This window comes from Nocardiopsis synnemataformans (genome assembly GCF_965343085.1).
Classification (GTDB): domain Bacteria; phylum Actinomycetota; class Actinomycetes; order Streptosporangiales; family Streptosporangiaceae; genus Nocardiopsis; species Nocardiopsis alborubida.
In genome coordinates this window covers 1-55803 of record NZ_CBDRFA010000053.1, presented here as the reverse complement: position 1 = coordinate 55803, position 55803 = coordinate 1, and the positions used below count along the sequence as shown (strand labels likewise).

Sequence of the window (55803 nt, the reverse complement as noted above, 5' to 3'; positions counted from 1 at the left end):
GTCCACCTCCAGGACCGCGCCCAGTACGAGACGGCCCGCGAGGACCACCTGTTCCAGGTCGGCGATGGTCACCGGAAAGACGGAGAGGGTGCTCAGAAGACGAGCACTGATGCCCGGACGGTCGTGGCCGGTCACCGTCACCAACAGCGTGGATTTATCGTTCATGGCGTTGTCCACGGTACTCGGCCACCCCGGAGGGGCGTCGCGCAGGGCTGACCCTTTTCCCAGCTAGTTCACTATGTGGACAGCTGGAGGCGCGACGTACGTCACCTGTCCTTCCGGCTCTTCTTCTTTCGCTTGGGTCCCTTGGCCTTGATGTCCACCCCACCCAGCATGCAGGTCCCGGTCAGACGGACGACCGGGGCGTTCGGGTCGGTGACCTGGTCCGTTCCGTGCATGTCGGCGCCGCCCAGGATCGCGGACGTGTTGTTGATCACCCTCACCCCGTGGGGCACGGTGATGTCCACCCCGCCCATGATCACCGCGACCTGGATGGTCACCTCGTGCTGGCTGAGCACCGCCTCGCGCAGGTCCAGTTCCACGCCGCCGCACAGCACGGACACGTTCGTGCGCGGCTCGACCAGCCAGCGGCCCTTGCGCTCGCAGCCGCCGAACACCGCGACCAGGTTCTCCGAGCCCTTGCTCTGTCCGGCCAGGTCGCGCGCCTCGCTGCCCAGGATCTCCATGCCGCTGGGCTCGTCGGAACGCCGTTCCATCGACGCGTAGTCGTACCCGTGGCCGGGCACGGGCAGGTCCTCCACGATGGGGCCGAGCTCGCCCATGGTCTTGGCCTTGTAGAGGGTGTCCAGCCGTTCCTCGTGCTCGACCGGGGTCAGGCGCCCCTCGGCCAGGGCCTCGCGCAGCCGCTCGGCAACCTTGTCCCGGTCCGCGTCGGAGGCTCGGATGTGCTCGGGCTGCATGATGACGGGTCTCCTCGTTCCTTCCGTGGGACCGGGGGTCCGGCCTGCCACACACCCAGTATCGGCATTCTCCGCCGCCACGGGATCAGGTAACGTCCCTGGCCCTACCCCGAGAATCCCGCTTCCCGTCCCAGGGTGTCCCTCCCCTCCTCCAGGGTGGCCCGCGCGGGCGCGCGGAACAACCCCCGCCCCGCCCCTGCTCAGCGCCTCCTGGCCGGAACCGGGCCGGTCCCGGGGCCGCGGGGTGGTGCGCGCCGCAGGGCCGCCGTGGTGGGGACCCCAGGAGAGGTCCGAGGTCCACACCATGGAGGACGCCCCGCCGCCCTCCCTAGCGTGGCCGCATGCCTCCAGACCCACGCCCACGCCCAGACTCAGACCCGCTCCTGGACCCAGGCGCAGTCCCACGCCGAGGCCCGGGAACACGCTCAGGTCCACGCCGTGGCTACCGCGTCCTCTGCGTCCTGGGAGCCTCCGCCCTGCTGCTCCTGCACGCGGCACCCGCCTCCGCCGAACCCTCCCGCTCCCCGTCCCCCGCGGCCGTCGACGCCCTCGTGGAGGAGTACCGCGAGGCCACCGGCCTCCCCGGCGCGGCGGTGGTCCTGACCCACGGCACGGAGGTCGTCCACGCGGAGGGGTACGGCACGACCCCCAGCGGGGAACCCGTCACCGAGCACACGCCCATGGCCGTGGCCTCGGTGAGCAAGTCCTTCACCGCGTTGGCGGTCCTCCAGCTGGCCGAGGCGGGAGAGCTCGGCCTGGACGACCCGGTGCGGGAGCACCTGCCCGGGTTCACGATGGCCGACCCCCGCGCGGCACGGATCACCGTCCGCCAGCTGCTCGACCAGACCTCCGGCATGTCCGACTCCGAGTTCGCCTCCTACAGCCGGGGCCGGAGCACGCTCACCCTGCGCCAGTCCGTCGAGGACCTGCGCGACGCCGGTCTGGCCGCCGAACCCGGCACGCGGTGGGAGTACCACAACCCCAACTTCCAGGTCGCCGCCCGCCTGGTCGAGGTGGTCAGCGGACGGTCCTTCGCCGACTACCTGGACGAGCGGGTCCTCTCCCCGCTGGGGATGGACGACAGCACCACCATCGACACCGACCTCGATCTGCCGCCCAGCGCGCGCGGCCACATCAGCGTGCTCGGCCGCTCGTTCCCGGCGGACGAACCCCCCGGGTTCGGCAACGGCTCGGGCGGTGTCCTCAGCACCGCCGCGGACATGGGCGCGTGGCTCGTCGCCCACAACAACGGCGGACGGGGGCCGGGCGGCGGCCGGATCCTGTCCGAGGAGGGCGTCGAGACCCTGCACACCCCCTCGACGGTCTCCGAGGGCTCCTACGCCCTGGGGTGGTCGCTGGACGAGACCGGTTCGGGAGCACCGGTGGTCGAGCACGGCGGCAACCTGCTCACCGCCACCGCGCACCAGGCGCTGCTGCCCGACAGCGGCCACGGTGTGGCGGTCATGGCCAACAGCGGATCGGAGGGCAGCGGCGCCTCCGCCCTGGCGGGCGCGCTCGTGGAGCTGGTCGACTCCGGACGGGCGCCCACACCGCCGACGGGAACGGCGATGTTGGTCACGGACGCCGTCCTGCTCGCCCTGGGCGCCGCCGCCGTGCCGCTGGCCTGGAGGGGCGTCCGGCGCGCGGGCGACTGGGCCCGTGCGCGCGGGGGCGGGCCGTGGTGGGCCGTGTCGGCGCGCCTGCTGCCCTACGCCGTGCCGCCGCTGTTGCTGGCTGTCCTGCACGAGGTGGTCGGATGGCTCTACCGGGGCAGGGACGTGGCGTGGTTCCAGGTGCCCTACCTGTTCACGTCGTTCTGGGTGGCCCTTCTCATGCTCGCCCTGGCCTGTGCGGCGGTCGCCTCGGTCCGCGTCGTCCGTCTGGTGGCGGTGCGCCGTGGGAGCGGCGGCACCGGCGGTCAAGCGGAGCGCGCCTCGGACTGAGCGCCCGGGCGGCCCGGTTCCCCGCGCCCGGGGGGCGGGGTCGGCCCGGCCGTCCCAGCTCTCCGGTTCGCTCCCGGACAGCGGTCCTGCGGCGGCCCGACGGCTCCCGGGTCCGCTCAGCGCCCCGGCACACCCCGGTCGGACAGGTCGATCGCCCCGTGCGCGGCCACCAGGGCCCGGCGCACCGCCGCGTCCAGCCTCCGCAGCCCCTCGGAGCGGGCCGTCGCCTGGTGGGCGGTCAGCCCCCGTCCCGACGACGGATCGGCCAGCTGCACCACCCTGGCCAGCCGTCCCGCCTGCTCCGCCACCCGGTGCGCCCGCGGCGGGTACCCGCGCGCCAGCGACGACGGACCGCCGCCGTCCAGTTCGCCCAGATGGCGGTGCACGTCCGGCGCGAACGGCGCGACGTCGTCCACGCCCTCCATCGCCCGGGCGGCCTCGATGAGGGCGAGCTTGAGCGCCTGCTCCGCCTCGGCCAGGCCGGGTACCTGCGGCAGCGCGTCGTTCGCCGGATACGGTGTCCACGAAACGCCCACATAGGATGAACCACGCCGGTCGGCGGAGGGCACCAGGCCCACCTGCCGGTCGGCGAGCCGCACCAGTACCCCCTCCCGCGCCTCGACGGCGGCCTGGTTGAGTTCCTTGGGGCCCACCAGTCCGAGGGGATCTCCCCAGGTGGGCAGGGCCAACCGGAAGGCGGACAGCCCCAGGCCGCGAAGCCGTGTCAGTGCGGCCCGCAACGGTACGCCGCTGTCGAAGGGCAGGTCCACGGCCGGTACTGTCCCGATCAGGTTGGGACCACCGCGCCGCTCGACGACGTCGACGGCCTCGTCGAGGCCGACGTGTCCGGACAGCCAGGCGTTGCCCCAGGCGACGAGTGGTGCGGACGAGAGATGCATTGCTTCAGGGTAGGGCGGCCCGTGCACCGGCGTGGGACGTGACGTGAGGGAGGACGATGGACGGGCGTGTTCTGGGCCTGAGCGGGGTCACGGTGCGGAGGGGCGACGCCCATCTGCTGGACGGGGTGGACTGGACGGTCCTGGAGGGCGAGCGCTGGGTCGTCCTCGGCCCCAACGGTGCGGGCAAGACCACGCTGCTCAACGTGGCCTACAGCCAGACGCACCCCACCGCGGGCGAGGTGGAGATCCTCGGCGAGCGGCTGGGCCGGGTGGACGTGTTCGAACTGCGTCCGCTCATCGGCTACGCGGGCGCCTCGGTGGCGTCGCGGATCGAGGAGGGCACCGAGGTCCTCGACATCGTGCTGAGCGCCGCCTACGGCTACGTGGGCCGCTTCCGCGAGGAGTACGGGAACCCGGACTACGGCCGCGCCCGCGCCCTGCTGGGCCACTGGGGCGTCGGCGACCTGGCCGACCGCCGGTTCCACACCCTCTCCGAGGGCGAGCGCAAGCGCGTGCTCATCGCCCGCGCGCTGATGTCGGACCCCGAGCTGCTGCTCCTGGACGAGCCCGCCGCCGGGCTGGACCTGGGCGGCCGGGAGGACCTGGTGCGCCGTCTGGGGAGCCTGGCCCGCAACGAGGCCGCGCCCGCGCTGGTGGTGGTGTCCCACCACGTGGAGGAGATCCCCGCCGGGACCACGCACGCCCTGCTGCTGCGCGGGGGCTCGGTGGTGCAGGCCGGTCCGATCGACGGGGTCCTGACCGCGGACCACCTGTCGGAGACCTTCGGGCTCGCGCTGAAGGTGGAGAGGGACGGGGACCGCTGGGGCGCCCGGGCCGTCTGAGCTCTCGGGCGCTCGGAGCGCTCGGAGCACGGGGCACCGGAGGCCGTCCGGGCGGGCGTTGTGCCCGAAGTCCCGGGCGACCGGACACCCGGCCGTCTGAGCACGTGTTACGTCCGGGAGCACGAGTCCCCCCGAGGACTGATTCCCTCTTATTGGATTGCGTTAACGAAGCAAATGTATTGACCATAAACAGCGTTTCTGTCCGGATGTGGTCGCCCCGGCGCATATGGGGTAGCGTCAGCGAGCGGTGAGCGGATCGCTCCATTTCGGCGCGCTTTATGATCTTCGGGTGGGCGGGGCCGCCGGGCGCGGTCCGTGCCCGCCTGTCACCCCCGTCAGGAGATCCGGAGCTGCCCAGATGCCGATACCGAATGACGTCCTCCGTCCGGAAACCGGGGCGGCCCCATGACCATGATCATCATCGTGGCGCTTTTCGTCGCGGTTCTGCTGCTCGTCTTCTGGCGGAGCGTGCGTATCGTTCCGCACTCGATGGAGGACGTCGTCGAGCGTTTCGGTAAGTTCCACCGGACGTTGAGCTCGGGTTTCAACATCGTCGTCCCCGGTGTGGACCACGTGCGCGAGCGCATCGACCGCCGCGTCCAGGTCGTGAGCTTCCCGCCGCAGTCGGCCATCACCGAGGACAACCTCGCGGTCGAGGTCGACTCGGCGGTCTACATCAGGGTCGTGGACGCCTACCGGGCCACCTACGAGGTGGCCAACTTCATCCAGGCCGTCGAGCAGCTGACCCTGGCCACGCTGCGCAACGTCATCGGCGGTATGAACCTGGAGGGGACGCTCACCTCCCGCGACGCGATCAACCGCGAGCTGAAGGCCGTGCTGGACGAGGCCACCAGCGACTGGGGCATCGAGATCAGCCGCATCGAGCTCAAGGGCATCGAGCCGCCGTCCTCCGTGCAGGAGGCGATGGAGATGCAGATGCGCGCCGACCGGGAGAAGCGCGCCCAGCTGCTCAGCGCCGAGGGCGAGAAGCAGTCCGCCGTCCTGCGCGCCGAGGGTGAGCGCTCGGCGGCGGTGCTGCGGGCCAGGGGCGCGGCCGAGGCGCAGGCGCTCACCTCCAAGGCCGACGCCGAGGCCCAGACCACCCGGGCCCGCGGTGAGGCCGACGCCATCCACATGGTGTTCAAGGCCCTGCACACCAGCCGGGTCGACCCGGACGTGCTGGCCTACCACTACCTCCAGAAGCTGCCGGAGATCGCCCGGGGCGACGCCAACAAGGTGTGGATCGTCCCGGCCGAGATGGGCCAGGCCCTCAAGGGGGTCGGCGCCGCGTTCGACCGGCTGCGCGACGACGTGGTCCGGGCCCCCTGACCCGGCTCCGCCGCTCGGCACCCGGGCGCGCTGACCCCTGAGCGAGGGGGACCCACCCCGTCGGCCGGTCCGGTCCCCGGGTGTCGGACCGGCTGACGGAAGGCCGGGCCGCGAGGGCCTGAGCCCGGTACTGGACCGGGCTCAGGCCCTGCGCGCATCCCGGCATGATCATCCGATGACCCGCTCTCGTAGTCTGTTGTCGCCCTCGACCGTCGGGGGCGGACAGGGAGAGCTGGGCGGATGGAACTCTGGGAGGCGGCGGTCATCCTTCTCGCCGGTGTGGCGGCCGGCGGGATCAACGCCATCGCGGGGTCGGGGACGCTGTTCACCTTCCCCGTGCTCCTGGCGCTCGGCTACCCGCCGATCACCGCGACCGTCTCCAACAGCATCGGCCTGGCCCCCGGGACGCTCAGCGGCACCATCGCCTACCGCCGGGAGCTGGCTGGCCAGCGCGCCCGCATCCTCCGGCTGGGCAGCATGTCCTTCCTCGGCGCGGTGACCGGCGCCCTGCTGCTGATCTACCTGCCCCCGGGCGTGTTCGAGGCCGTGGTGCCGTTCATGATCGGCTTCGCCTGCGTGCTGATCGTCCTCCAGCCGCGGATCACCCGGTGGGTCCGCTCGCGCAGGCCCGCCCACAAGGACGGCGGTCCGCTGCTGCCGCTGGGCGCCTACGCGACCGGCGCCTACGGCGGCTACTTCGCCGCCGCCCAGGGGATCATCCTCATGGGCATCCTGGGCACCGCCCTGGATGAGGAGCTCCAGCGGCTCAACGCCCTGAAGAACATGCTCGCCACCATCGTCAACACCACGGCGTCGGTGTTCTACATCATCCTGGCCGAGCCCGCCTGGCCGGTGGTCGGCCTCATCGCCTGCGGGACGATCATCGGCGGTTACCTGGGCGGGAGGTTCGGGCGCAAGCTCAGCCCGGCCGCCCTGCGGGTGTGCCTGGTGCTCGTGGGCCTGTCCGCCGCGGTCCAGATCCTCATGGGCTGGGTCTGACCCCGCGGCGCCGGGCCCCGCACGGGCCCCGCGGCGCCCTCCGCGGTGTCCCGTGAGGGGGCTTCGCGCCGGGCCCCGCCGCTCAGGTCCGGAAGTACCCGCGGCGGTCGGCGTCGTCCACCAGGGCGGTCGCGTAGGCGCCCAGCGCCTCCGATCCCTCCTGGATCAGCTTGACCTTCTCCATCACCTGCGCCCGGGTGATCCCGAAGCGCACCCACGTGCCGCCCTCGTTGTGCCAGTTGGCGAGCATGGGCGAGAGCCGGTCGACCGCGCGGGCGAACCGCGCCTCGGCGGTGGCGCGCGCCTCGAACTCCTCCCACAGCTCGCGGGCCCGCTCGGCCTGGTCCTCGGGCAGGAGGGGGAAGATGCGGTCGGCCGCGGCGCGCTCGCGCTCCGCCTGGGTCCGGGAGTTGACGGTGTCGAAGAGGAAGGTGTCCCCGGCGTCGATCTCGACGATGTCGTGGAGGACCAGCATCTCGACGACGCGGTCGATGTCGGTGCCCTCCGGCGCGTACTCGGCGAAGGTGCGTGCTGACAGGGCCAGGTGCCAGGAGTGCTCGGCCGAGTTCTCCCGCCGGGAGCCGTCCACCAGGAGGGACTGCCGCAGGATGCGCTTGAGTTTGTCGACTTCCAGAAGGAAGCGGAGTTGCGCGTTCAACCGCTCGTTGTCGACCCCGCTGGCAAAGACCGGTGCCGGTTCCGTCACGTGGTTCGCCCTCCTGAAGGATGAGTCGAAACGGTCAGGTGGGCCGCTCGGTGCGGCCGCCCCTGGATGATCCCATGGAACGCGCACCAGCTGTCGCGGCGGCGTCCGTCAAGGGGACGCGGGAGGAGGCGCCAGGGTGCACCCGGTGAACGGCGGGTTTCACGCCGGGCCGGGGTGCGGACGGAGCACCCGGCAGGACCCGCCGGAGCGCCTATCCGGCCGTCCGGACCTGGGCGGAAGAGCTGAGGTGCTGGTGGAACCACTCGGTCAGCGCCCGGTCGGTGAGGACCCCGGCCGGGGTGAGCGGGCCGGGGCGCAGGCCCGGCTCCGGACCGATGGCGTGGGCCAGGTCGGGGACCACGATGTGACGGAGCGCATGCTCGGGTGCGTGGGCCGCCACGGCGTCGTACAGCGACCGGCCGTGCTCGGGGGGCACGACCTCGTCCCGGCCCCCGCTGACGACGAGCAGGGGGACGCGGTCGCGGGAGACCTCCTCGGCGCGGTCGCCGAAGTCCAGCCAGCCGCGGGTGCTGCGGGCCTGCTCGGTCCACTCGTAGGCCGTGCCCGTGCGCCGCTCCCGCGCGGCGATGACCAGGGCGGGGTCCACGACCGGGTTGACGACGGCGGCGGCGCCCACGGGCAGGCGTCCCTCGGCCAGGGTGAGCAGCACGGCCGCGGCTCCGGCGCCCACGCCGACCAGCCCGACGGGGGCGTCGGTGACGGGGAAGGCGGCGCGCAGTTCGGCGGTGACGCGGTGGAGCTCGGCGGCGGCCTCCTCGACCACCGGGCCGAACAGCTCGACGAGGTAGTCGCGTTCGCCGCGCCGGTTGATCTCGGCGATGCCGCCCTCGGGGAGTCGGGCCCCGAACAGGGGCAGGCCCAGGTAGACCCGCCAGGCCGGGAGCGGGGCCATGGGCACGGTTCCGGCCAGGGCGGTCTCGGCCCGGGGTGGCTCGAAGGCGTGCAGGCCCAGGACGAGCGGGGCCGGGACGTCACCGCTGGCGGGCGGCAGGGCCAGGAAGGGCACTCCGGCGGCCGTTCCGGTGACGGGTCGGGAGAGGGCGCCGGCGTCGGCTACCACGGATGGTCGCCTCCGTTGCGTTGGGAGAAGTGGGACAGGTAGCTGCTGACCAGGTGCTTGGCCTCACGGACGAGGACAGGGTCGCCCTCGGGGTCGTCGCGGAAGGCGAGCTTGAGCACGGCGTCCGCGGCCTCGACGGCGACGTTGATGGCCCGGTCCAGTTCGTCATTGTCGGGGATGCCTGTGACAGAGACGATGATCCTGCGCAGGCGGATGGAGATGACGCGGTTGTTGTCGGCGCCTCCGTTGAGGAGGCGTGTGTCGACGATGTCACCGAAGTGCAGACTGCGAAAGCCGGGCACGTGGCGGTGCATGTCGATGTACTCGTCGACCACCGCGTCCACGGCCAGGGTCCAGTGGCTGAAGGAGGCGTCGGCGAGGCGCTCGGTGACGCGCGCGCCGAACTGGTCGAGGAAACGCAGCCCGAGGGCCTGGGTGATGGCCTTCTTGTCCGGGAAGAACTGGTAGACGGAACCGATGGCGACCCCGGCGCGCTCGGCGATCCTGGTCGTGGAGAGGTTGTCGTAGCCGACCTCGTCGAGGAGTTCGGCGCAGCAGTCGAGCATGCGCTGGACCCTGAGCATGCTGCGCTGTTGGGCGGGCAGCCTCCGCAGCGGCGCCTGCGCGAAGGCGAGTTCGTCGTGGGCGACGCTGGCTCGTCCACGGTCCTCGCGTGACGCGTGGTCGCTCCCCGTGCTGCCTGGGGACCGTCGTGACCGCGGGGGTGTTGAGCTTCGGGAGTTTGTCGTCACAGTCCCTATGATGCCTTTCCGGAATCACCTGGTTCCGGGGAAATTCCAGTTTCGTTCCGCGGCCCCTCCCGAGGGCGCGGTCAGCGGTCCGGAGCGGCGGGAACCCCGGACAGGGTCTCCCGGTCGCTGTGCGCGCGGAGGGCGCACTCTGTCTGGATAGCGCTTTCCTGATCGGCTCTGGCATGGTTGTATCAGGGCCGACGCAGCGTACACACCCTCCTGGAGGCTGAGAGCCATGACCACCGCCCCGGACACCACGCCGGAGGAACTCGACGCCGTCATGGAACGGGCCGCCGCGGCGGCGCCGCTCCTGGCCGCCCTCACACCGGGCGAGCGCGCCGGACTGCTGCGGGCCGTCGCCGACGCCCTGGACGGCGCCGCCGACGAGCTCGTGCCGATCGCGATGGAGGAGGCGCACTACCCCGAGGCGCGCTGCCGGGGGGAGCTGGGCCGCACCACCTTCCAGCTGCGCCTGTTCGCCGAGGTCCTGGAGGAGGGCTCCTACCTGGAGGCCGCCGTGGACCCGGCCGACCCCGACTGGGGCACCCCGCGCCCGGACGTGCGCCGCCTGCTGGTCCCGCTCGGACCGGTGGTGGTCTTCGGGGCGAGCAACTTCCCGTTCGCGTTCGCCACGGCCGGAGGCGACAGCGCCTCCGCCCTGGCCGCCGGGTGCCCCGTGGTCGTCAAGGCCCACCCCGGGCACCTGCGGCTCGCCCGGCGCACAGCCGAGACGGTGGTCGCGGCGCTCGACGGCGCCGGAGCGCCCGAGGGCAGCTTCGCCCTGGTGGAGGGGGTGGAGACGGGCAAACGCGCGGTCACCCACCCGCTCACTCGGGCCGTGGGCTTCACCGGGTCCATCCCCGGCGGGCGGGCCCTGTTCGACCTGGCGGCCTCGCGTCCCGACCCGATCCCCTTCTACGGGGAGCTCGGCAGCGTAAACCCGGTGTTCGTCACCCGCGGGGCCGCCGCCGCGCGCGGCGACGAGATCCTGGGCGGGTACGCGGACTCGGCCACCATGGGATCGGGCCAGTTCTGCACCAAGCCCGGCGTGCTGTTCGTGCCGGAGGAGACCAAGCTCGACGCCCTCGTCGCCGACTTCGGCGCGCGTGCCGCCGCCCCGCTGCTCAACGAGCGGGTCTCCGAGGGCTTCGTACGCGGGCTGGACGCCCTGAGCGCCCACCCGGCCACCGAGGTGCTGGTCCAGGGCGTGCGCACCGGTGACGACTGGACCCCGTCCCTGCTGCGCACCGACCTGGACTCCCTGCTGGAGAACGCCGAGACCCTCCTGGAGGAGTGCTTCGGTCCGGCGACGCTCGTGGTCACCTACCCCGACGAACGGCGGCTGCTGGAGGCGGCCGGGGTGTTCGGCGGCCAGCTCACCGTGACCGTGCACGGCGAGGAGGACGACGAGATCGCGCCCGCGCTGCTGGCGCTGGGCGCCTCCCTGGCCGGACGGGTGCTCTGGAACAGCTGGCCGACCGGGGTGGCGGTCACCTACGCCATGACCCACGGCGGCCCCTACCCGGCCACCACCGCGCCGCTGCACACGTCGGTGGGCACCACCGCGGTCCGGCGCTTCCTGCGCCCGGTCACCTACCAGTCGGTCCCGCAGTCGCTGCTGCCCCGGGAGCTGCGCGACGACAACCCGCTGGGCGTGCCGCGCCGCGTGAACGGCGCCGCGCCCTCCGCCTGACCGCCCGCCTGCCGGGCGCGTCCGCGGACGCGCCCGGCCCGGCACTACGCGGCGGGTCGGGCCTCGCATCGGTCATAGGCCTGGCTCAGCGCCTCGGCCCGGCGCCGTCTCCTGGCTGCGTCTCCTGGCTGCGTCGGCCGGGTGCCGCCAGGCGGCCCACAGGTAGAGGACGAGGAAGAGGGAGTGCATCGTGACTTCGGGAGCGGTCACCGCGGTGAGGCCCTCCACCACCAGGTACGGCGGGGCCTGACGGGGGACGCGGAGGCCGCGGCGGGGGCTGGGGGATCACCCCCTCACCGTATCCGGGCCCGCTTCTGACGGACGGCTGTGAACTTGGCCGGAAAGGGCTTGGGACGACCTCCCGGCACGCGTAACTTGACGCCATGCACACCCACTCCACGCCTACCGACGTCGATGCGCTCGTCCGCGACCTGCCCAAGGTGGAACTGCACGTCCACCTCGAAGGTTCGATGCCCGCCGACACCCTGTTCGACCTCGCCCGCAGACACGGCGTCACCGACGTGCCCGACACCCTGGAGGCACTCCGGGACTGGTACGTCTTCACCGACTTCCCGCACTTCGTGGAGGTCTACCTCGCCTCGGTCGCGACCCTGCGCGAGGAGCAGGACTTCGCCCTCCTGGCCTCCGCGGTCGCCGAACGCCTGGCCGCGCAGAACGTGCGCTACGCCGAGATGCACGTCAGCCTCTACACCCACCTCATGCGCGGGGTGCCCGCCCGCGTGGTCTTCGACGGCATCGAGGAGGCCCGCCGCGCGGCCGAGAGTCGACACGGTATCCAGTTGCGGTGGATCCCCGACTTCCCCGCCGACTTCGGCCTGGAGAGCGCCGAGGCCACCGTGGAGGCGGTCCTGCGCGACGCGCCGCCCAGCGTCGTCGGCTTCGGCGTCGGAGGCGTGGAGACCCCGCTGGAGCAGTACGCCGGGGTGTTCGGCAGGGCCCGCGCCGCCGGGCTGGCCAGCCTGCCGCACGCCGGTGAGCACGGCGGCCCCGAACGGGTGCGCGAGGCCCTGGACGCGCTCGGCGCCGAGCGCATCGGCCACGGCATCGACTCCATGCGCGACGAGGCGCTGGTCGGCCGCCTGGCGGAGGGGCGCATCCCGGTGGACGTCAGCCCCACCTCCAACGTGTGCACCCGCGCCGTGGCGGAGCTGGGCGACCACCCGCTGCCCCGCATGCTGGAGGCCGGTCTGCTGGTCACCCTCAACACCGACGACCCGACCATGTTCGGCACCGACCTGAACAGCGAGTACCGCGCCGCGCACGCGCTGGGCCTGGACGCCGCCGACCTGGTCGGGCTCGCCGCGAACGGCGTGCACGCCTCCTACCTGGGCGCGGCCCGCCGCCACGCGCTGCTGGCAGAGATCGGCGAGGCCGCCGCGCGCCACGGCGTCGACCCGGCGAAGGTCGCGGCGCTGCGCTAGGCGGGGGAGTCGGCCAGCGGCAGCCCGCACTGGGCGCGCATGTCCACCCAGGTCCGTGTGGCCTGGGCGGCGGCCTCGCCCTCGTAGGGGGCGGGGACGCCGCCCTGAATCCGTGCCGGGGCCCAGTCCGACCGGGTCACGCTGCCCTGGTCGAAGGTGAGGGTGAGCACGCCCGTCTCCGCGGTGGGGCCCTCGAAGTTGTAGAAGACGAAGTTGCCCAGCCCGTAGTGCACGTACGAGTCGCCCAGGAACCCGCCCGGGGACAGCACGTGCGCGTGGCCGCCGACGACGGCGGACGCGCCCGCGTCGACCAGCTCCTGGGCCAGGGCGGGGGCGTGCGGGAGCGGGCAGTGCGAGCCCTCCAGGCCCCAGTGCAGGAAGACCACGACGTTGTCGTACTCGGCGGCGGCCTCCGAGACGGCGGTGAGCATCCGCTGCCTCATCTCGCCCTTGGTGGTGGCCAGGCCGGGCTTGCCCTCGCCCGCCGTCCACTCCGTCATCAGGTGGTCGTCCAGGACGTCGGTGGCGCCGAACAGGGCGACGCTCTGACCGTTGACCTCGGCGACGTGGGGCGTGTACGCCTCCTCGGCGTCGCGCCCGGCGCCGACCAGTGCCACGGGTGAGGCCTCGCCGTTGGCCAGGGTGTCGGTCAGCCCGTCCACGCCGTAGTCCATGCCGTGGTTGTTGGCGATGGTGGCCACGTCCACTCCCGCGGCGTCCAGGGCCTCCAGGGCGGTGGCGGGCGCGCGGAACGCGTACGTCTTGTCCGGGGCCGGGGTGCCGCCCTGGGTGACCGCGGTCTCCAGGTTGACCATGGCCAGGTCGGCGGCCGAGAGCTGCCGCGCGATCGGTGCGAGCGCGCTCTGGGGGGCGGCCAGGACCGGTTCGAGCATGCCCTCGAACATCACGTCACCGCCGAAGGCGATGGTGAAGGGCTCCGAGGCCCCGGGCCCCGCGCCGGGCGGGGGAGAGGCCGTGTCCTCGTCGGCGGGAGCGACCGTACCCCCGGACTGCCCCGGTGCCCCGTCGGCCGAGGAGCAGGCCGTGAGAAGGAGGACGAGGGTCAGCGCCGCGGCACCGGCCGTCTTGCGCGTGCGGGGACGCGGGGGTACGGGTTGCATGCATGCTCCAGTGGGGCGGGGGAAACGGGCGGCATGTCCTGATAATGGGACGCACATCACACATTTCCGGTTGGCCTTCATGGCTGGAGGGAACTGGGTGTTCCGATCCGTCACCAGCGATGACCACGGGTGTTCGTGCCCTTACCACGCGGGCGCGGAGCCGAGTCCGGGTGCCGACGGGTGTCGACGGTTCGTCGGGCCCAGGGTAGGCGCGCGTGACCAGCGCTTTTGTTGTGTTTGGCGAGGTCAGAGGCTTATGGGGTTCCTGGAGTCCCTGGGGCTGAAGAGAATCGCGCTCAAGGGTGACAAGCAGCACGTACCTCTTCTGGGGGTCACGGTCCCGGGGGACGTGACCCCAGGGGCCTCACTTCCGGCGGTGACGACCCCGGCGGCCGTGGTCCCGGCGGACGTGGCCCTGGCGGTCACGCCTCCGGGCGGTACGGCGCCACTGACGGGGTTCCGCGAGCGGGCCCCTCATCTCATCTCCGACTTTTATCCCATAAGGGAATTCTCTTTGCTTAAGAGGGAAAACCGCCAGGGTTTTGGGCGCTGAAGGGCGACCTGGATACGAATCTGCGAAGTTGCTTAGTAGGTTCGCTTTTGAGGTTTACCGGGAAAATTTTCTTTTCCCGTGGCAACCTTGGGTGGTTGTACATAAGCATTCTGTAGTCAAGTGGGCGCGCCGTGAGCTGCTGTTATCACGTGAGGTAGTAAATACGTTGCGCGCTGTACTTATACTGGGGAAGCATATTTTCCGAAAACGCTTGCGAGCCTTCGGTGGCTTGCTAACGTTTCGGTCCGTCGGCGGTTCCGCGAACTTTCGAACCGCGACTTCACACACGCGGGTCACCCCGCCGCCACGCAGCGTTCTCCGCTGGCGGACCCGCCCCGCGGTGGACAGCCGGACCCGTGAGACGACGCGGGCACCGGTCCCGCCGCGGACCAGCGTCGCGACTGCGCGATCCCCAAGCCGTATCCGTGAAAGGTCACCTCCGCACATGCGCAACACAATCCGTTACTCCTTCGCCACCGTCATGACCGCCGGACTGGTCGTGGCGCCCGTCGCGGCGACCTTCGCCGACACCACCACCAGCGGCTCCGGCGGGATTGGCAGCGGGAACCAGGTCGTCGTGCCCGTGGACGTCGAGGCCGAACTGTGCGGCAACTCGATCGCGATCCTCGGCATCTCCAGCGCCACGTGCACCCAGGTCTCGGAGGTCCTCTACGAGGCCAGCGGCCAGGGCGGGGCCTCCACGGACGGCTCCGGCGGTGTGGCCAGCGGCAACCAGATCATCGTCCCCGTGGACGCCGCGATCGACGCCTGCGGCAACGCGGCCGCGGTCGGCGGCATCAGCCAGGCCGAGTGCGTCGAGGTGGTCGAGGTCCTGGAGGAGGAGAGCGCCGACGCGCCCACCACCAGGACCGACGGCTCCGGCGGTGTGGCCAGCGGCAACCAGATCATCGTCCCCGTGGACGCCGCCATCAACGTCTGCGGCAACTCGGTGGCCATCCTGGGCGGCTCCAGCGCCAAGTGCACCACCATCATCAACATCATCCAGGCCTCCCCCGAGAACGAGGGCTCCCCCGACGCCGCCACCAGCGGCGCGGGCGGGATCGGCAGCGGCAACCAGGTCGTGGTCCCGGTCGACGCGGCCGTCGACATCTGCGGCAACGCCGTGTCCGTGCTCGGCCTGGCCGAGGGCTCCTGCATGGAGATCATCTCCGAGGAGGAGGAGTCGGAGGAGCCGGGCGAGGAGAACCCCGGCGAGCCCGAGCAGCCCGAGGAGGAGAAGCCGGAGGAGGAGAAGCCCGAGGAGCCGGGTGAGGAGAAGCCCGAGGAGCCCCGCGAGGAGGACAAGGGCGAGGACGACTCCAGCACCGGCGAGGAGCCCTCCGAGCCCCAGGCCGACGAGCAGCTCCCCGTGACCGGCGGCGCCCTGGCCGGTCTGGTCGCCGCGGGCATCGCCGCGGTCGGCGCCGGCGGCGCCGGGCTGTACTTCGCCCGCAGGCGCAAGGCCGCCGCCGTGACCGGCGACGACGAGTAGCACGGGCGGGACCTGAGCTTCCGCTCACACACGCGGGGCCGCCGGTGACCGGCGGCCCCGTCCGCGGCACCGGGTCCGGGCACGTGCGCGGGGCCGCGCGGCGCGGGGGAGAGGGTCGGTGCGAGGTGGCCGGAAGCGTCTCCTAACCTCGAAGACGTGCTCAAAGTCCTGTTCTCGCAACGCATGCTGGCCTTCCACGCGCTGGTGCTGGTGCTGGTGCCCAGCTTCATCTGGCTGGGCTTTTGGCAGCTGGACCGGGCCGGGCAGCGCGGCGCGGCGGTCGATCTCCAGCAGTCCAACCTCGCCGCCGACCCCGTGCCGGTGGCCGAACTCTCCCGGGTCGGCGAGGACGTCGATCCCGACGAGCGCTGGCGCACCGTCGAGGCCACCGGCACCTGGGACACCGAGCACGAGCTGCTGCTGCGCAACCGTGACGGCTCCGGGGGCGTGGGATTCCACGTGCTGACCCCGCTGGTCACCGAGGAGGGGCCCGCGGTCCTGGTCAACCGCGGATGGGTCGAGCGCGGCGCGACCGCCCTCGACCAGCCGGAGGTGCCGCCCGTGCCCGAGGGCGCCGTGGAGGTGGCCGGGCGCCTGCACTACTCCGAGAGCGAGGAGAACACCGGGCTGCGCAACCGCGACGACCTGCCCGAAGGGCAGATGATGATGGTCGACGTGGACCGGATCGCCGCGGACCTGCCCTACCCGGTCTACGGCGGGTACGTCGATCTGACCCGGCAGGACCCGATGCCGGACGCGGCGCCCGAGCCGGTCGCCCTGCACGAGGAGGACGCGGGGATGAGCGCGTCCTACGCCGTGCAGTGGTGGGTGTTCGCGGTCGTCGCCGTCGGGGGTTGGGTCTTCCTCGTCCGCCGCGAGATCCGGGACGCCCGCGAGGCCGAGGCCGCTGGGACTTCTGAGGGGCCCGCGGAGACCGTGGAGGCCGAAGGGAGTTCCGAGGGGACCGCGGAGGCGGACGGGGACTTTGGTGCGACCGCGGACACAAGCCGGTCGGGAACCGCCTAGCGCGATGACGGAAGGGTCTGCGGGCTCGCTCCCACCCGCCTCTCTGGGAGGCTGGGGCCCATGAACGATGACGGCTATCCGGATCCCGGGCGCGTCGGGCGCCGAGCGGTGGACGCGGCGGAGAGCGCCCGCGCCGGACGCCTGTGGTGGGACGGCGCGGCCGACGCCTACCAGGCCGAGCACGGGGCCTTCCTCGGCGACGCCGAGTTCGTGTGGTGCCCGGAGGGCCTGACCGAGGCCGAGGCGCGCCTGCTCGGCGACCCTGAGGACCTCCCGCGGACCCGGGTCCTGGAGGTGGGCTGCGGCGCGGGCCAGTGCGGGCGGTGGCTGCGCGCCCAGGGGGTGCGCGAGGTGGTCGGGTTCGACCTGTCCTTCCGCCAGCTCCAGCATTCGCGCAGGATCGACGAGGGGACCGGGCACGCGCTGGCGGCCGTGCAGGCCGACGCCCAGCGGCTGCCGTTCGCCGACGCCGCCTTCGACGTGGTGTTCTCCTCGTTCGGGGCCTTCCCGTTCGTGCCCTCCGCCGACGACGCCCTGGCCGAGGCCGCGCGGGTGCTCAGGCCCGGAGGGCGGCTGGTGTTCTCGGTGACCCACCCGATCCGGTGGAGCTTCCCGGACGACCCCGGCGAGGAGGGGTTCACCGTGCACCAGTCCTACTTCGACCGCCGCGCGTACGTGGAGGAGGACGACGGCGGCGACGCGGTCTACGTGGAGCACCACCACACGGTGGGTGACTGGGTGCGCGGGATCGCCCGCGCGGGCCTGGTGCTGCGGGACGTGGTCGAACCGGAGTGGCCCGAGGGGCTGGAGCGGGTGTGGGGCGGCTGGGGTCCGGTGCGCGGCCGGATGATCCCCGGCACCGCGATCTTCTCGGCGGACCGGCCCTGAGCCTCGGGAGGAACGGGCGGGTGCACGGGGTGCTCGCCGTCGCCGGGGCGCTGGCGACGGCCACCCTGTTCGGCCTGTGGTGGGCGCTCCGGCGGAGGAGGGGGGACCTGGGCGCGCCGTCGGTTCCGGAACGGGCGTCAGGGCGCCTCTGAGCGGTTCTCCGCCCCTGGAGCGCGCGGGTTCGCGGCGGGGGCGCGGACCCGCCAGAGGAGCTCGCCAGAGCTCGCGGTTCCTGGGCCTTCGGACGGGGTGTCCGCGGACCCGCCGACGGGTATTCCGGGCTCGGAACATCCGCTGACGACGAGTAGGAGCCCCCGCGTGACCGACGTCCGTGTCCGAACCGCCCTCCCCTCCGACCACCCGCGGATCGTGGCGGTCTGCGACGACTGGTGGGAGCGCCCCGTGGCGCACATCCTTCCCAGGCTCTTCCTCGACCACTTCCACACCACCAGCCTCGTCGCCGAGGCGGAGGGGGAGCTGGCGGGCTTCCTGGTCGGCTTCCCCTCGCCGTCCGTGCCCGAGGAGGCGTACGTGCACTTCGCCGGGGTGGCCCCGGGGCGCCGCAGGACGGGGCTCGCGAACGGGCTGTACCGGCGCTTCACGGACGGGGCGCGGGAACGCGGGTGCACGGTCGTGCGCGCGGTCACGTCCCCCGCCAACGAGCGCTCGATCGCCTTCCACCGCGCCCACGGCTTCACCGTCACCGGACCGCACGCCGACTACGAGGGGCCGGGCGTGGACCGGATGGTCTTCACCCTGCGCCTCGGGGCGTGACGGGGGAGGCCACAGGTACCGGAGGAAAAGGCCGTGCCGTGGTCCCGGCGCGCGTCCTCGCGCCGCGTATGATCCGGCTACCGGACGCGGAGGAGGCACGGTGCGGCTCAAACTCGACCTGCACGACATCTTCAACAAGGGCCGGGACATCGATCGGGCCCTCAGCGACATCATGGACGAGGCCGAGCGCACCGGGGCCAAGAGCATCGAGATCATCCCCGGCAAGGGGTCCGGGCAGCTGAAGAAGCGGGTGCTGCGCTTCCTCGACCGCAAGGACGTCAAGGCCCGCTACCACCGGGTCGAGAAGGACTCCAGGAACTTCGGCCGCCTGTTCGTGCACTTCAGGCGCTGATCCAGGGTGCGCCGGAGGTGCCTTCTCGCCGATGGCGTTGTCCAGATCGGGTCGGAGTGCCGGTACGCAAGAGCCTCAGCGAGGTGCGGTCGGTGTTCGGTCTCGGTGCATAGGGGAGGCAGGAGGAGGGTGGTTGTGCCCAGAGCCGCGGTACCGCCGTCATGGGCGTGCCGGTCACCGGTCATCGGGGTCTCCTCGGGGCGGGCGTCGATATCGTGTCGTGCACCGAGCGGCCCGGCCCACGGCCGCCATGGGCCGGGCGTTCGCCCAACCCCTGGTGTAGTCCGCTGGTTCAGGCTGCGCTAGTCAGAATTCGGAACGATTTCCTCGGGCCGAGACCGACGCCCATGCGTACCACCATCCATATCCCGGTGTAAACTCGGACCCGCTCTTGGCGGATCGTCATCAACATCGGTTTCCATTTCCACGTGGGCTTGGCCTGAGAGAGCATATCCTGAATGTGTGGGTCTTCAAGGCTGCGAATTTCCAACCATCCCTCTCCGATCTGCTCGACAGTTCGCGCCAGGTTCCCACACTTCATGCAACTGCTGTCGAACAACAAATAATTAGCCAACGAAGTAACTCCTTTTTGTTGGCATAATCGAATCACTCCGACGTCGAACCGCCGATGTCGCCCCAGTCACCGGGACGGCTCCACACCCGTGTGCGCAAGGCGATGGAGACCCCACGTTCTAGGAGCCACCGGCGCACGGCCCCCGGTCAAGCCACCGGGAAACCACATGGGACGAGTTCTTGGCGGTCAGCCGCCAACCGTGAGGAACGTAACGATCAGGGCCAGGGCGACCACGCCCACGATCGACCAGATAATAGTTGTCGTCTTCTTCATGTTGTGTCACTTTCCTTTCGTTCCCTACGGCGCATCCCGACTCGGGAGAACACCGCATGTTTTCTCTTGGGTGGCTCAGGCGTCGCGACGCATCAGGGACAGCGCGTATACGGCAAGGGACACGAGGGTCCAAACCGTGAGGGTGAGTGCCGCGACTCCGGGCGAAAGCTCGTGGACGTCGTAGGCGGGGGTTCCGACCAGGCTCAGACCGGCCTGGTCGGGCAGGAGCCGGAGTCCTTCGGGCCACTGCAGGACCCCGGTGGCGACGACGATGGGCAGCGTGACCAGAATCCCCAGAGACGTGATCGTGCTGCGGAGAAGGCCGGCGAGGCCGAAGGCGATGAACGACATGAACGCGTACACGGCGATCCACTGCCCGAGGTCGAGAAGAAGCTCTCCGGCTTCCAGCCCTTCTGAGAACCCGATGATCAGTCGCGCGGGGACGAGCACGATGACCGCGGCGGCGAGCACGGCCACGGTCATCGCCGCCAGCTTCCCGAGCAGGAGGGTACGCCGGTCGGGTGTCGCGGTGAGGCTCACGCGGATCTGCCCTTCGCGGTACTCGCTCGCCGCGGCGTACACGGGCAGGACCAGAAACGCGTACACCGGGGCGATCATGAGAGTGCCGAAGGAGGACAACGTCGATGGCTCCTGGCCGCCTCCGGTGTAGAAGGTCACGCCCGATGCGTCGATGGCCGCCAGGAGAGTGTTCACGGCCACGGTGACAGCGACCATGACGACGGCGACCGGATTCGTGATGATCTTGGTGGTCTCTGCGGCGATGACGTCGCGTCGGCGGATCACGGGTGGCTCGACCGGCGCGTTCATCGGGCGTCCCTGCGCTTGATGGCCAGCGCCGCGACGATGCTGGTGACGAGCGCCCAAAGGGTCAGGACGATCGCGCCGTGCTCGGCACTACCGGTCAGAGGTGCGCCCGCATCGCGTCCCTGCAGTAGGAGGTTCCGCGCCGCGCTCAAGGGCAGGAAAGCGTCCACGGCGGGTGAGAGCATCGCGACGACCTGGGCCATGGTCAGCATGATCAGGACCACCGTCGCGATGATCCCGGTCAGCGTACGCCGGGTGAGGAGGGTGATCCCAGCGCCGATCAGAGTGAACGTGGCGGTGAACAGCAGCAGACGGGCCTCGACGGCCAGCATGTCCGCGCTCCACAGCATGCCGGGATTCCAGTCTCTGACAGCGGCGTACATGAAAGCCGTGGCCAAGGCGATGCACACGAGCCCGAGCCCGAGCGCGTAGGCCGTCGTGGCGAGGAGCTTGCCCAGGACCAGACGGATGCGATTGGGCACGGCGACCACGCTCAAGCCGAGCTGCCCGGAGCGGAACTCCGCACCGGCGATCACCGCACCAAGGATCGGGAACAGGAGGCCCGGGTTGAAGACGGTGACACCGACCGTCTGCCGAAGCTCTGTCTCGGCGTGGAAGACCCGTCCGTTGGTCTCGGTCATCCCGTCGGGTCGCACATTCGCGACCGCGTCGATGTTGAAACCGAGAGACTGGTACTGAAAGAAGACGTTGAGCGCGATGATGACGCCCGTCATGACCCATATACTCCGGAGGGTCAGGACTTTGGTCAGTTCGGAGCGGATGATGCTCAGCACGCCGATCACCAGCTCTGTCCGGGCTGGCTACCCGTCAACGAGAGGAACGCTTCCTCGAGCGAGGTATGTCCTTCGGTGATTTCATTCAGGGTGCCGTTCGCGATGACGCGGCCGTCGTTGATGATCACGATGTCGTCGACGGTCTCCGCGGTCTCGCCCATGAGGTGGCTGGACAGGAGCACGGTGTTGCCCTGGTCCGCATAACGCCGCAGGAATGTGCGAATGGTACGGATACCTTCGGGATCAAGGCCGTTGACCGGTTCGTCAAGGACGAGAACGCGCGGTTTTCCGAGGAGGGCCGCGGCCAGGCCCAGCCTCTGTTTCATGCCCAGGGAGTACTTGCCTACCCGTACCTTCGCCGCTTCGGAAAGTCCCACTGTTGCGAGGACCTCGGAGATCCGCCGAGACGGGATGCGGTTGGACTGGGCGATCCAGCGCAGGTGGTCGACTCCACGGCGTTCCGGCACAGCCGACGCGCCGTCGAGCATCGCACCGACGGTCCTCAGCGGTTGCCGTAGTGACGTGTACGGTCGACCATCGATGAGTGCCGTCCCGGATGTGGCGCGGTCGAGTCCCAGAAGGATGCGGAGCGTGCTCGATTTGCCGGCTCCGTTCGGACCGAGGAACCCGGTGACCCGTCCAGGTGCGGCGCTGAAGCTCACCCCGTCCACAGCGAGCTTGGACCCGTACTTCTTCGAAACGTCTGTCACTTCGATCATCGACATCGGCTCTCTGGGGGTCGGTTTCCTTCTGAGGCATCCAGCGTCACACCCATGGACCCGCCGTGCTGACACCCGAAAGTGGACACTTGGCAGAGCGGAGACGGCCCGTACGCTCCCCCTGTGTCCCGTGGAATCCTGCGGCTTCCTCCACCGACGAGGACCGCGGGCCGCCGTGTCATCGGCACACCGACCTCTCCCGGACACCAGGTGGCGGCCTGAGGGAGGAACGACCTCATTGAGTTTTGATTATTGGGTTCGGAGTTGGAGCCCGGTATGAGCGAGGAAAGCAGCCACCAGGTCCGGGCGGCGCTGGATCTGTCGAAGCCCGCCCCGCATCGCAGAGGCCAACTCGCCAAAGGACAGAGCCGCCAGGTTGGCCAGAGCGGTGGCGCGCAGGTGCGCCCACGCCTCCTCGGTCGGGTTCAGCTCGGGAGCGTAGGCGGGCAGGTACTCCACCTCAAGCCAGGTGCGGGCGGCGATGGCCCGCCGCATTCGGCCGCTGCGGTGCCCGGACAGGTTGTCCCATACCAACAGGATCGGAGCCGCCAACTCCTGATGGGCCTGATCCAGCAGAGCGATCAACTCGCGGTCGTGGTACCAACCCGGACGGGTCCGGTAGAGCATCCGGGGCTGCTGCCTGGGCCGGTAGCAGCACAGCGCGGCCACCGAAAGCTTGGACTGGGACCCTTTGACCACGTGCAGGACCGGGGTCTGCCCGGCTGGGGCCCAGGTGCGCTCCACCGCACCGGTCAACCCGCTCCCGGCCTCGTCCTCGAAGCAGATCCACGCCCCACTTTCGGCCCCCTTTTTTCGATGTCGGGCCAGGTGTGCTCGACCCAGTCGGCGATGGCTTCCTCGTCGCGTTCGATGGCGCGGCGGGTGGGCAGCTGGTTGGTCCAGCCCATCCGGTGCAGCAGCCGCCACACCCCCGACAGGTCGGCGTAGACCACACCGAAGGTCTCGGCGATCACCCGCCGGATCCGGGCCAGGGTCCAGCCATCGGTGGCAAACCCGTAGTCCTTGGCGCCACGGCGTAGGACCTGGCGCAGCTCGTGCTGTTGGTCCTGGGTCAGCAAGCAGTGCGGGCCGGTGGGGCCCTTGCTGGCCAGCGCAGCCGCACCTTCCTGGCTCCAGGCGTGGTGCCAGTTGTTGACCGCGCGGGTGGTGACGCCGAGCAGGGCGGCGATCTGGCTGTCGCGCAGGGTGCCCTCTTCGAACAGGGCGGCGGCGGTCATACGGCGGTGTTGTTGCTCGGTGGCGTCCATGCTGGCCTCCCGAAACTGCTGGTCACAGGAGTCATACCCACCATGAAGCGAACAATCAAACCTCAATCAGCGAAGGACACCCGCTCTGTAAGCCAGGACGACGAGGTGGGTCCGGTTCTTCACTCCGAACTTCTCGAACATTCGCCGGAGATAGGTGCGCACGGTCTCGTTGCTCAAGTGAAGTTCGCTCGCGATGTCCTGGCTCTTGTAGCCCGCGGCCAGGAGCCGGCAAATATTGGCCTGCTGCTCCGTGAAGGCCGGATATTCTCCACGTGATCCGGTGCGGTCGTCATACTTCCTGGCGGGAAAGTGGTCGACCAACCGAGAAGTCACGTCCAACGCCAACGACGCGTGTCCTGCGTGGACGGCCCTGATGGCGCTCAGAATCTGAACGGGCGAGGCGTTTTTCAAGAGAAACCCGGACGCACCGTAACGCAGTGCCTCGTGCACATACTCGTCGTGATCGAACGACGTGAGCATCACTATGCGCGTTGGAAGGGAAAGACGGTGCAGAGCACGGACGACTTCGATGCCGGTCAGCCCCGGCATTTCGACATCGAGTAGGAGAACATCCGGCTCTAGTTCGGCTAGGCGGTCGACCAGACCTCCTCCACTGCCGGCAACACCGACCAGTTCTACATTCGAGACCTTCTCGAAGAACTTCTTATAGGCGCGCAGGAACCCGGCATCATCGTCAGCCATGAAAACGTCTATGGAGGGCCCGGGAGCCGACTCACTCCCGCCTCCACTGACACGGGCGGCGTCCACCTGAGCGGAGGATGGTCCGGAAGCCTGCGAGTTCATTCTTCCTCCGCTGAGCCCGAGAGAAACTGGTGCTTTGCAAGCTCATTGTACAACTCACAGCTCTGGACCAGCTCATGGTGTGTGCCTTGGGCGACCACACGGCCCACGTCGAGGACAATGATCTTGTCCGCAGATGCCACGGTTGAGAAACGATGAGCAATGACCAGGGTCGTTCGGTTGATCTCAGAAAGGTTCAGGGCGTCTTGAACCATCGTCTCGTTGCGGCTGTCCAAGTTGGACGTCGCCTCGTCCAGCAGCAATACTGGGTTTCCCGCCAGTAGCGCTCGAGCGATCGCCAGCCGCTGTCGCTGCCCCCCGCTGAGGCGCGTGCCCAGTTCGCCCACCTCCCGTTCGAGGTAGCGGCGTCCAGCTGCATCGTTCTGTACGAGTCCCACCTGCTTCAGTGCCGCGATGCACTCCACATCCGTCGCTTCGTCAGCAGACAGGTTCAAGTTCTCCCGCACGTTGCCTGAAAGAACGACAGCATCCTGGTCGACATAGGCCATCTGCCCCCTCAGTTCGTCGCGAGACATTTCTCTGACGTCTCGGCCTCTGAAGAGTATCCGTCCACCAGTCGGCTCGTAGAAGCGCTCCAGGAGTGAGAAGACGGTCGTCTTCCCCGCTCCTGACGGTCCTACGAACGCGACCGTCTCTCCACGGGTGACGGAAAATGATACGCCAGAGAGCGACAATTCAGCACCGTCAGACCCTCCTGGTGGTTGCCGAGCATACTGGAACGATACCTCCTCGAAGCGAAAAACCTCGTCCGTGTCCTCGGGGACGGTGCTGATGGATGCAGTCTGAACGTCCGGTTCAGCGGGCTCGGAATGGATCTCCAGGATCCGTGCCAAAGCACCGAAAGCTTCGCCGAGGGATGCCACAACATTCCCCACCATAGCGATCGGGGTCACCATGAGCATCAAGTACATTATGAACGCACTCAGCTCTCCGGTTGTGAGGATCCCCGATGTGACCCTCAGAGCACCGAAGCCGACGATCACGATCAGGAGAACCTGTACGGACACGCCGGATACCGTCTGCAGCATAGCGCGGAGACCTGCCGCCTTGAAGCCGGCCCTGCGGACTTCTGACGCCTCCGCCATGGCCTTGTCAGATTCTCGCCCCGCTGCCCGGGTGGCTCGCACCATTTTCATGGAGCCTATGGAACGCGACACGCTTTCTGCGAGAGCGCCGAGCGCATTCTGTACCTGGAGCCCGACTGGCCTGGTCTTTTTGCCGAGAGCCAGGATGACAATGAAAATAACAAGGACTGCCGCGAACGAGAGGCCGAGCAGGAACGGGTCGATCAACGCCATCATGATGAGTGATATCAGTACAGTGATCACGCTGATAGCGAGGTCGATCAGACCGGATGTCAGGAAGTTCCGTGTTTCAGATACATCTGTGGTCACCCGAGTGACCATGTCCGCACGGTCTCGGATCTCGAGCCTTGCCATCGGCAACGAATAGATGTGGTCTACTAGTTGCTGACGAGAGTCATAGGCGAACTTTTCTCCTGTTCGCTCGATGACGAGTTCGCGCAGCCCGGTCAAGACCGCACTGACAAACAGCAGCATGACCAGCAGAGCGGCCTCGCCCAGAGGAAGGCCGCTGTTGAAAGTGTCGACGATACTGGAAACCACCAAGGGCTGGACCGCACCAGCGGCGGAACCGAGGACTCCTATGGAGAATGCGATGATGAGTGGTACGCGATAAGGCTTGAGAAGCGGGAGGACGTCACGGAACCCGGCGGTAGGCCGACTGGTTGATTCAGGTGTGCTCTCGGCCTCGGAACGGTGCTGTTCTTTCGGTTCTCTGTCCAACTCCGAGACGGTCATTCCTTCTCACCGCCTGATGAAGCATACTCGGGAACGCAAACCATCATCTTCCGGAACTCCTCCAGGTCGGCCATCTCACCCACGGGCCGGCCGTCGACTTCGACCCAGGCATGTGCGGCGAAGGGTCTGTCCTGGACCCCAGTGCACCAAGTGACCCCGTAGCCATACGACCTTGCCAAGAGTGCCGTGGCTATCGAGCGGGGTAAGCACCCATCACCGGCGCACAGCGTGCTGACGGCGACGACGAGCCCACGGTGATGTTCGACGTCCTCCATCCTCGGCCTCTTCCCGCTGCGAACGACCACGTGCACCAGGCGCTTGATCCGAACCGGCTTGAGCTGGCTGAGAACGAGCGCCACCGCAACGCATGCGCGGGAGCGAAGGAGAACTCCACGAGAGGCGGGTTCCGCTGACGGTTCCGGTAGTACAGACCTGCTCACGATATCCGTCCTTCGACGAGGCGCGCCTTCTTCATGTCCTTGAGAAGTCGGCGAACGTCCCGCCGGGCAACGCCCGGGTCCACGTCGAAATCAGTGGTGACGGCCTGGACAAGTTCGTTGAACGACCGTTCCTCGGCGAGTGCCTCCGCCAGTCGTACTCCAACGGGGTTCAGGTGCCAGTAGGTGCCTTTTTCCGTGTCCAGGAGCAGCGCGCCGTCCTCGTCCGCGCTCATCTTGACAGAGGATTTGAGCTTCATCATGCGTGATGTTCCCTTGTGGCGAGCCGGGCTTTTTCGTCGTGGACGTTCCGCAGCCACCTTTCGGCAAATTCGAGATCAACGAGGTCCGAATATGCGGCACCATCTGCGGAGTAGGAATCAGAGACCCTGGCAACCTCGTCGTCGTGCACGAGGCCGAGTTCGCCCAGTATCGATCCTTCGGAGAAGGTATTGCGGGCACGCTTGAGTATCGTCCGGTGGTGGTCGAACACCTCAGGCGTGTAGTCACCCTTGTCCTGACGCATAAAATAATCAAGACTCATTGTTTTCGGTCTTGCCGCTGCGAGCAAGGGCTTGGCTGGATACTGCCGAGTCCGTTCCCGATGATTGAGGGATATCGCTGGTTCGACGACCCTTCTGTCGAGGTAGGGGCTGTCGAACCGGACCTTGTCCGCCACGTAGTTCATGCGTCTGTTCACTGCACCGTGGGCGGTGAGGTAGGAGAGTATTTGATGAACCGTCCGATCTGCGGACAGCGCGGTGGCCCCGTCCTTGAGTTCGGTTCGAGCGAGGTCGCTGACCTGTTCCTTGGCAACGCCGGTGAAGATGTCAGGGAATCGTGGAGTCTGAATCCAGCTTGAATAATCCGCCGCATCGTGGGCTGGATAACTGTAGTTCCCTAGCGCGATCTGATCTAGTTCATGGGTGAACGTTCTCCGGTCCCATAGCATTCTGAGCATGGCTGATACGGGGATGCGGTTCATCGTTCGGTATCGCCACAGCCATGTGTACCTACCGTGCCCACCCGATCTGAAATAGGACCAGATCATGCTTGACACCTGGCCGAACAATGCGTCGCCCGCGTGTCCGTTGAGATGAAGAGTACTTCCAGACCCACTGATGTGCTGCTCGATGGACGCTGCCGATGCTATGGCGGACGACAGCGATCCTGGCCCCTCCGGGAACATCGAAAGTGAAGCGGGAATCTCGTCCGTGATGTGGTCGAGAACCGACTGGTATGGGATTTTCAGATGGTTGGAGGCGATCTCTTCTACAGCACGGTCCGACCATTTCCAGTCGTTGTTCGATTTGCTTCTCGCCTGTATGAAGAAAGTGTGGAGATCAAGGCCTAGTTCGGCGGCGAAGAAGCTGAGTGTCGTGGAGTCCAGGCCTCCCGACAGATCAGCGCTGACGACCGAACTTCCTTGTGTGCGGAACCTCAGGGCTTCTTCGATTCCCGAAGAGAGTTCGTGGCCGAGTTCGCTTATTGACCGGTCAGCCTGAGGTGGGGTCCACCATTTTTTCCGTTGAGGGTCGGCACCATCGGCGACGGTCAGAAATTCGCCGATCCCCAGCGCGTCGACGTTGTGCCAGACGGGCCTTCGAATAAACGGATGTGACACCTCCGCGTTGACGATTCGTGTAGTAAGTACGCCATGGTCTAATTCAAAGTTGTTGAGGGCGGCGAGTGGATACTGTTCGTCGCTGACTATCGCCAAACCGTTGAACCTGGTCCAGAACAGTGATCTCGACTGGAACGTCGGGGCGTAGGCCCGAAACTGACTGCCATCGTGGGCGAGCAAGAGGACATCGAACTCCACGAGTTCTTCCGCGAGGTTCTCTGTTCGCGTAAGGGAGTCGATGCCGTCGAGTCTCTTCGCGAGCTCGCCTTCGTCTATATTTGTGTGGCCGGTGACGACGACATTGATATGCCTGTTGTGTGATGCTATGAAACCACCATCGGTTGGTCCGCCTAGAATCCAGGGCCGTCCGGAACGATGCTGACAGAGCACAGGGCCTGCGGTGTCCTGGAGTCGTGACAGGGTGTGTTCGTGAATGGCTGTGTCGGGGAGGATGACAAGCGCCACGATCACTCCTCTCAAGTTGGGTCCTGGTTTTCTTCCACGGTGTTCATTTTGTTGCTACTACCGATCAGTGCTTCTCGTGTCCAATGCGAGTGCGGGGCAGCACACCTGAAGTGCTGCCCCGCACTCGTTGAGACCGTCAGCAGCCGGGGGTGGTGGTCCACAGAGCCCGGTAGCCGAGAATGTCGTTGCAGTTCAGACGGCCCAGCGACTTCGTGAGCTTCTTGAACGAACCGATGCGGGTAAGGGACGGGGAGGTGTACTTCTTCATGATTTTTCCCTTTCTCCAAGAACTCGTGGAACTACCGCGTTGAGTGCGTTCTTTCGCTCTGCTGTGGGCAACGATGCAGCTCACAGGTGTTATTACACGTTCAGTGACTACGCTGGTGGTCTCTGACCGCCCTGAGGGAAAGACCCATCGATCGCTTTGTGCTCCGCTTGTTCTGGCATGTGGGCGAACGGTTGTTCGTCTGCAGCGAATCTAAGTGAGTCACTCCTTCTGAGTCAAGATGCCCATGTCATTACCGTGGTCTCCATACTTCCTGAAAATGCAGGTCACGGATGTGTGCTAGTCCGCGGTGAACACTCCCCGTAGAGAGAATCCCCTGGTAGGGGAGTTTTGACCATGATTTTTCAACCGATCTGGGTTCGAGGGCTCTTTTGTTTCTCCAGGGGCGCATGGGAAACACGAGCCATCCTTTTGAACTGGGATCGACGAATCAGACATGAAAAAAATCGGCATGGGAGTCATCTATCGCGGAGTCGTCAGAAAAACACCAACAGTGATGTAATTTATCCGTTGTGTCAGCATCCTTTGTCCATCGCGTTTCCTCAGCCGAACGCACCGGAGCCCGGAGCGTGGTCGATGACCGGGTCCGGTCGCGCGTTCGGTCGGTCCGTCGGGGATCAGCACCAGGTGCGTCCCCCGCGACCGAGGCGAGCGGTGTGCGCAGGCTTCGCATCGGTCCACACTGGCAGTCGAGCGGTTCGGATCACGGTGGTGGGATCGGCACATGAGGAGAGATGTCATGGACACGTCAAGCTGGCGCTCCCCTGTCTCGTGGCTCGCCGATACCGCGGTCTCGGCGGCCGTCGTGCTGGTCTTCTGGATTCCCTCGGTCCTCGCCCCGGGAGGGAACCAGTGGCTCGGGGTCTGCTTGGCGGCACTCGTGAGCTGCGCCATGCTGCTCCGGTGGAAGGCGCCGAGTGCGGCGGTGTCCGTGGCACTCGTCTCCACGGCAGCCGGTTGGCTGGTCTCCGCCACGACCGATCCCATGCTCGGAGTGGCCTGGTGTCTGTACCCTCTGGCGTTGAAGCGCAGAGCTCAGTCACGCGGCGCCGGTTCCGTTGTTGTGGGAGTCCTCGTCCTGGTCACTCTCGTGTTGGGGGTCAGCGGATCGACGCAGGATCTCATGCAGAGGGTCGCCTTCAGTTTCGGGGCGATCGGTGCTGCCTGGCTCCTCGGGCATATCCAAGCGGAGCGACTCAGCGCGGTTCGGCGCGCCGAACGCCAGCAGGTCGAATTCGAGCACGTTCAGAGAGAAGCCGTCATGGCCCGTGAGGTCCATGACATCGTGGGGCACGCGTTGAGCACCATCCGCGCGGAAGCCGGCATCGCGCGCGCCGTATCCTCCTCGGACAAGGCAGAGATGCTCGAAGCCCTGGAGGACATCGAGAACCGCTCGCGTGACGCATTGGAGCAGGTGCAGTCCCTGGTGCGGGCCATGCGTCGGCGCGACTACTCACGGATCGGTGACAGCAGCGGTCAAAGCCCTGTTGCCGCGCTTCGTGAACTGGTGGCGGCGGCGACCGTGAGCGGGTTGGAAGTGGATGCCCACATCGATCTTCCTGAATGCGGAAGAGACGTCACTTTCGTGGTCACCCGGGTCGTTCAGGAAGCACTGAGCAACATCATCCGGCATGCGGCGGCCGAACGATGTGAGCTCATGGTGGCGCCTGTCGAGGAGAAGCTCGTCGTTCAGGTCAACGACGATGGCAAGGGGATCCTCGCTGACGAGGACGCAGGTTCGGGGATCTCCGGGATGCGCGAACGGGTCGAATCCGTCGGCGGCCGCCTGACGGTGGCCAACCGTCTGGGCAGAGGAACGAGTGTCGTGGCCGAACTCCCCCTGGCAGTGCGCGACTGAGCGCCTTTCGTCGTGCTTCCCGGAGTTGGAGTACAGGAACAGCGAGGGTGTTCTCTCCGATCCGCTTCGGGCAGTACCGCGGTCGTCGTGGAACGTCCCAGGACGTGTTCGGCGGATCCTGTGCTGTGGTGTATCGGTCCGGGATCCGCCCGAACGAGCGATGCCCTTCTTCGGGATCAGCTGCGACACAGGTCCTTCGGAAACTTGGACGGGTCCTGGTTGACGTGGGCGCTGAGACCCTGTTCCCGGACGGTCTCGGCAACGGTGAGTTGTGTGAGACTTTGCCCCTCCGATCCCCGGAGCGCCGCCGGGTCGGGACAGACTCGAAGGGTGGTGTGTCCGCTACGGAGAGGGGCAGCGATGATCACCACCGACTTCATGCCCGGAACGCCCTGCTGGATCGAGGTGTCCTCGCCCGACGTCGAGGCCTCGGCGGCCTTCTACCGTGAACTGTTCGGCTGGGAGGCCGTACCGCCGGGCCCCGACAGCGGCGGTTACCTGATCCTGCGCCTGGACGGTGCGGCGACCGGCGGTCTGGGGCCGCTCTGGGGCGAGGGTGAACGTCCGTCGTGGACGGTCTACTTCGCCGACCCCGACGTGGACGACACGATCATCACCGTGGAGCGCCTCGGCGGAACCATGGTGGTGGAACCCTTCGACGTGTGGGACTTCGGCCGCACGGCGCAGTTCTTCGATCCCCAGGGCGGCTACTTCGGCCTCTGGCAGGCCGCCAGGATGCCCGGGATCGAGGCCGTCGACCGGCCGGGCAGCCTGTGCTGGACGGAGCTGTGGACGCCCGACGGGGACGGGTCACGCGACTTCTACACGCGCCTGTTCAAGTGGGGCCTGACCGGCTTCGACCTGCCGGGTGAGGCGGGCACGTACACGATCCTCACCCCAGCGGGGGCGGGACAGGAGCGCGCGCACGGCGGGATCATGGCGGTCGATCCCGCCCAGCTGACCGACAACGGCGGGTCCGCCGACTGGCACCCGGTCTTCGCGGTCGACGACTGCGACGCCGCCGCGGAGAGGGTCAGGGCCGCGGGCGGCCAGGTGTACACGGGGCCGGAGAGCACCCCGGGCGTGGGGCGGCTCGCGGTCTGCTCCGACCCCTTCCGGGCCGGGTTCGTCCTGCTCGCCCCGTCACCGGACTGATCCGTCACCGGACTGATCCGTCGCCGGAGTGGCGCGGACGCCGTTCGCGGCACCTGGCGGGTAGGGCGGCGCCGCGGCCGGTACGCCGGACCGCGGCCCTCCGGCCGAGGCACCCCGTCCCCGTGGAAAAGGGGGTGGGGGAGGGCCCCGGCCGGAACCCGGCGGCTACTGCCGGGACACCGCGGACGCGCCCCCGCGCAGGACGAACTTCTGGATCTTGCCGGTGGCCGTCTTCGGGAGCTGCTCCACGAACTCCACCCGCGTGGGCGCCTTGAAGTGCGCCAGGTTGTCGCGGGCGAAGGCGATCAGTTCCTCCTCCGTGGCCGTGGCGCCCTCGCGCAGGACCACGGACGCCTTCGGCGACTCGCCCCAGCGCTCGTGCGGCACGCCCACGACGGCCGCCTCCAGCACGGCCGGGTGCCGCAGCAGGACCCCCTCCACCTCGACGGAGGAGATGTTCTCCCCTCCGGAGATGATGACGTCCTTGATCCGGTCCTGGATCTCCACGTACCCGTCCGGGTGGGTGACCGCCGCGTCGCCGGTGTGGAACCAGCCGTCGCCCATGGCCTTCCGGGTGGCCTCCGGGTCGTCGTAGTAGCCCTTCATCACCACGTTCCCGCGCACGGTGATCTCCCCGACCGTCGTGCCGTCCCAGGGAACCTCGACGCCGTCGGCGTCCACCACCCGCAGTTCGCCGGAGGTGATCAGCTCGACCCCCTGGCGTGCCTTGACGGCGGCGCGGTCGCGCGGGGACAGGCCGTCGTGCTCGGCGCGCGGCTCGCACACGGTGATGAACGGCGTGGTCTCGGTCAGCCCGTAGACATGGGTCACGGTCCACCCGAAACCGTCCTCCAGGCGTTCGATGGTGTCGGCGGCGGGGGAGGCCCCGGCCGTCACCACGTGCACGCCGGACGGAACCTCGCCGCGCACCTCCTCAGGGGCGTTGGACAGCATGATCAGCACGGTGGGGGCCGCGCACAGCCAGGTGACCCCCTCGGAGCGGATCAGCTCGTACACGGTGGCCGGGTCCATCGCGGGCAGGCACACGTGGGTGGCGGCCGCGGCGGTCACCGTCCACGTGTAGGTCCAGCCGTTGGCGTGGAACATCGGCAGCGTCCACAGGTACCGGTCGTCGATGCCGATCCGCAGGTGGAGCAGGGTGCCCACCGAGTTCATGTACGCGTTGCGGTGGGTGATCATCACGCCCTTGGGTCGGGCCGTGGTGCCGCTGGTGTAGTTGATGGTCAGCAGGTCAGTCTCGTCGATCCCGGGACGGGTGTAGTCCGCCGTGGCCTGTGCGACGAGGGCCTCGTAATCCTCCCAGCCGGGGCGCGCACCCTCCAGGGCGACGAACCGCTCCACGCCCGGCATCTGGTCGCGGACGCCGTCCACGGCGTCGAGCTGGTCGGCGTGCACGCACAGGACCCGGGCTCCGGAGTGGTTGACGATGTAGACGAAGTCGTCCGCCGACAGCCGGAAGTTGACCGGTACCAGCACCGCACCGAGCTGCGGCACCGCGTAGAAGGACTCCAGCTGGGCGTGGGTGTTGGGGGAGATGTAGGCGACGCGGTCGCCCTTGGACACCCCCATGCCCTGGAGGGCGGAGGACCAGCGGTCGCAGCGGTCGAAGAACTCCTCGTAGGTGAGCCGGAGGCCACGGTCGACCACCGCCTCGCGCCGGGGGTGCAGTCTTCGGGTACGGCGGGCGAACTCCAGGGGAGTCAGGGCGAGTTCCATGGTGCCGGGTGCCTTTCCGCGTCGGTGATGGCGGGTGGTGGTCGGGGGCGGCGGAGGCCGAAGGCGGTCGCCCCACGACCACCATCACCGGACGGTCGTCGGCTGTCCAGCGCCCGTTGCCGGAAGCCGGTGGCGCTCAGAGCCCGAACAGCCGGGCGGCGTTGCCGTACAGGACGCCCCGCAGCCAGTCCTCGCCCAGGTCGAGCCGGGACAGGGCCCGGAGCTGTTCGAGGTAGGGGTGGGGGATGTTCGGGAAGTCCGTGCCGAGCAGGATCCGGTCCGCGACGCCCTTCAGGCGGGGCACCTCCTCGTCGGGGAAGGGCGCCCAGTCCTTGGAGAACTCGGTGAACACCATCGTGGTGTCCAGGTGGACACGCTGGTGGCGCTCGGCCAGGTCCAGGAACGCGCGGTAGTCGGGAGCCCCGGCGTGGGCGATGACCGCGGTGAGCCCGGGGTGCGCGCGCAGGGTCTCGGCGAAGGGGCCGGGGCCGGTGAAGGGGCCCGCCTCGGGGCTCGAACCGCAGTGGACCACCACGGGCGTGCCCGCGTCCGCGAGCAGCCCCCACACGTCGGCCAGCAGAGGGTCACGCGGGTCGTAGCGGCCGACCTGGAGGTGGGCCTTGAACACGCGGGTACCCGCGTCCAGCGCCGCGGCCACGTAGTCGCGGGCCTCCGGCTCGGGGTAGAAGGTGGCGCTGCGCAGGCAGTCGGGGTTGCGGTCGGCGAAACCGTTCGCCCAGTCGTTGAGCCAGGCGGCCATGCCGGGGCGGTGCGGGTAGGAGAGGGCGGTGAAGTGCTGAACCCCGAAGCCCCGGAGCAGGGACAGGCGTTCGTCCTCGTCGAAGCGGTAGGTGATCGGCCACAGGCCGCCGAGGGCGTCGAAGTGGGCCCACACCTTGCGCAGCACGTTGTCGGGCATGAAGTGCGTGTGGACGTCGATGAGCCCGGGGAGTCCCAGGTCCTGCCAGACCGCGCGTACGGTGGCGGACTCGGGTCCGTGGTCGGGTGTGGACTCCACCGCGTGGGCGGGGCCGGTTCCGGAACCGGTGTCAGTGGCGGTGGCGACGGTGGCTGTGGCTGTGGCTGTGGTGGTGGCGGTGGTGGCGGTGCGCGTCAGGGTGTCCGTCGTGGTGGCGGACCCGGCGGGGGTCGAGGCTCGTGTCACGCCGGAAACGATACGGGTAAGCGCTGGTCAGAGTCATGAAGACGCTCAGAAAGTCAGAAGGAGAACTCCGGTCACGACGATGGCGGAGGCGGCGACCCGTACCGGGCCGAACCGCTCCCCGAACAGCAGCGCGCCCAGCAGCGCGGCGAAGACGATGCTCGTCTCGCGCAGCGCGGCGATGCCCGCGACCGCGCCGGTCAGCTGCGCCCACAGCACGAGCCCGTAGGCGACCGCGCTGACCACGCCGCCCAGGACCCCGAACTTCCAGACCGGCTTGAGCTGGCGCGGGAGTGCGCCACGGCGGGTGAACACCGCCACCACGAAGAACACCGGCCCCTGAAGGACCATGAGCCACGTGATGTAGCCCAGCGGGTCCTGGGTGAGGCGAACCCCGTAGGCGTCGACCACGGTGTAGACGGCGATGCTGACGCCGGTGGCGAAGGCCGCCAGCAGCGCCGGGAGCTGTGCGCGGGAGGGGCGGCCGCCCGCGAACACCAGCGTCGTCAGCCCGGCGGAGACGACCAGGACCCCGGCCAGGTCGGACGGGGGCATCGACTCGCCGAGGAGGACGATGCCGGTCAGGGCGACCACCCACGGCGCGGTGCCGCGCGCCATCGGGTACACCTGGCCGAACTCGCCGGTCCGGTAGGAGACCATCAGCAGGCTCATGTACAGCAGGTGGGTGACCAGCGAGGCGAGCAGGACCGGCCAGGCCTCGCGCGGCGGCAGTCCCACGACCGGGAGCAGAGGCAGGGCGGCGAGCATCCCGCCGAGGCCGATCAGGGCGAACCCGAGCAGGCGGTCGGTGATGGAGTGGGCGATCGCGTTCCAGCCCGCGTGCAGGAGCGCCGCGAGCAGGACCACGGCCACGACCCACGGGGTCATGGGGCGGAGAGGGAGGACGGGGAGGGCGTCCGGCGGAGCGCGGGTGGAGGAAGCGGGCTTGGGGAAGGCATCGGGGGCGGAGAGGGCATCCGGTAAGGCTAGGCGGTTGTCCACAGGCCGGGGAGCACGGGGTGGCACGGGGGTGCGGCGGGCATACCTGTCACGGGGGACGTGTTCCACGGCGCGGAGGCCGGGCACCCCCATCAACAGCATGCTCCTCCCGGGAGTTGTCCACCACCCCACTGCCCCGCCTGTGGACAACCCTGGCCGTTCGCGGGTGCCCGTGGTCGTGTGGACAACTCTGGCCGTCCCTGGCCGTCCCTGGCCGTCCGCGGGCGCCCGTGGTCGCCTGTGGACGACCTCGGCCATCTGTGGTCACCCGTGGATGACCCTGGCCGTCCGCGGGCACCCGCGCTCACCCGTGAACGCCAGTGGACACCCGAGGACACCTCTCCCTAGTCTCCTGCCGCGGTGGCCCGCCATCCGTGCGAAACGCATGCCGAAGTCGTGAGAAACGCGCTTGAGCTGCGAAAAGCCGATGCCCTAGGTTGATCGGGCCCCTTCCCCGAGCGGAGAAGAGCCCTACCCCCCATGCGTGTGATCCCGGCCTGGCTCGGATGGCGTTCAGTGCGCCACCGGCCCGGCTCCTTCCTGGGCGCCGCGGTCGTCCTGACGATCGCCACCGCACTCGTGAGCGGCCTCGCGTTCGTCTACTTCTCCGCCGAACGGCAGGTCCCCACGGTCGAGCGCTTCGACGGAATCCCCCTCGTCGCGGTGCCGGAGCGACCGGGCGGCCTCGGCGTGCCCCTGGAGACCGCCGAGCGGATCGCGGACCTCCCGGAGACCGCCGAGGTCGTTCCCGAGGTCACCTTCCCGGCTTCGGTCGTCGGTCCCGGGACCGGTGCGCTCCGGGTCCAGGGCACCGAGCACTCCTTCGGGCACGGCTGGGGCAGCGCTTCGCTCACCCCGTTCGCCATGGCCGAGGGATGGGAACCGGGTCCCGGAGACGTGGTGGTCGACCGGCGGCTGGCTGAGGCGGCCGCTCTCGAAGTCGGCCAGAGCGTCGACCTCCTGGTGTTCGGCCAGGTCAAGGAGTACCGGGTGTCCGGTATCGCGGAAACCGAGGTCGCGTGGCGATACCAGTCCGCCCTTTTCTTCGAGGACGCCCACGCCGCCGAACTGCGGGGACACGGTGACGCCCACGCCGACGCCCTGGGCATCCGACCGGCGGACGGGGTGCCCGTGGCCGAGGCCCGAGAAGCGGTCGCCGAGCTGCTCCCCGCGCCCCACACCGCCCTGTCCGGGGCCGAACGGGGACTGGCCGAAGGCAACATCGACCCACGGGCCGACCGGGCCACCGCTCTCTCCATGAACACGTTCCTGCTCGCGGTCGCGGTCGTCGCCACGGGGGTGGTCGCGGGTGCGATCGGGCTGTCCGTGCGCTCACGCGGTCGGGAGGTCGCCGTGCTGCGCGCGGTGGCCGCCACTCCCGGCCAGATCCGTCTCATGGTGGCGGGCGAGGCCGCGGTGCTGTCGTTGGTCGCCCTGTTCGTCGGACTGCCGCTGGGCGGGCTCCTCGCGGAGTGGTTGGCTTCGGGCGGCCTGGGGCTGGAGACCGGGCTCAGCGCCGCCTTCCAGGTCCATCGTCCGGTGACGGCCGTGCTCTCGTCGGCGGCGATGGTGCTGGTCTCCGCGCAGTTCGCCGCGTTGCTCGCGTCCAGGTACGCCCTGCGTGTCCGTCCCTCGGACGCGTTCGCCGACGCCGTCACCGAGGGGACACGACCGAGCCGATGGCGGACCGGCGGGGGAGCGGCCCTGCTGGCAGCGGTGTTCGCGGGCTGTCTGGCCCTGCCCCGGGTCGGTCCCGAGGGCACGCCGGGTGAGGCCCTTGCCTTCGCCCTGTCCCTGGCGGCGGTGATCGGTGCGGGAATGGTCGCTCCGGGCGCCCTCGGCGCGGCCTCAGCGGGGGCGCGCGCGTTGGTGCGGAGACTCCGTCCCGGGAGCGCCGGGCTGGCCACGGCCAACGTGGCCTTCCACCACCGCCGGTTCGCGGGCGCCGTCAGCGCGTTCCTGATGGGAACGACGATGGTCGGCGCGTTCCTGGGCGGCCAGACCTATCTCAACTGGCTGGCGGGCGAACGCGCCGTCGCCCACTTCTCGTCTGATCTGGCGGTCGTGGCCGGAGACGGTGACGTGTTCGACACCCGTGCGCTGGAGGAGGTCCGCGGCACGCCGGGGGTCCTGGCGGCGACGGCCTCGTACGAGGTCCCGGTCACGTTGACGGCGCGGGGGTCCGAGCCGGAGGACGAGACGGTCACGGTTCTGGACGGCGACGCCGCGGAGGTGGTCGATCTCGGCATCACCGAGGGCGGTCTCGACCCCGGTGACGGGGACGCGGTCGCGGTCCTCACCTACGTGGCCGAGGCGCATGGCGTCGGAGTGGGTGACCGGCTCACCGTGATCGGCCCCGGCGGGGAGAGGGAACTCCTGGTCACCGGAACCTACGAGGGCGGGTACCTGAACCGCTCGCTGGCGGTCGGCCGAACCGCCGCCGAGCACCTGGGCGTCGCCCCGGGGCGCTACGGCGAGGTCCACCTGACCGTGGACCCGTCGGCGGGGATCGGAGCGGTCCGCGATGCCGTGCCCCTGGAGGGGGCGGTGCGTGACCGCGACGGTATCCGCGCGTCCGCGGTCGAGGAGTGGGCGGAGCTGAACAGCCCCATGACCAGCATGGTCGTCATGGTGGGGTCGTTCCTGGCCCTGGGGGCCGCCAACGCCGTCAGCATCACCCAGTTCGACCGGGGACGGGAGTTCGCGGGCATGCGCGTGCTCGGCTTCGGCTGGCCCCGTGTCCACGGGGTGGTCGCGTGCGAGGTGGTACTGACGGTCGGGCTGCTGTTCGTGTTGGCGGCCTCGGTGACCTTCGGGGTGACCGCGTCCCTGGGATGGGGCCACGGGGGACCGGAGACGCTGCTGGCGGCCTTTCCCGGAGGGCGGCTGCTCGTGTTGGGAGCCGGAACGCTGGTGCTTTCGGTGGCGGGTGCCCAGCTCGTGGTACGCGCGGTGAGCAGGAACGAGGACAGGGACGAATGACGTGACACGTGTGGGAAGGCGGGGAACGGTGCGGCGGGAAGCGGACGGCGGTACTGCGGTACGGCTGGAGGCGCTGTGGAAGGTGTACGGGGCGGATCCGGCCGAGGTGGTGGCTCTGAGGGACGTCACGGTCGGGTTCGGGGCGGCCGAGTTCACCGCGATCATGGGGCCGTCGGGGTCGGGCAAGACCACCTTGCTCCAGTGCGCTGCGGGTCTGGTCTCCCCCACCCGAGGGACCGTGTCCTTCGGCGGTACCGACATCGCCGGGATGAGGGAACGGGATCTGGCGGTGCTGCGGAGGCGGCGGATGGGGTTCGTGTTCCAGTCGTTCAACCTGCTGCCGTCTCTGACCGGGAGGGAGAACGTGGTGCTCCCGCTCCAGTTGGCGGGGCGCGCGGTGGACGCCGCGTGGGTCGACGGTGTTCTGGACCGGACCGGAGTCCGCGCGCACGCGGACCGTTTTCCGCACGAGCTGTCCGGCGGGCAACAGCAGCGTGTGGCGATCTGCCGGGCGCTCGTCACCCGGCCCGAGGTCGTGTTCGCCGACGAACCCACGGGTGCCCTGGACAGCCGCACCGGTGAGGCGGTCCTCGGAGTGCTGCGGGGGGCGGTGGACGAGCTGGGGCAGACGGTGGTCATGGTGACGCACGAGCCGACCGCCGCCGCGCACGCCGACCGGGTGCTGTTCCTGCACGACGGTCGGATCGCCGGAACCCTGGAGCGGCCCACCGTCGAGTCGATCACCGAGCGTCTGGCGCGGACGGCCTGGTGACCGCTGGGAGGAGGTCAGATCCAGCCGTTGCCGGTGGCGATCCGGAACGCGTCAGCCCGGTTGCGTGCCGCGAGTTTGACCGTGCACGAGCGCAGGTGGTTGCGTACCGTTCCCTCCGCCAGCGACAGCGCGCGGGCGATCGCCGGAGGCGGTTCCCCGTCGGCGGCGCGGCGCAGGATCTCCGCCTCCCGGGAGGTGAGCGGACTGGCGCCGTGACTGAGGGCGTCGGTGACCACGTCCGGATCCAGGACCCTCTCCCCTGCGTGGACGCGTCGGACCGCGTCGGCCAGTCGGTCCGGAGAGGCGTCCTTGGCGACGAAGCCGAGCGCTCCCGAGGCCACCGCCCGCCGGAGGTTGGCCGGGGTGGCGTAGCTGGTGACGAACACGGTGCGGCAGCCGGGCAGCGCCTCGGCGAGGCGTTCGGCGGCTTCGAACCCGCTGATGCCGGGCAGACGGACGTCCAGGATCGCCACGTCGGGACGGGTCTCCAGGGCCTGGGCGACGACGTCCTCGCCGCGAGCGCACTCGGCCACGACCGTGATGTCCGCGTTGAGGGAGAGGACCTGGACCAGGGCCTCGCGGAGGATCACCATGTCTTCGGCCAGGAGCACGTGAATCACACCCGGTTTATACCAGTGGGAGGCGAGGGGCGCGCCACTCTCGGGACCCGCCGGGAACGCGCGGTACCGGTGCCTGTGGTGGTGCCGGTCCCGGACCACCGCGGGGAGGTGGGTGATGGGTGCGCCGGAGCATGACCCGGACGACGCCAGGTTCCGCGGCCTCGCGGCACTGGCGCCTGTGGCTGCCCTGCTCCTGGTGACCGGTTGCGCTCTGCTGGTCGCCATGGACGGTGGGCACGATCCCCTGGTTCCGGTGTGGGTGTCGTGCGTCGGATTCGCACTGGTCGCCGTGGTCTTCGGCGCGCAGGTCCACGGTGCGGCGCTGTCCCGTCGGTCGTCCGCGCGGTACTGGCTCCTTGGCGCCCAGGCGGTACTGACGGTCCTGCTGGTGGCGGACGGATGGCTGTGGCACGGGACGACCGGCCTGCTGGCGGGTGCGGTGTTGTCCGCGTTGAGGCCCGGAGCGGGGGTCCCGGTCGCGTCGGCGCTCACCGCGGCGGTGCCGGTGGTGTCATGGCTGCTGGCGCTGTCGCCGGAACAGTTGGCGCACTGGCTGGCCTGCCACACGGGGGTGGGGTTGGGGGCCTGGGTGCTGGTACGGCTGGTGTCGCTGGTGCGACTCCAGTGGAGGGGACACCGGGAAGCGGTACAGAACGCGCGGGAGCGCGAACGCGCCCAGATCGCCTCCGGTCTGCACGACGTGCTGGGGAGGACGCTGGTGGCGATAGCGCTCAAGGGCGAGGCGGTGCACGGCCTGGTGGAACGGGCTGGCCGTTCGCAGACGGGTCCTGGTTCGCAGACGGGTCCTGAACCGTGGTCGGAGCTGCGGCGCCAGGTGCGTGGTCTGGTGGACCTGGTCAGGGACGCACGCGCCGACGTGCGTTCGGCGGTCGCGTCGTCGTGGAGCACGACGCTCGTGGAGGAGGTGGCGCTGGCGGGCATGGTGCTGGCCGACGCCTCCGTGGACTGGTCCGCTGACGTCCGGGCGGAGGAGGTCCCACCGGGGGCGGAGTGGGTGCTGGCGGCGGCGCTGCGCGAGGCGGTGACCAACGCGCTGGTGCACAGCCGGGCCACGCGGGTGCGGTTGTCGGTGGGCGTGGCGGACGGGTGCGCGGTGCTGAGGGTGGCCAACGACGGCGCCGACCCGGAGGCGGTTCCCGTGGTGTACGGAACGGGTCTGCGGGGTGTGGCGGCGCGCTGCTTCTCGGTGGGAGGGCGAGCCGGTACGGAGGTGGATCCGGAGGGGTGGTTTGTTCTGACCTGTCGGGTTCCAGTGGAGTAGGGGCGGTGTCTGTGCCCAGCGCTGGAGGCCGGTGCCGGGGGCGTGACGAAGGCCGCTGCCGCTGCCGCCGGAGTGTCGTAGGCGCGTGTGAGCATCGAGACCTGCCCAGTTGAGGAGGCCCCCATGTCGTTCCAGGCCTATCTGGATGCCGTCGAGGACAAGACCGGTCTGACCCCGCGCGCGCTCGTCGACCGCGCCAAGGAGAAGGGCTACGACGACCCTTCGGCCAAGGCGGGCACCATCGTCCAGTGGCTGGCCGAGGACTACGGACTGGGGCGCGGCCACGCGATGGCCCTGGTCCACGTCATCAAGAAGGGTCCGCAGATCAGCGCCAAGCACGTGGGCACCACCGGTACCCATCGGGACGCCTCCACCGAGCTCTGGCTCGACGGCAGGGCGACCAGGCCGCAGACGGTCTGAGGCCGCGCGACCCTGCCCGCCCAAGCCCGTTCCCACCGTTCCGCCACCGCCGGAAGCCCGGAACGGTTTGGTCGAGCGGAACCGGGAACCGGCTGGGCCACGGTCTGGGCGGGTGTCCGCCTCGGCCGGTAGACTCGGCGCGGGATGAATACACGGAAGCCCCCACCCTCTGCGGATGGGGGCTTCTGCATGTCCGCCTACGCCTCCTGGCGGGCCGTGTTGATCAGTGCCCGCCACTCAGCGGCCGGGAACGCCAGTATGCCCGCGTCGCGGTTCTGGGTGTCACGGATGACCGACACGCCGGGGGCATCGGCGACCTCCACACACGCGGCCTCGTTGGCGGAGTAACTCGACTTGCGGAACTCCAGGGATGAATACACGGTGCCCTCTCCTAGTCGGTGATCATGCTCTTGATCAGGTCGATACTGGCGTCCTTGGCCAGGGCGTCGGCAGCGACATCATCCAGCGCAAGCCGGTAGTCGGCCACCTGCGCTGGGGAGTCCAGGTAGGTTCCGCGGCCACGGGTCTCCAGGTAGACGAGGCTGGGGTCGCGCTCGTCGTCGTAGTCGAGGAGCACCGTGGACCCGTGCATGCAGCCGTGCAGGCCCACGCCGATCGGCAGCACCTGAAGCGTGACCGTGTTGACGGCTTCGGCGACGTCCACCAGGTGCTGGAGCTGGTCGCGTGCGAGATCTGGAGTCGCGGCCAAGCGGAGAAGCACGGCCTCGTCAAGGACGCACCGGAACTCCGGAGAGCTAGGGCTGGTGAGAAGCTTCTGCCGCTCCATCCTGGCCGCGACGATACGCTCGATCTCCTCCTCCGTGCGTGCGAGGGACGCACGGGCGGACGCGGCGGCGTAGGCCGGTGTCTGAAGTAGCCCGTGCACGACGATCGGGTGGAATGCCGAGATACGGCGGGCGCGCGCCTCGAACCCCACGTACCCGTCGTCGAGAACATCTTCGAAGTCGTGCCACCACGGCCGCTGTCGGGCTTCCTTGCGGAGCGCGAGGAGGGCCTCCTGCCGGGCCGGGTCCGTCACCCCGTAGAGGCCCATGAGGGCTTTGAGCGCGGAAACGTCGGGAACGGAATGGCGTCCGCCCTCAATGTGGTTGAGGCGGCCGGAGGACCAGTCCAGCGCGCTGCGGGCTTCCTCGACGGTTATGCCCATGGCCTCGCGTAGGCGTCGCAGCTCTGCGGCGAACCGCCTCCGCTCGATGCTGGGTCGGTCTTTCTGAGGTGCCACGTCTGCCTTCGCTGGGTGGTCGGTTGCCCTCTGGATCATAAAGCTCCTCACCAGAAGTGGGCATAGCGGTCAGTCTGACAGTGTCCTATTGACTTGTCAGTCTGACAGGGTCAATATGATCCTGTATTCATCCCTTGCCGGTCCTCCCAACCGGCGCCCGACCGAGGAGTCGCCTCGTGCGATACCTGTTCCTGATCGCGTCCGCGTTGTGGCTGGTCGCCCGCGCGGCCGCCCACGCCGTCCGCCGTCGCGCGGCCCGTGTTCGGCGGTACGCCGCCGCCCCGCTTCCGCCCCGTCCGCACGTCATCACGGGCCCGATCCCGCTGATCCTGCCCAGCCAGACCACCGGCACGGCCGCCCCGCCGCTGCCCGCTCCGAAGACGCTGCCCTGGCAGGTCCCCGCTCCCACTCCCGCGCCGGTGGACGTTCTCCAACGCCGCTGCGAGCAGCAGCCCCGTGACCGTCACCGTGACCTTTACCGCGGCCGCCACCGTGACCGTCACTGCGGACGTCACCGTGCGGTGGTGGTCGCATGACCCGCGAACGGAAGAACCGGCCGCCCGACCTGACTGACCTGTCCGACCTGGTCGAGGCGCTCTCCGAAACCCTGTACGTGCCGCGCCCGTTGCAAGCCAACCCGGAGACGGAACGGCAGTTCCACGCCCTGCTCCGCGACCGCGTCGCGCACGCCCGCGACGCGCTCCTGAGCCTGCGGGGCGAAGGCAGGCTTCCGGACCTGGGAAGGCTGGCCGGGTGGCTGTACATCCACGCGGCTGAGCCGCCGTACAAGGTCGTCTGGGACGAGGACGCCCCATGATCCCCCGGGCGTGCCGTGAGGCCGCGCTCGACCGCGACTGCCGACACCACGTGTGCACGGAGGACGCCGGGCACGACGGTGAGCACGTGTCCCTGCGCGGTTACCGGTGGGAGACGCCCACGGTGACGCTGGCCCGTCTCCGCGCGACCTGGGGGCACACGCATCACGTGGCCTGGACCGGCTCGTACTGGGTGGCGACCGCCCACGACCGGAGCGCCCCGCACCGCTCCCACGTCGAGCCCACCCCCGAACTCCTGGAGCGCGAGCTCCGGGAACAGACCGGACGCTCGCGGGTGCCCGCACAGCTGTCCCGCCACAATCACCCTCAGGAGAGCCGATGACCGGGCACAAGCGCCCCCGGCGTCCACCGGTCCACGACTCCCGGCCGCTCACCGCCGATGAGGAGCACGCCGTCGAGCGCCAGGGCGACTGTCTGGCGTGGGTGCGCGAGCAGAACCCTCCCGACGGCGGACCGGGCCTGCTCACCGACGGTGTGCGTGGCGGGAACCCGGGCGGCGGGAACCTGTGCGGCGGGAACCCGGGCGGCGGGGACCTGCGCAGCGGGGGCCCGGGCAGCATCCGCTAGACCCCCGCGCGGCCGGACCGGACGTCCCCGGACCCGTCCGGCCGCGCGGGCCCGAAAGCCCCGTGGCCGAATCCGGCCACATCCTCCGCACGCCCCGCGGCGGCCTCCGACGCCCTTTTCCGCCGTCGTCGCTGGCAGCCGTTCCCCGATCCCGTTCAACCCATCCAACTCACCTCTCACACGGAACCCGACACACCCCACTTCCCCCTTCCTGCGCGCACCGGCCCGTGCCGCCCCGTACTGACTCGAAACCCGCGTTTCCCCTGTTCAGGGCAGGCGATAAGCCGGGAAAGCAGCCACACGCACCCCAAGCCATCCCTGTGTGACTACGGGACTACACCACTCCCGGAGTGGATTTTCCAGATGTTCTCTACCGTGCGGAGTACAGAACCAACAAAGCTCACTAATGCGGGCAATGCGCGCATAATGACGGAATGAGAACCACACCCCTCGACAGGTCCGCCGCGCGGCCCTGCGGACGGGGCAGTCGATCGCGATGACGGCGGAACAGGACCGCCCATCCCGACCCCCCGGCCAGGCCCCGCCGGTCGGCAGCGCGGAGCGGTTCGTCCCCCTCGCCCGCAACCGCGACTTCCAGGTGCTCTGGACCAGCCGGTTCCTCGCGGGGCTGGGCAAGGAGAGCGGCGAGATCGCCTACCCCCTCCTCACCCTCCTCCTCGCGGGATCGGCGGCGCAGGCGGGCGTCATCGGGGCGGCCCAGGTCACCGTGGCCATGGTCACCGCCGTCCTCGGCGGTTCGCTCGCCGACCGGACCAACCGCCGCACGGTGCTGCTGTGCTGCGACCTCGGGCGGCTCGCGCTGCTCTCCCTCTTCACCGTTCTCCTGCTCACCGATAACGTCACGTTCACCGTCATCGTGGGCGTCGCGGTCGGCTCCGCCGCGCTGATGGGCGTCTCCAACCCCGTCGCGATGGCCTCCGTCAAGCAGTTGGTCCCCGCCTCGCAGATGGCCGAGGCCTCCGCCCAGAACCAGGTCCGCCTCTTCAGCACCACCGCCCTCGGCGCGCCCTTCGCCGGAACCCTGTTCGGCGTTGGCCGGGTCTTCCCCTTCGCCGCCGAGGCCCTCGCCTACCTGGTGTCGGCGGCCCTGGTGCTACTCATCCGCCGCCCCATGCAGGCCCACCAGACCGACGTGCCGGAACCGTGGACCCTGCGCGGAGCGGTCAGCGGGTTCACCGTGCTGGCCAGACATCCGATCCTGCGGCCGATGATCTCGTGGATCGTCGGATTCAACCTCACCTACACCCAGACGGGCGCCTTCCTGGCCCTCATCGCGACCGCCGAGAGCCAGGGCGCCAGCCACTTCCAGATCGGGCTGACCGTCTCCCTGGCCGGATCCGGCGGCCTGCTCGGCGCGCTGTGCGCCGGGGCGGTCATCAGGTGGGTGCGGCCTTCGGCCATCTTCCTCGCCGCGGCCTGGGCCGCGCCCGTGTGCGCGCTCGGGCTGCTGTTCGCGCCCAACGTGATGTTCCTCGGGGTGCTGGTGGGCTGCGTGTTTGCCATCGTGCCCTGCGTGAACGCCGTGTTCTACGGTTACGTCGCCGCGTCGGTCAGCGACCGCCACCAGGGCCGCGTCCTGGGCGCCGTCACGTTCATGGCGCTGGTCTCCCAACCGGTGGGCATCCTCGGCGTCGGGGTGATCTTCGACCACGCCGGACCCGCATGGGTGTTCCTGACGATGGCGCTGGTCTCGGCGCTCGCCGCCCTGTTCAGCCTCTCCCCGGTCATGCGCGACCTGCCCCGGCCCGAGGAGGTGGCCGTGGCCTGACCGCGGCCCCGCCCCCCGAAGGGGCCGAGCGGTCAGGCCACGGCCGGTCTGGTGTCCGGACCGCCGCCCAGGGGTGGCGAGAGGGCGGTCTGGCTCGGGCGCCGGTCACCGATCATCCGACGACCGAACGGAAGCCGGTCGCCGCTCAGCCGGGAGCCGAACGGCGACCGGTCCTCAGCCCTCACCCCTCACCCCTCGAAGGGCATCGCCATGAGCGGATCGGAGGTGGGCTGCTCGGAGCCGCCCTCGGGCTCGACGGTGACGGCCACGCCCCCGGTCGCCTCGTCCTCCGGCGCGGCCAGCACCGGGAGCACGAAGCCCGACTCGTCCACGGAGAGCACCCCGGCCGAGTACACGCTGCCGTCGTCACGGGTCAGCCAGAGCTGGTAGTCCTCGTCCTCCAGCCGCTCCAGGCCGTGGGCGCTGAACACCAGCCGCCCGCTGCTCTCGGAGTGCACCACGGTCACGGACACGCCCTCCATGGGCTCGGCCGTGGTGTAGTCGGAGTTCGGGTCGGAGAGCACCGCCGCGATCTGCCGCTCGTTCTCCCGCAGGTCCCGCACCTGGCGCACCTGGTCGACGACGACCGCTCCCAGGGCGACCATGACGGCCAGGCAGGCGGCCAGCACCAGGCCCAGGCCCCGGGTCCAGCGGCCCCGTCGCGGCATCGGCAGGCGCTCGGGCGCGGGGGCGAGCTGGCGGGTGCGCGCCACCTCCTCCAGCACGCGCTCGCGCAGTTCGGCGGGTGGCGTGCCCGCGGCCGCGGTGCCCAGAAGCGAGACGGTCTCGGTGAAACCGCGGGTCTCCTGCACGCAGGAGTCGCATTCGGCCAGATGGTCCTCGAACCGCACGCTCTCACTCGGAGACAGGGCGCCCAGGGCGTAGGCCCCCGAGAGGATGTGCGGGTCCTGGCCCAGTGTCCTCCTCACCACTCCACCCCCAAGCAGTCCCGCAGCCGGATCAGGCCGTCGCGCATCCGCGTCTTCACGGTGCCCAAGGGCGTCGAAAGCAGGCGGGCCACCTCACGATAGGTGTATCCGCCGTAGTAGGCCAGACGCACGGACTGGCCCTGGAGTTCGGTCAGTGTGTCGAGACAGCGGCGCACCCGCTCGCGCTCCAGACGGTTCGTGGCCTCCTCGGCCACCTCGTCGTAGGGGCGCTGCGTGCTCGCCGCCGCCACCCTGGCCTCCCGGTCGGTGGCGGCCTGCTCGGAGCGGACCCGGTCCACCGCCCGGCGGTGCGCGAGCGTCATCACCCACGCCTGGGGGCTGCCGCGACGCTCGTCGTAACGGCAGGCGGTGCGCCACACCTCCACCATCACCTCCTGGGCGACCTCCTCGGACTGTGCGGGGTCGCGCAGCACACGGCGCACCAGCCCGTACACCGAGGGGATGATCAGGTCGTACACCTCGCCGAACGCGCTCTCCTCACCACGGGCCACCTGGCGGAGCAGCTCCGTGAGCCGCTGGGCCGGCGGAACCGGCGGCTCCGCCCCCGCCCTGCGGGGGCCCCGGGGTATCGCGGCGTGCTCGTCCATCCGCTCCTCTTCCTGGTGGTCCTGCGTCGCTGCCTCGTCCGTGCGCTCCGCGGGTCCGGGTGTGTTCCGGGAGACCCTGACCCCTCCAGAATCGCACGTCAGCCGTGCCATCCGGCTGTTCCTCCGCCGCGCGCCCGGCGGGGCTCCGTGGAGTCCACGGAGCCCCGTGCGCTCGCAGGGGTGGCGGCGGGCCCGGACGGCCCGGCGTCAACGCTCGGACCGCCCGGGGGTCGCACCGTGCCGGAGGCCGTTAGGCGGGCATCAGCACGCCGTCGATGATGTACACCGTGGCGTTGGCCGTCTGCACGTTGCCGCAGATGACGGCCGCCTCGCCGTTCACCGTGAACTCCTCGCCGGAGCCCTCGGTGGTGACCTCTCCGCCCTGGAGGGAGGTGAACGTGCCGCTCTCCAGGTCGGCCGGGGTCTGACGGCCCTCGACCACGTGGTAGGTCAGCACCTCGGTCAGCTGCTCCTGGTCGGCCAGCAGCGCGTCGAGGTCCTCCTGCGGGATCGCCTCGAACGCGGGGTTGGCCGGCGCGAAGACCGTGATGTCCTCGGCCGAGTTGAGCGTGTCGCCCAGCTCCGCCTCGGTCACGGCCGTCACCAGCGTGGACAGCACCGGGTTGTTGGACGCGGCGGTGGCGACCGGGTCGTCCGCCATGCCCTCGAAGCTGCCCTCGCCGTCGGCGGGCACCTCGGCGCAGCCGGAACCGAAGTTCTCGCCCGCCATCTCGGTGGTGCCCTCCTCGCCGCCCATGTCGCCGCCCTCGGACTCGCTCGTGGTGGGCGTCTCCTCGGTGGCCTCCTCCTCGCCGCCCATGTCGCCGCCACAGGCGGTCAGACCGAAGGCGAGCGCGGCAGCGGCGGCTGTGATGGTGAGGCTGCTCTTGCGGATCATTGTTTTCTCCTTGAACTTGGTTAACTTCTGTTTGCTCACGTCACCGACTTGCGCCGGTGCTGGTCGAGGGGTACGTCTACTCGGCGGTGAACCGGATGCTGTGCCAACCGGTGGCGCCGTTGGGGATGGGATCCACCCGTTCGGCGGGCTGCGTGAACCCGGTGGCGTCGGTGGCCCGGGCCTCGACCGAGTGCTGGCCGGGTTCGACCGTGGTCTCGGCCACCCACTGGACCCAGGTGTCGATGCCGGGGACCGCGGCGAGTTCGGCCCGCTGCCACTCGCCCCCGTCCACGCGCACCTCCACGGCGTCGATCCCGCGGTGCTGCGCCCAGGCCACTCCGGCCAGGACGACCTCTCCGGCGTCCACCCGGCCCAGGGGCGAGGGCACGTCCACGCGGGACATGGTCTTGATGGGGGCGCGCACGGCCCAGCCGCGCTGCGCCCAGTAGGCCTGCTCGTCGGCGAAGCGGGTCAGCTTGATGTCGGTGACCCACTTGGTGGCGCTGACGAACCCGTAGAGGCCGGGGACGACCATGCGCGCCGGGTAGCCGTGCACGTGGGGGAGGGGTTCTCCGTTCATGCCCACGGCCAGCAGCGCGTCGCGCCCGTCCATGACGACCTCGGTCGGCGTGCCGCAGGTCCAGCCGTCGTCGGAGGTGCTGAGGATCTGGTCGGCTCCCGACCGCACGCCCGCGCGCCGCAGCAGGTCGGCCAGGGGGAAGCCCAGCCAGCGGGTGTTGCCCGCGAGGTCGCCGCCGACCTGGTTCGACACACAGGTCATGGTGATGTCGGCCTCGACGAGCTCCTCGGCGAGCAGTTCGTCCATGTCGATCTCGAAGGGGCGGTCCACCATCCCGTGCACCCTCAGCGTCCACCGGGTGGAGTCCAGCCGGGGAATGGTGAGGGCGGTGTCGATCCGGTAGAACTCCTGGTTGGGCGTGGTGAAGGGGGTCAGCCCCGGAACGCCCAGATCGGTCGCGGCGGGCAGTGGCGGCAGCGGGTTCGCCGCCGGGGGAAGGACGAGGGCGGAGCGGGAGCCCGCGCCGCCGCCGAGGGTCGGCAGCAGGCGCCCGAGGACACCGGCGGTTCCGGACACGGCCAGCACGCCCGTCGCGGTCAGGACGAAACCGCGTCTGCCCGGGCCCTGGTCCGGTCCGGCCGCAGGAGGGGGAGGAACCTCCTCCGCGTCCGCCGGTGTCTTCGGGCTCCCCATCCCTCGTGGTCCAGGGTCCGCGTCGGACCGGAGCATCCCGCGTGCGCTGCGCACCAGGAGCGCCAGGGCCAGAGCCCCCGCGACCGCCCCGACGAGCACGGGCACCGGGGCGCCCGGGTCGTCGGAGCGGTGCGGAAGCACGGCGGCCAGCCCGACCGCGGTGAACACCGCCAACCCCGTGTACCCGGCGAGGGGCCGCCGAAGCGACGCCGTGCCGAGTACGGCCCCGACACCCAGAAGGACGACGATGATGCCGGCCACGAGCACGACCTTGTCGGCTCTGCCCAGCAGATCGATCGCCACCTCCACCAGGGAGGGCGGTGTGATGTCGACGACCGTGTCGCCGACGGCGATCACCGGAGACACGGTTCGGAGGAGTCCTGCGGCCAGCTCGGCGGTACCCAGTGAGGCGCCGACCGTGAGCAGCCCCACGACTGATCCGACGACGACCCGTCGCCTGTCGCGTGGCGGGGTGTTCCCGCGTGTCTCGGTGGTCACGTCGGTCATTCGGGGCCGACGCGGGGGCGGATGGGTGTTTCCGGAGAATTTTTTTCGATCCGCGCGAAGAAGTCCGTGACCTGCGACGACGCGGTGCCGCCGATCGCCGTCGGAGCGGTCCTCGTCGGCCGCCGCCCGTCCGGGAACCGTCCGGGGCTCCCGCGCCGACCGGGCGCCCCCACACAGGGCACCGCCCGCCAAGCGGACGTAACCCGCCAACAGGGGGCAGGGCGGTCGGTTCCGCCCCGCGCGTGCAGGAGGATGTTGCCCGTACGTCTCCTCAACGATCGGAGTTCCCCCACATGGCGAGGAAGTCGCCCCTACCCCTGGTCGCGCTGGCGGTCTCGGGCAGCCTCCTGCTCAGCGGCTGCACGGTCACCGAGGGGGTGTCCGACTGGTGGTCCGAGACGTTCGGAGACGCGTCGGGCCCGCCCGAGGTCAGGGAGGAGTTCCCCTACGTCCGCGAGGGCCGCGTCTTCCAGGACACCGGTCGGGACAACGAGATGCGCTTCGCCGTCACCGGCCTGGAGCGCACCGACGACTACACCGTCATGTACTACGAGGTCACCTACCTCGACGAGTTCACCGGACCCAACCGGAACATGAGCATGGCCCACACCCTGGTCGACCCGCTCACCGGCCGCGTCTACCGGCAGTTCCTGGACGAGGAGGGCCTCAAGTACGGCTCCGAGAGCCCCAACCAGGACGGCCTCTACCCGGTCCACGACGGGGTCACCAACGAGTACGTGCGCTACTTCCCGCGCCTGCCCGACGAGGTCGGGCAGGTCACGTTCGTCGGCAGCGGGCTCGGGGCCATGACCGGAATCCCGGTTGTGGACGTGGAGGAGGAGCGGGCCGACCCGCAGGACCCCAACGGGGCCGACCACCTCACCCCGGACGACCCGCCGCCGAGCGGGGAGAACCTCACCTTCGCCAACCGCCGTCCGGACGGGGACGCGGTGGCCGACGAGGGCTGGGTGCAGAGCTTCGTGGACTCCGAGATCGCCTCCACCACCCGCGACGGCGACCGGGAGATCATCTCCCTGCACTCCGACGTCATGTTCGAGTTCGACCGCTCGGACCTGACCCCCGAGGCCGAGGACGTGGTGCGCCGCGCGGCCACCAGCCTGGCCCGCAACGTCGATCCCGACGAGCCCGTCATCACCGTCATCGGCCACACCGACAGCATCGGCGACGACGCCTACAACGACGACCTGTCGGTGCGGCGGGCCGAGAGCGTGCGCGACCTGCTCGCCGAGGAGCTGGGCACCGACTACACCCTCGAGGTGGAGGGCCGCGGCGAGCACGAGCCGATCGCCCGGGAGGGCGGCCCCGACGACGACGAGGCGCGGGCGCGCAACCGGCGCGTGGAGTTCTCCTACGTCTTCAACACCACCGTGGCCGCCACGGAGGAAGAGGAGTACGACGACGACGGCCTGGGCGCCGCCCAGCGCAACGTCACCTGGCCCGCGCCCTACGACGACGACCCGGGGTCCGTGGTGGCCGAGGGCGAACTGGACGGGGTGCGCCTGGAGGTCTACCCGCTGCGCCGCGACGGCGCGTACGTCATCGGCACCGTGGCGCTGACCAACACCACCGACGAGCCGACCATGCCCGACATGGGCGGTCAGGAGGCCATCCAGGCGGGCGGCCCCGAGCAGTTCAACAAGGGCACGCTCGGCGGCTTCCAGCTGCTGGAGCCGGAGAGCGGCCTAGTGCGCTACGTGGCCCAGATGGACTTCGGTGAGGGGCGCTACAGCAGCTTCGCCGAGGAGGTCCACACGCTCCAGCCCGACAACACCTACAGCCTGGTCGCGGTCTTCCCCGCGCCGCCGGTGGACGTGGAGGAGCTGACCCTGCGGGCGGGCCCGTTCGGTGAGTTCGAGGAGATCCCCGTGGAGTACTAGGGAGCCGACCCGGGCCCCGTGCCCGGGTGCGGGGCGGGGACACCGGAACCGCCCGGGAACACGCGAGGGGGCCGCCGACCGGCGGCCCCCTCGGTCGTTCGCGCCGCGGATCAGCCCCGGATGCGCTCGGCGGCCAGCATGACCACCCGCTCCAGGTCCTCGCGCGGCACCTCCTCGCCGTGGGCGATGGCGGTGACGTACAGCTCGTCGGGCAGCGCCAGGTACAGGTGGCGGCTGGAGCCGTCCACGGTGCCCACGTACTCCAGGTCGCCGCCCAGGGAGTCGGACTCCTCGGTGTGGTAGGTGTCCACGTCCACGTCGATGTCCACCTCCCAGTTCATCTGCTCCTGCTCCCCGGGCACCCGCACCACGTCCGGGTTGGCGCTCGGGTCGGCGTTCAGGGTGAACACCAGCGTGAACGAGGACGCACCGGGTCCGGTGCTCCCGTCGCCGAACGAGCACACGACCTGCTCGGCGCCGTCGACGCCCTCCACCTCACCGACCTCCTCGGTGAGCACCTGGCCCGGGGCCAGCTCGCCGACCACCTCCGCGGCACCGGCGGCCGCGCACGACTCGGGCAGTCCGTACTCCGGCGCGGCCTGCTCCGGCTGCTCCTCCTCCGGGCTGGGCGAGGCTCCGGCCTCCTGCTCGGGGACCTCCTCACCGCCCCCGAAGGGCAGCTCCACGCCGTCTCCGAAGGACAGGTCCATCTCGAACTCGTCGAGGTCGATCACGCCGAAGCCGACGAGGACGAACCCTCCGACGACGGCGGCGGCGACGGCCGTGCCCAGGCACGACAGGGGAGTGGACGGGATCAGGCGCATGGATGGCTTTCGGTCGGGGGAGCACCGGAGTCCGGGGTGGGAATCCGGCGGGGACACACGAAACCTAGCAAGTCCCCGGAGCGCTCGCGGCAGCGGTCGCCGCCCGCCTCCGACGGTCGGTCCCCGCGCCGCGCGCCCCGGCCCGGACACGGCGCGGCCCCGCCGTCCTCCCGGAGTGGCGGGGCCGAAGACGACCGGTGCGTCACATGTTGATCATGTGACCGGCCAGGCCGTGCACGGCCTCCTTGACCGCCTCGCTGAGCGTGGGGTGCGCGTGGATGTTGCGCGCGACCTCGTGCACGGTCAGGTCCCACTGCTGGGCCAGGGTCAGCTCGGGCAGCAGCTCGGTCACGTCCGGGCCGATCATGTGCGCGCCGAGGAACTCCCCGTACTTGCCGTCGGAGAGGATCTTGACGAAACCGCGCGTGTCCCCGAGGCCGTGCGCCTTGCCGTTGGCCATGAACGGGAACTTGGCGACCTGGACGTCGAAGCCCGCCTCCCGCGCCTCCTTCTCGCTGTAGCCGAAGCTGGCGATCTGCGGCTGGCAGTAGGTGGCGCGCGGGATGAACCGGTAGTCGATCTCCTGGGTCTCGGCGCCCGTGATGGTCTCCGCGGCGACGATGCCCATGGCCTCGGCGGTGTGGGCCAGCATGAGCTTGGCGGTGACGTCGCCGATCGCGAAGATGTGCGGGACGTTGGTGCGTCCCCGGGAGTCGATGCCGATCGCGCCCCGGTCGGTCAGCTCCACGCCGGTCTTCTCCAGACCGTAGCCCTCCACGTTGGGGGCGAAGCCGATGGCCTGGAGGAGCTTGTCGGCCTCCAGGGTCTGCTCCTGGCCGTTGCTGCTGACGGTGACGCGCACGCCCTCGCCGGTGTCCTCGACCGACTCCACGCGGGTGGAGGTCATCACCTTGACGCCCAGCTTCTTGTAGGCGCGGCCCAGCTCCTTGGAGACCTCCTCGTCCTCGGTGGGCACGAGGCGGTCGAGGAACTCCACGATCGTCACGTCCACGCCGTAGTTGGCCAGGACGTAGGCGAACTCGACGCCGATGGCGCCCGCACCGGCGATGACGATGCTCTCCGGCAGGGTGTCGGTGAGGATCTGCTCCTCGTAGGTGACGACCCGCTCGGACAGCTCGGTGCCGGGCAGCAGCTTGGTGGAGGAGCCCGCCGCGATCACCGCGTGGTCGAAGGTGACGGTCTCGGTGGCGCCGTCCTCACCGCTGACCTCGACGGTGTGGTCGTCGGTGAAGGTGCCCCGGCCGTTCAGCTCGGTGATCTTGTTCTTCTTCATCAGGTAGTGGACGCCCTTGACCCGGCCGTCCGCCACCTCGCGGCTGCGGCTGTGCGCCTTGCCGAAGTCGAACTCGACCTTGCCGTCGACCTTGATGCCGAAGAAGTCGGCCTCGTTCTGGAACAGGTGGGCGAGTTCGGCGTTGCGCAGCAGCGCCTTGGAGGGGATGCAGCCCACGTTGAGGCAGACCCCGCCCCAGTACTTCTCCTCGATGACGGCGGTCGTCAGGCCGAGCTGGGCGGCGCGGATGGCGGCCACGTAGCCGCCGGGGCCCGCGCCGAGAACCACCAGATCGAAGTGTCGCTGTCCCATGACGGGATCTCCTTGAGTGTGTTTGTGACGCACCCAGCGCAGTCGGCTTGCCCGGGTTGTCGGATTGCCGAACGCCAGCCTAGCCGGGTGCCCCCGGCACGTGGGTGACCAGCCGCTTCCTTCACGGTACTTTCCGTGGAAGCGCCTGCTCACAGCGGGTTCCGTGCGCTCGGCGGCGGAGATCCCGGCCCGCGGTGTCAGCCCCGGGGGTCCTGCGCCGCCCCGTTCCCCTGCGCCACCCCGTCATCCTGCGTCGCTTCGGCCTCCTCCGCGGCCTTGGCCCTCTTCTGCGCGCGGTTCTGCTTGAACACGGGGACGAAGGCCATGATGACGACGATGCCCAGGGTGAACCAGAGGGCGTACCTGTCGACCAGCAGGACGATGTCGACACCGGTCTGGCCCGCCGCGTAGCCGACGGAGGCCACGGACGCGGTGAGGACCAGGGCCCCGAGGGCGTCCAGGAGGAGGAAGGGCAGCAGGCGCATCCCGGTCCAGCCCGCGATGACGAGGACGAGCACGGTGGGGATGCCCGGCAGGTAGCTGAGGATGAGCGCGACCGGCATGATCCACGGGCTCATGTCCTGTGCCCGATCGGCGAAGCGCTGCGCCCTGTCCCCCGGCGCGATGAGGTTGACGAGACCGCGGCCCCAGCGCCTGCCGACCCACCAGAACAGCCAGTCGATCTTCACCTTGCCGACGACGCCCGCCACCACGACCAGCCACAGGGGGATCTCCCCGATCCGCGCGAACGCCGCGGCCGCGCCGATCGCCGCGTTGCTGCCGGTGACGAACTCCAGCAGGACCGGGTGGTTGGCGATCAGGAAGGGCTTCAGCGGCGTCAGCGCCATGAAGAAGAGGGGAACGCCGACGAAGGCGGCCATCAGCGCCTTGTCCTGCCGGGTCGCCCTGCCCTTCCAGGGCTTGATCGCGCGCAGGGCGGCCCGGGCCTCCTCCTTCTGCGCCTCCTTCTCGGCGGCCTTGCGCTCCTCCGCGGACAGGGGCGCGCCACCCGCGCGCGGGGAGTCCTCACCGGTGTGCGCGGTCACGGACTCGGACGCGGACCCGGATCCGGACGCGGGCTCTGCGCCGGACTCCGGCCCGGATCCGGACTCGGCGCCGGGGCGGTCGCTGTTCACCAGACCCTCCCGGAGGATGCCCCGGCCTTCAGGCCAGGGAGGA

54 protein-coding genes (1 of these 54 only partly in view) are annotated in these 55803 nt (G+C 69.8%); 23 read left to right on the top strand and 31 right to left on the bottom strand.

What is annotated here, in order from left to right:
- Both serB and ACSIH6_RS26455 read right to left on the bottom strand, forming a co-directional pair.
- A protein-coding gene (gene serB / locus ACSIH6_RS26460) for a phosphoserine phosphatase SerB (RefSeq protein ID WP_435111057.1) crosses the window boundary here: on the bottom strand, positions 1–165 show its start. 1095 nt of this gene lie to the left of the window's left edge; only the first 165 of its 1260 coding nucleotides appear in the window; its start codon is at positions 163–165; the stop codon falls past the left edge of the window.
- Between the two features lie 101 nt (positions 166–266).
- On the bottom strand, positions 267–920 hold the full coding sequence (locus tag ACSIH6_RS26455; protein ID WP_435111056.1) for a DUF1707 SHOCT-like domain-containing protein: 654 nt from the start codon (positions 918–920) through the stop codon (positions 267–269).
- Between the two features lie 341 nt (positions 921–1261).
- Between ACSIH6_RS26455 and ACSIH6_RS26450 the strand changes: the two genes are divergently transcribed.
- Positions 1262–2863 (top strand): serine hydrolase domain-containing protein, encoded by a 1602-nt coding sequence (locus tag ACSIH6_RS26450; protein ID WP_435111055.1) that lies wholly within the window; start codon positions 1262–1264, stop codon positions 2861–2863.
- A gap of 116 nt (positions 2864–2979) precedes the next feature.
- Here ACSIH6_RS26450 and ACSIH6_RS26445 read toward each other — a convergent pair whose 3' ends face one another.
- Positions 2980–3762, bottom strand: a complete 783-nt coding sequence (locus ACSIH6_RS26445; protein WP_435111054.1) for an Rv1486c family protein — start codon at positions 3760–3762, stop codon at positions 2980–2982.
- Positions 3763–3818: 56 nt separating this feature from the next.
- On the opposite strand from ACSIH6_RS26445, the gene ACSIH6_RS26440 reads away from it, so the two are divergent.
- The 3 genes from ACSIH6_RS26440 (at position 3819) to ACSIH6_RS26430 (ending at position 6932) form a co-directional block, all read left to right on the top strand.
- Positions 3819–4604 (top strand): ABC transporter ATP-binding protein, encoded by a 786-nt coding sequence (locus tag ACSIH6_RS26440; protein ID WP_435111053.1) that lies wholly within the window; start codon positions 3819–3821, stop codon positions 4602–4604.
- 405 nt (positions 4605–5009) lie between these two features.
- Positions 5010–5933, top strand: coding sequence for an SPFH domain-containing protein (locus ACSIH6_RS26435; protein ID WP_017563493.1), 924 nt, complete (start codon positions 5010–5012; stop codon positions 5931–5933).
- 240 nt (positions 5934–6173) lie between these two features.
- Positions 6174–6932: a sulfite exporter TauE/SafE family protein gene (locus ACSIH6_RS26430; RefSeq protein WP_435111052.1), complete on the top strand. Its 759-nt coding sequence runs from the start codon at positions 6174–6176 to the stop codon at positions 6930–6932.
- 82 nt (positions 6933–7014) lie between these two features.
- Here the strand turns inward: ACSIH6_RS26430 and ACSIH6_RS26425 are convergent, their stop codons facing one another.
- The 3 genes from ACSIH6_RS26425 to ACSIH6_RS26415 all read right to left on the bottom strand — a co-directional run bounded on the left by ACSIH6_RS26425 (position 7015) and on the right by ACSIH6_RS26415 (position 9303).
- Positions 7015–7638: an HD domain-containing protein gene (locus ACSIH6_RS26425; protein ID WP_017563491.1), complete on the bottom strand. Its 624-nt coding sequence runs from the start codon at positions 7636–7638 to the stop codon at positions 7015–7017.
- A gap of 211 nt (positions 7639–7849) precedes the next feature.
- On the bottom strand, positions 7850–8719 hold the full coding sequence (locus ACSIH6_RS26420) for an alpha/beta hydrolase family protein (RefSeq protein ID WP_435111051.1): 870 nt from the start codon (positions 8717–8719) through the stop codon (positions 7850–7852).
- A complete protein-coding gene (locus ACSIH6_RS26415) occupies positions 8713–9303 on the bottom strand; it encodes a TetR/AcrR family transcriptional regulator (RefSeq protein ID WP_435111050.1) in 591 nt (196 codons plus the stop codon). The genes ACSIH6_RS26420 and ACSIH6_RS26415 overlap by 7 nt, the downstream gene beginning before the upstream one ends.
- Positions 9304–9706: 403 nt before the next feature.
- On the opposite strand from ACSIH6_RS26415, the gene ACSIH6_RS26410 reads away from it, so the two are divergent.
- Positions 9707–11164: an aldehyde dehydrogenase (NADP(+)) gene (locus ACSIH6_RS26410; protein ID WP_150248480.1), complete on the top strand. Its 1458-nt coding sequence runs from the start codon at positions 9707–9709 to the stop codon at positions 11162–11164.
- A gap of 383 nt (positions 11165–11547) precedes the next feature.
- Entirely contained in the window at positions 11548–12606 is a 1059-nt protein-coding gene (add, locus tag ACSIH6_RS26405; RefSeq protein ID WP_435111049.1) for an adenosine deaminase, read from the top strand.
- Here the strand turns inward: add and ACSIH6_RS26400 are convergent.
- Complete coding sequence (locus ACSIH6_RS26400) at positions 12603–13727, bottom strand: CapA family protein (protein WP_435111048.1); 1125 nt, start codon at positions 13725–13727, stop codon at positions 12603–12605. The two genes, add and ACSIH6_RS26400, sit on opposite strands and share 4 nt — an antisense overlap.
- 998 nt (positions 13728–14725) lie before the next feature.
- On the opposite strand from ACSIH6_RS26400, the gene ACSIH6_RS26395 reads away from it, so the two are divergent.
- The 5 genes from ACSIH6_RS26395 to ACSIH6_RS26375 all read left to right on the top strand — a co-directional run bounded on the left by ACSIH6_RS26395 (position 14726) and on the right by ACSIH6_RS26375 (position 18812).
- Positions 14726–15772 carry a chaplin family protein gene (locus tag ACSIH6_RS26395; protein WP_435111047.1) on the top strand — a complete coding sequence of 349 codons (1047 nt, stop codon included), beginning with the start codon at positions 14726–14728 and terminating at the stop codon, positions 15770–15772.
- A 156-nt stretch (positions 15773–15928) separates the two neighbouring features.
- Positions 15929–16798 (top strand): SURF1 family cytochrome oxidase biogenesis protein, encoded by an 870-nt coding sequence (locus ACSIH6_RS26390; protein ID WP_435111046.1) that lies wholly within the window; start codon positions 15929–15931, stop codon positions 16796–16798.
- Positions 16799–16858: 60 nt separating this feature from the next.
- Positions 16859–17686, top strand: a complete 828-nt coding sequence (locus ACSIH6_RS26385; protein ID WP_435111045.1) for a class I SAM-dependent methyltransferase — start codon at positions 16859–16861, stop codon at positions 17684–17686.
- A gap of 318 nt (positions 17687–18004) precedes the next feature.
- The gene (locus ACSIH6_RS26380) at positions 18005–18460 is read left to right on the top strand and encodes a GNAT family N-acetyltransferase (protein WP_435111044.1); all 456 of its coding nucleotides are present in this window, start codon (positions 18005–18007) and stop codon (positions 18458–18460) included.
- 100 nt (positions 18461–18560) lie between these two features.
- Positions 18561–18812, top strand: coding sequence for a Smr/MutS family protein (locus tag ACSIH6_RS26375; RefSeq protein WP_435111042.1), 252 nt, complete (start codon positions 18561–18563; stop codon positions 18810–18812).
- A 922-nt stretch (positions 18813–19734) separates the two neighbouring features.
- Here ACSIH6_RS26375 and ACSIH6_RS26370 read toward each other — a convergent pair.
- The 11 genes from ACSIH6_RS26370 to ACSIH6_RS26320 all read right to left on the bottom strand — a co-directional run bounded on the left by ACSIH6_RS26370 (position 19735) and on the right by ACSIH6_RS26320 (position 28701).
- On the bottom strand, positions 19735–20487 hold the full coding sequence (locus ACSIH6_RS26370; RefSeq protein ID WP_435111040.1) for an ABC transporter: 753 nt from the start codon (positions 20485–20487) through the stop codon (positions 19735–19737).
- On the bottom strand, positions 20484–21287 hold the full coding sequence (locus ACSIH6_RS26365) for an ABC transporter permease (RefSeq protein WP_435111038.1): 804 nt from the start codon (positions 21285–21287) through the stop codon (positions 20484–20486). The genes ACSIH6_RS26370 and ACSIH6_RS26365 overlap by 4 nt, the downstream gene beginning before the upstream one ends.
- On the bottom strand, positions 21284–21997 hold the full coding sequence (locus ACSIH6_RS26360) for an ABC transporter ATP-binding protein (protein ID WP_435111059.1): 714 nt from the start codon (positions 21995–21997) through the stop codon (positions 21284–21286). The genes ACSIH6_RS26365 and ACSIH6_RS26360 overlap by 4 nt, the downstream gene beginning before the upstream one ends.
- 249 nt (positions 21998–22246) lie before the next feature.
- A complete protein-coding gene (locus ACSIH6_RS26355; protein ID WP_435111036.1) occupies positions 22247–22753 on the bottom strand; it encodes a transposase in 507 nt (168 codons plus the stop codon).
- On the bottom strand, positions 22750–23265 hold the full coding sequence (locus ACSIH6_RS26350; protein ID WP_435111034.1) for a winged helix-turn-helix domain-containing protein: 516 nt from the start codon (positions 23263–23265) through the stop codon (positions 22750–22752). The genes ACSIH6_RS26355 and ACSIH6_RS26350 overlap by 4 nt, the downstream gene beginning before the upstream one ends.
- 66 nt (positions 23266–23331) lie before the next feature.
- Positions 23332–23967 (bottom strand): response regulator, encoded by a 636-nt coding sequence (locus ACSIH6_RS26345; protein WP_435111033.1) that lies wholly within the window; start codon positions 23965–23967, stop codon positions 23332–23334.
- Between the two features lie 98 nt (positions 23968–24065).
- Positions 24066–25907 (bottom strand): ABC transporter ATP-binding protein, encoded by a 1842-nt coding sequence (locus tag ACSIH6_RS26340; protein ID WP_435111031.1) that lies wholly within the window; start codon positions 25905–25907, stop codon positions 24066–24068.
- The gene (locus ACSIH6_RS26335; RefSeq protein WP_435111029.1) at positions 25904–26347 is read right to left on the bottom strand and encodes a lasso peptide biosynthesis B2 protein; all 444 of its coding nucleotides are present in this window, start codon (positions 26345–26347) and stop codon (positions 25904–25906) included. The genes ACSIH6_RS26340 and ACSIH6_RS26335 overlap by 4 nt, the downstream gene beginning before the upstream one ends.
- Positions 26344–26607 (bottom strand): lasso peptide biosynthesis PqqD family chaperone, encoded by a 264-nt coding sequence (locus ACSIH6_RS26330; protein WP_435111027.1) that lies wholly within the window; start codon positions 26605–26607, stop codon positions 26344–26346. The genes ACSIH6_RS26335 and ACSIH6_RS26330 overlap by 4 nt, the downstream gene beginning before the upstream one ends.
- Positions 26604–28433: an asparagine synthase-related protein gene (locus tag ACSIH6_RS26325; RefSeq protein WP_435111026.1), complete on the bottom strand. Its 1830-nt coding sequence runs from the start codon at positions 28431–28433 to the stop codon at positions 26604–26606. Before ACSIH6_RS26325 ends, ACSIH6_RS26330 begins: the two co-directional genes overlap by 4 nt.
- Before the next feature lie 136 nt (positions 28434–28569).
- Positions 28570–28701, bottom strand: a complete 132-nt coding sequence (locus ACSIH6_RS26320; protein WP_435111024.1) for a lasso RiPP family leader peptide-containing protein — start codon at positions 28699–28701, stop codon at positions 28570–28572.
- A gap of 757 nt (positions 28702–29458) precedes the next feature.
- Here ACSIH6_RS26320 and ACSIH6_RS26315 point away from each other — a divergent pair.
- On the top strand, positions 29459–30577 hold the full coding sequence (locus ACSIH6_RS26315; RefSeq protein WP_435111023.1) for a sensor histidine kinase: 1119 nt from the start codon (positions 29459–29461) through the stop codon (positions 30575–30577).
- A gap of 360 nt (positions 30578–30937) precedes the next feature.
- Entirely contained in the window at positions 30938–31732 is a 795-nt protein-coding gene (locus ACSIH6_RS26310) for a VOC family protein (protein WP_435111022.1), read from the top strand.
- Positions 31733–31897: 165 nt separating this feature from the next.
- On the opposite strand, the gene ACSIH6_RS26305 is transcribed toward ACSIH6_RS26310, so the two are convergent.
- From ACSIH6_RS26305 to ACSIH6_RS26295, 3 genes are all read right to left on the bottom strand, one after another.
- On the bottom strand, positions 31898–33469 hold the full coding sequence (locus ACSIH6_RS26305) for a long-chain-fatty-acid--CoA ligase (RefSeq protein ID WP_435111021.1): 1572 nt from the start codon (positions 33467–33469) through the stop codon (positions 31898–31900).
- Positions 33470–33605: 136 nt separating this feature from the next.
- On the bottom strand, positions 33606–34634 hold the full coding sequence (locus ACSIH6_RS26300; RefSeq protein ID WP_435111019.1) for an amidohydrolase family protein: 1029 nt from the start codon (positions 34632–34634) through the stop codon (positions 33606–33608).
- A 45-nt stretch (positions 34635–34679) separates the two neighbouring features.
- Positions 34680–35519, bottom strand: coding sequence for an EamA family transporter (locus ACSIH6_RS26295; protein WP_435111017.1), 840 nt, complete (start codon positions 35517–35519; stop codon positions 34680–34682).
- A gap of 591 nt (positions 35520–36110) precedes the next feature.
- Here ACSIH6_RS26295 and ACSIH6_RS26290 point away from each other — a divergent pair.
- Both ACSIH6_RS26290 and ACSIH6_RS26285 read left to right on the top strand, forming a co-directional pair.
- Entirely contained in the window at positions 36111–38612 is a 2502-nt protein-coding gene (locus ACSIH6_RS26290) for an FtsX-like permease family protein (RefSeq protein ID WP_435111015.1), read from the top strand.
- 28 nt (positions 38613–38640) lie between these two features.
- The gene (locus tag ACSIH6_RS26285) at positions 38641–39384 is read left to right on the top strand and encodes an ABC transporter ATP-binding protein (protein WP_435111013.1); all 744 of its coding nucleotides are present in this window, start codon (positions 38641–38643) and stop codon (positions 39382–39384) included.
- A gap of 14 nt (positions 39385–39398) precedes the next feature.
- Here the strand turns inward: ACSIH6_RS26285 and ACSIH6_RS26280 are convergent, their stop codons facing one another.
- Positions 39399–40004: a response regulator transcription factor gene (locus ACSIH6_RS26280; RefSeq protein WP_435111012.1), complete on the bottom strand. Its 606-nt coding sequence runs from the start codon at positions 40002–40004 to the stop codon at positions 39399–39401.
- A 115-nt stretch (positions 40005–40119) separates the two neighbouring features.
- Here ACSIH6_RS26280 and ACSIH6_RS26275 point away from each other — a divergent pair, with 115 nt between their 5' ends.
- Together ACSIH6_RS26275 and ACSIH6_RS26270 are read left to right on the top strand one after the other, a co-directional pair.
- Positions 40120–41286, top strand: coding sequence for a sensor histidine kinase (locus ACSIH6_RS26275; RefSeq protein WP_435111010.1), 1167 nt, complete (start codon positions 40120–40122; stop codon positions 41284–41286).
- A 123-nt stretch (positions 41287–41409) separates the two neighbouring features.
- The gene (locus ACSIH6_RS26270; RefSeq protein ID WP_435111008.1) at positions 41410–41706 is read left to right on the top strand and encodes a DUF4287 domain-containing protein; all 297 of its coding nucleotides are present in this window, start codon (positions 41410–41412) and stop codon (positions 41704–41706) included.
- A 197-nt stretch (positions 41707–41903) separates the two neighbouring features.
- Here the strand turns inward: ACSIH6_RS26270 and ACSIH6_RS26265 are convergent, their stop codons facing one another.
- The gene (locus ACSIH6_RS26265; RefSeq protein WP_435111006.1) at positions 41904–42086 is read right to left on the bottom strand and encodes a DUF397 domain-containing protein; all 183 of its coding nucleotides are present in this window, start codon (positions 42084–42086) and stop codon (positions 41904–41906) included.
- An 11-nt stretch (positions 42087–42097) separates the two neighbouring features.
- Positions 42098–42949 (bottom strand): helix-turn-helix domain-containing protein, encoded by an 852-nt coding sequence (locus ACSIH6_RS26260; RefSeq protein ID WP_435111004.1) that lies wholly within the window; start codon positions 42947–42949, stop codon positions 42098–42100.
- 176 nt (positions 42950–43125) lie between these two features.
- On the opposite strand from ACSIH6_RS26260, the gene ACSIH6_RS26255 reads away from it, so the two are divergent.
- The 5 genes from ACSIH6_RS26255 (at position 43126) to ACSIH6_RS26235 (ending at position 46141) form a co-directional block, all read left to right on the top strand.
- Positions 43126–43485 carry a hypothetical protein gene (locus ACSIH6_RS26255; RefSeq protein WP_435111003.1) on the top strand — a complete coding sequence of 120 codons (360 nt, stop codon included), beginning with the start codon at positions 43126–43128 and terminating at the stop codon, positions 43483–43485.
- Complete coding sequence (locus ACSIH6_RS26250) at positions 43482–43766, top strand: hypothetical protein (protein ID WP_435111002.1); 285 nt, start codon at positions 43482–43484, stop codon at positions 43764–43766. The genes ACSIH6_RS26255 and ACSIH6_RS26250 overlap by 4 nt, the downstream gene beginning before the upstream one ends.
- Positions 43763–44107: a hypothetical protein gene (locus tag ACSIH6_RS26245; protein ID WP_435111000.1), complete on the top strand. Its 345-nt coding sequence runs from the start codon at positions 43763–43765 to the stop codon at positions 44105–44107. Before ACSIH6_RS26250 ends, ACSIH6_RS26245 begins: the two co-directional genes overlap by 4 nt.
- Positions 44104–44352, top strand: coding sequence for a hypothetical protein (locus tag ACSIH6_RS26240; RefSeq protein WP_435110999.1), 249 nt, complete (start codon positions 44104–44106; stop codon positions 44350–44352). Before ACSIH6_RS26245 ends, ACSIH6_RS26240 begins: the two co-directional genes overlap by 4 nt.
- Before the next feature lie 496 nt (positions 44353–44848).
- On the top strand, positions 44849–46141 hold the full coding sequence (locus ACSIH6_RS26235) for an MFS transporter (protein ID WP_435110998.1): 1293 nt from the start codon (positions 44849–44851) through the stop codon (positions 46139–46141).
- Between the two features lie 188 nt (positions 46142–46329).
- On the opposite strand, the gene ACSIH6_RS26230 is transcribed toward ACSIH6_RS26235, so the two are convergent.
- From ACSIH6_RS26230 to ACSIH6_RS26215, 4 genes are all read right to left on the bottom strand, one after another.
- Positions 46330–47070 carry an anti-sigma factor gene (locus ACSIH6_RS26230; protein ID WP_435110997.1) on the bottom strand — a complete coding sequence of 247 codons (741 nt, stop codon included), beginning with the start codon at positions 47068–47070 and terminating at the stop codon, positions 46330–46332.
- Positions 47067–47678 (bottom strand): sigma-70 family RNA polymerase sigma factor, encoded by a 612-nt coding sequence (locus ACSIH6_RS26225; protein ID WP_435110996.1) that lies wholly within the window; start codon positions 47676–47678, stop codon positions 47067–47069. Before ACSIH6_RS26225 ends, ACSIH6_RS26230 begins: the two co-directional genes overlap by 4 nt.
- Positions 47679–47928: 250 nt before the next feature.
- Complete coding sequence (locus ACSIH6_RS26220) at positions 47929–48576, bottom strand: fasciclin domain-containing protein (protein WP_435110995.1); 648 nt, start codon at positions 48574–48576, stop codon at positions 47929–47931.
- Between the two features lie 76 nt (positions 48577–48652).
- Complete coding sequence (locus ACSIH6_RS26215; RefSeq protein ID WP_435110993.1) at positions 48653–50296, bottom strand: molybdopterin-dependent oxidoreductase; 1644 nt, start codon at positions 50294–50296, stop codon at positions 48653–48655.
- 293 nt (positions 50297–50589) lie between these two features.
- Here ACSIH6_RS26215 and ACSIH6_RS26210 point away from each other — a divergent pair, with 293 nt between their 5' ends.
- A complete protein-coding gene (locus ACSIH6_RS26210) occupies positions 50590–52194 on the top strand; it encodes an OmpA family protein (RefSeq protein WP_435110992.1) in 1605 nt (534 codons plus the stop codon).
- 110 nt (positions 52195–52304) lie between these two features.
- On the opposite strand, the gene ACSIH6_RS26205 is transcribed toward ACSIH6_RS26210, so the two are convergent.
- The 3 genes from ACSIH6_RS26205 to ACSIH6_RS26195 all read right to left on the bottom strand — a co-directional run.
- The gene (locus ACSIH6_RS26205; protein ID WP_435110990.1) at positions 52305–53018 is read right to left on the bottom strand and encodes a hypothetical protein; all 714 of its coding nucleotides are present in this window, start codon (positions 53016–53018) and stop codon (positions 52305–52307) included.
- A gap of 202 nt (positions 53019–53220) precedes the next feature.
- Positions 53221–54624 carry a dihydrolipoyl dehydrogenase gene (gene lpdA / locus ACSIH6_RS26200; RefSeq protein WP_435110988.1) on the bottom strand — a complete coding sequence of 468 codons (1404 nt, stop codon included), beginning with the start codon at positions 54622–54624 and terminating at the stop codon, positions 53221–53223.
- Positions 54625–54821: 197 nt separating this feature from the next.
- Positions 54822–55803, bottom strand: a 982-nt coding sequence (locus tag ACSIH6_RS26195) for a VTT domain-containing protein (protein WP_435110987.1), incomplete at its 5' end; no start/stop codon positions are given.

Bases quoted from the DNA above. Each gene is read 5' to 3' on its own strand.
- ACSIH6_RS26245 (WP_435111000.1), top strand. From the start codon at position 43,763: ATGATCCCCCGGGCGTGCCGTGAGGCCGCGCTCGACCGCGACTGCCGA.
- ACSIH6_RS26340 (WP_435111031.1), bottom strand. From the start codon at position 25,907: ATGACCGTCTCGGAGTTGGACAGAGAACCGAAAGAACAGCACCGTTCC.
- ACSIH6_RS26220 (WP_435110995.1), bottom strand. From the start codon at position 48,576: ATGATCCGCAAGAGCAGCCTCACCATCACAGCCGCCGCTGCCGCGCTC.
- ACSIH6_RS26215 (WP_435110993.1), bottom strand. From the start codon at position 50,296: ATGACCGACGTGACCACCGAGACACGCGGGAACACCCCGCCACGCGAC.
- ACSIH6_RS26205 (WP_435110990.1), bottom strand. From the start codon at position 53,018: ATGCGCCTGATCCCGTCCACTCCCCTGTCGTGCCTGGGCACGGCCGTC.
- ACSIH6_RS26435 (WP_017563493.1), top strand. From the start codon at position 5,010: ATGACCATGATCATCATCGTGGCGCTTTTCGTCGCGGTTCTGCTGCTC.
- ACSIH6_RS26400 (WP_435111048.1), bottom strand. From the start codon at position 13,727: ATGCAACCCGTACCCCCGCGTCCCCGCACGCGCAAGACGGCCGGTGCC.
- ACSIH6_RS26395 (WP_435111047.1), top strand. From the start codon at position 14,726: ATGCGCAACACAATCCGTTACTCCTTCGCCACCGTCATGACCGCCGGA.
- ACSIH6_RS26360 (WP_435111059.1), bottom strand. From the start codon at position 21,997: ATGATCGAAGTGACAGACGTTTCGAAGAAGTACGGGTCCAAGCTCGCT.
- ACSIH6_RS26275 (WP_435111010.1), top strand. From the start codon at position 40,120: ATGGGTGCGCCGGAGCATGACCCGGACGACGCCAGGTTCCGCGGCCTC.
- ACSIH6_RS26225 (WP_435110996.1), bottom strand. From the start codon at position 47,678: ATGGACGAGCACGCCGCGATACCCCGGGGCCCCCGCAGGGCGGGGGCG.
- ACSIH6_RS26240 (WP_435110999.1), top strand. From the start codon at position 44,104: ATGACCGGGCACAAGCGCCCCCGGCGTCCACCGGTCCACGACTCCCGG.
- ACSIH6_RS26415 (WP_435111050.1), bottom strand. From the start codon at position 9,303: ATGCTCAGGGTCCAGCGCATGCTCGACTGCTGCGCCGAACTCCTCGAC.
- ACSIH6_RS26235 (WP_435110998.1), top strand. From the start codon at position 44,849: ATGACGGCGGAACAGGACCGCCCATCCCGACCCCCCGGCCAGGCCCCG.
- ACSIH6_RS26430 (WP_435111052.1), top strand. From the start codon at position 6,174: ATGGAACTCTGGGAGGCGGCGGTCATCCTTCTCGCCGGTGTGGCGGCC.
- ACSIH6_RS26445 (WP_435111054.1), bottom strand. From the start codon at position 3,762: ATGCATCTCTCGTCCGCACCACTCGTCGCCTGGGGCAACGCCTGGCTG.
- ACSIH6_RS26330 (WP_435111027.1), bottom strand. From the start codon at position 26,607: ATGATGAAGCTCAAATCCTCTGTCAAGATGAGCGCGGACGAGGACGGC.
- ACSIH6_RS26295 (WP_435111017.1), bottom strand. From the start codon at position 35,519: ATGACCCCGTGGGTCGTGGCCGTGGTCCTGCTCGCGGCGCTCCTGCAC.
- ACSIH6_RS26350 (WP_435111034.1), bottom strand. From the start codon at position 23,265: ATGGACGCCACCGAGCAACAACACCGCCGTATGACCGCCGCCGCCCTG.
- ACSIH6_RS26320 (WP_435111024.1), bottom strand. From the start codon at position 28,701: ATGAAGAAGTACACCTCCCCGTCCCTTACCCGCATCGGTTCGTTCAAG.
- ACSIH6_RS26385 (WP_435111045.1), top strand. From the start codon at position 16,859: ATGAACGATGACGGCTATCCGGATCCCGGGCGCGTCGGGCGCCGAGCG.
- ACSIH6_RS26270 (WP_435111008.1), top strand. From the start codon at position 41,410: ATGTCGTTCCAGGCCTATCTGGATGCCGTCGAGGACAAGACCGGTCTG.
- ACSIH6_RS26370 (WP_435111040.1), bottom strand. From the start codon at position 20,487: ATGAACGCGCCGGTCGAGCCACCCGTGATCCGCCGACGCGACGTCATC.
- lpdA (WP_435110988.1), bottom strand. From the start codon at position 54,624: ATGGGACAGCGACACTTCGATCTGGTGGTTCTCGGCGCGGGCCCCGGC.
- ACSIH6_RS26290 (WP_435111015.1), top strand. From the start codon at position 36,111: ATGCGTGTGATCCCGGCCTGGCTCGGATGGCGTTCAGTGCGCCACCGG.
- ACSIH6_RS26305 (WP_435111021.1), bottom strand. From the start codon at position 33,469: ATGGAACTCGCCCTGACTCCCCTGGAGTTCGCCCGCCGTACCCGAAGA.
- ACSIH6_RS26310 (WP_435111022.1), top strand. From the start codon at position 30,938: ATGATCACCACCGACTTCATGCCCGGAACGCCCTGCTGGATCGAGGTG.
- ACSIH6_RS26455 (WP_435111056.1), bottom strand. From the start codon at position 920: ATGCAGCCCGAGCACATCCGAGCCTCCGACGCGGACCGGGACAAGGTT.
- ACSIH6_RS26250 (WP_435111002.1), top strand. From the start codon at position 43,482: ATGACCCGCGAACGGAAGAACCGGCCGCCCGACCTGACTGACCTGTCC.
- ACSIH6_RS26410 (WP_150248480.1), top strand. From the start codon at position 9,707: ATGACCACCGCCCCGGACACCACGCCGGAGGAACTCGACGCCGTCATG.
- ACSIH6_RS26210 (WP_435110992.1), top strand. From the start codon at position 50,590: ATGGCGAGGAAGTCGCCCCTACCCCTGGTCGCGCTGGCGGTCTCGGGC.
- ACSIH6_RS26440 (WP_435111053.1), top strand. From the start codon at position 3,819: ATGGACGGGCGTGTTCTGGGCCTGAGCGGGGTCACGGTGCGGAGGGGC.
- ACSIH6_RS26450 (WP_435111055.1), top strand. From the start codon at position 1,262: ATGCCTCCAGACCCACGCCCACGCCCAGACTCAGACCCGCTCCTGGAC.
- ACSIH6_RS26315 (WP_435111023.1), top strand. From the start codon at position 29,459: ATGGACACGTCAAGCTGGCGCTCCCCTGTCTCGTGGCTCGCCGATACC.
- ACSIH6_RS26345 (WP_435111033.1), bottom strand. From the start codon at position 23,967: ATGGCTGACGATGATGCCGGGTTCCTGCGCGCCTATAAGAAGTTCTTC.
- add (WP_435111049.1), top strand. From the start codon at position 11,548: ATGCACACCCACTCCACGCCTACCGACGTCGATGCGCTCGTCCGCGAC.